Raw genomic sequence first — 57671 nt, 5'->3', positions numbered from 1 at the left:
TCTGTGAATTTATTGAAGACGCTACAGAAAGCTTATAATTATAATGATGGCAGTTTTTAGAAAAAGGTTTCCCTGCTTTCTTCATGGCAATCTCTCGTCTGATCTGTTTTTCCTGTGCCTTTTTCCTTTTGCTTTTTGATAATTTTTTCACTGAACCACTCCATATACAATCCATTTTGTCAGTCATTATTAAAAATAGCTGAAATTAAATTTGCTGTTTTCTTTGAATCTGTCTGATTACCTGTTTTGCTTATAATAGTCTTTACTTTGTCTATAAATTCGTTAGACAACTTAGACTGCAACACTTTCGTTACCCAGTCAATATCTTCAAAGCTTCTTTTTTCCAAATAAATCTGTTCAAATATATAGGTTGTTCCCTCACCTATCGCAGCTATGATACTGCCGGCAATAATTGCATTTAATATACTTGCACCGATATTAATTCCAGGAATGTTTTTCAAGGCAGCAATTGCTGTTTTCGCTGCAAAGCTTACTGTTCCCACTTCAATAATGGAATTAAAAAATTTTTTCGTCTGCTGGTCATTTTTAATTCCATAGACTTTGGCAATCGCATTAATTTCTGTAATTTCAATAGGTTTCAATATTACAGCATCTGCAATTGAAATGGGCACTGCTCCCACTACAGTACCTGATGTAGTTGCAACACCTATAATTCCCTGACAAAGATATCTTTTTCTGTTTAATTTAAAATTAGCAATATCCTCTGTTCCAGCCTGTAAGCCTTCCGGCATAAGGTCATTCGTTGCATCGATCAACTCCATAATTCCTTCCGGTGCAGCAAAAACGGCTTGTACCATCTCAATATTTTCTTTACGTTCAGGAACCGAATACGATTTTGTAATCACAACAATCACTGGAACACTTGTCTGCCACATCGAGCTTGACTTTTCACTGAACCTCTCTATCTGTGGTCGGTTTTATCTGATCCATTATTTTTAAAATTGCTTTCTCTGCAGTATGCTGTTTTATCAGTCCTTCTTTTGCGTAACCTAAAAAGCTTTCCTGACGGAATAAGGTACAGCACCACAAGTAAAAAGATTCCTCCAAATGTTCCAATCAGCGAAGCCGTATGTAATTTTGTCAGTCTCATTGCCTTTTTATATTTTGTAAAGGGATTCATCGGCAATGTATGATTCTCTTCTTTTGCAATATAATCAAGAATAGCATTTTCTTCTACAACATAATTATAATTTCTTCTTGAATCTTCCTTGCTGCGTATCACATGAATTATACCATCCTCAAGGTTCAGTCTGTGTTTTCCGTATTTTCCCTGCACCTCAACATTTCCCTGTTCATTGTAATAAACCTGTTTTACCAGAAAACAGTTCATGTTTCTGATAATCTGCATCAGTTCCTCTGAAGTTGGAATATCGGTTTTCAAACCATCCGCATACTCTTTGAATCTTTTATTGACAAAGATCCATCGGAAGAGTTCCCATCCACAACCATAAAAAAATGATACTCCAAAAATCCATAAAACAATTTCCCTTAAAGTTTCCATCTCATTTTCCTCCCTTGTTTTTTGATATCCTCATTCTAGCAGACCACACGGACACATAATGTCCATGTACATTTTTAAGTAAAAAAATAGACAGAAATGTTTTTCTTACATCTCTGCCTAAAAAGTATCTTTATTTTCTACTCTTTCCTCTTCTCCCGAAGCTCTAACACCAGCTCATACACTTCCGGTCTGCGCTCCTTCAAATGCTCATCCAGCAGGTGCCTGCGTTCCTTAAAACGCTCCGCCAGTTCCGGATGCTCTTTTGCAATACGGTCATGTACTTCCTTCCGGTGTGCCTCAAGTCTGCCCGCTAACGTCATCTCGTCCTTGCCGGAGATATTAACGATTTCCTTTAAATGTTCCTCTAAATGTTCGAGCCACTCATCTTCATCCAGTGCCTCCATATGTGCCCATCTGCCATGAAACAGATTTTCAACATCCCCCGTCTGCTTTAACTGCTCAATCTGAAGTACGATCTGTTTTTCGATCTCATCTTCCGTCTCTGAACCAAATGCCCAGACAAATTCCTGCACACGGTTATCCGCACGTTTTCTCGATGCGCTGCGCTCCTCATTATCCACGCCGCCCTCAAGCGGATACGGTCTGTTGATTCCCATATCTTTTAACGCGATATGTATGGTTCTCCGCACACAGCCTTCCTCGATGAGATAGCCAAGACCTAATTTTCGAAGCTGCTCATTCACGTCTGCGATGTGCTCTGTCATATAGAAACGGATTCCTTTTTCCTTCAAAGATTTGTACAGGATCTCCAGACGGTCTGCCGCTGTGATATCCAGACTTCCGATTCCTCCGGCATCCAGAATGACTGCTTTCGTGTCATCTTTGATATGCTCCTCGATATCCTTTTGCAGCACCCCGATATTGGCAAAAAACAAATTGCTGCTGAAACGGTAAATCAAAACTCCCTCCACCGCATGGATCTGGCTGCCTTCCCGCAGATCCCTGAAATGCTGATGGCCGGGCTGGATTCCTAAAAAGCACCTTGCCGGTTTTGAAGTACGGATGATCATTTCCGTAAAAGAAAGAATGATCCCGATCAAAACACCATTGATCGTACCAAGCATCAGCACACCAAGAAAAGCTCCTATAAAAATGAAACACTCCGTCCGGCTGACTTTCCACAGCCTGACCGCAAGTTCAAACTCCGTTGCACCAAGCAGTGCTGAGATCACGATCGCCGTCAGTACCGGAATCGGCAGATATCCGATAAAACCGGTTCCACATAAAAGAAGAATGATCATCGACACCCCTGCCACGATACCGGTAAGCTGTGTTTTTGCCTGATACTGTTCCCCCATTGCACTACGTGATACCGATCCATTGATCGGACAGCAGCCGGTAAACGCTGCGACAAAATTTCCTATGGAAAATGCAAAAAGTTCCTGATTATCGTCAATCTTATAACCGTTTTTCTGAGCAAAACTGTTCTCTGCGAGCAAAGTCTCAGCCATTATGACAACGGCAACCGACAGGCTTGTGATGATCGCATCCTTCGGTGCAATCACTGAGAAATCCGGTATGCTCCATTCCGGCATTCCGGGTTCTACTGCTGCAAGCGTCTGTACGCCCCACTCCCTGACCGGCAGGAGCCGTGTCATAAGTGCCCCTGCTGCCATCAGTGCAACTGCCATCGGAAACTTTGGGATCAGCTTTTTCGAAACCAGAAGGATCACAAATGCAAAAAGTCCGATCACAAGCGACAGCAGATTGATCTGACCTGCCGTCCCTGCAATATGCTCTGCCAGTTCAAAAAGTTCTCCGACTCCTGCCGTTCCACCCATCAGCTTTGGCACCTGCATCAGTATGATCGTGGTACAGATTCCGGTGATAAATCCTCCCATGACCGGTGCAGAAATAAAATTGACCAGTTTTCCTGCCTTCATAAAATAAAATGCCAGAAGCCACAGTGCCACAAAAAAAGTCAGTACAGGCACTGCTGCCATGGCCTCTTTCGTTCCGCCTTCAATGCCAAGTCCCACAATAGCTGAACCGATCAATGCTGCCGGAGCCGCATCCACACCAAAAATAAATTGCGGTGACGTGGAAAAAAGCCCAAATAAAATGATCGGAAACACCGAGCCGTATAATCCATAAACTGCCGGAAGCCCTGCAATCTGTGCATACCCCATGGAAATCGGGATAGAAACTGCCATGATGATGATTCCAGCAAGAATGTCCTTTGGAAGATTTTGCTTATCGTAATGTTTTAATGTCTGAAATGGCTGTAATTTCACTTTTCAATCACACTTCTCTCTTTTTATTCAAACCTGACATGCTCTATATTTTTTCTTCCTTACTGTATCACAAATTTTTTAAAATCAAAAGATATTCCCTTGTAAAATCTTCCTATGAATGATACGATATTTTTATGCGCTTTTTCTTACTAATGTGATGAATCGCGAAGGAATTTTTAATGCAGCTGTTTTTATAAAACAGTGCAGAAACGGAGGATTAGATTTCTATGAGTGAATACAGAATGGGGACAAAATGTGTGCAGGCAGGTTACACACCTGGCAATGGAGAACCGAGACAGGTGCCGATCATCCAGTCTACCACTTTTAAATACAGTACCAGCGAGGATATGGGAAAACTTTTTGATTTAGAGGCAGATGGTTATTTTTACAGCCGCCTTCAGAATCCTACCAACGATATCGTCGCTGCAAAGATTGCAGCTATGGAAGGCGGTTCGGCTGCAATGTTAACTTCTTCCGGACAGGCAGCCAATTTTCTTGCCATGTTCAATATCTGTGAATGTGGCGATCACATCGTTGCTTCCTCCTCTATCTATGGTGGTACTTTCAACCTGCTCGCTGTCACGATGGCAAAAATGGGAATCACGACCACATTTGTTTCTCCTGATGCTACTGAGGAAGAATTAAATGCAGCATTTAAGCCAAATACAAAGCTTATGTTTGGTGAGACGATTGCTAACCCTGCACTCACCGTTTTAGATATCGAACTATTTGCAAAAGTTGCCCATGCCAACGGCGTTCCGCTTGTGATCGATAACACGTTCCCGACTCCAGTCAACTGCCGCCCGTTTGAATGGGGTGCTGACATCGTAACCCACTCCACGACCAAATACATGGATGGTCACGGAGCTGCCTTAGGCGGAGCGATCGTGGACAGTGGTAAATTTGACTGGATGGCTCATGCCGACAAATATCCAGGACTGTGTACACCGGATGAAAGCTATCATGGAATTACCTATGCAGAAAAATTTGGTAAAAAAGGTGCTTTTATTACAAAATGTACCGCACAGCTGATGCGTGACTTCGGCTGTATGCAGTCTCCACAGAACGCTTTTATCTTAAATCTCGGTCTTGAATCATTGCATGTCCGTATGCCAAAACATGTGGAAAACGGTCAGGCTGTTGCTGAATTTTTAGAAAAACATCCTAAAGTTGCCTATGTCAACTATCCGGGACTTCCTTCCAGCAAATATTATGAGCGTGCAAAAAAATATCTGCCAAATGGTGGCTGTGGTGTTGTCTCTTTCGGTTTAAAAGGTGGACGTGGTGCTGCCTCCACATTTATGCAGAATCTGAAACTCGGTGCGATTGAAACACATGTTGCTGACGCAAGAACCTGCTGCTTAAATCCTGCAACATCCACACACCGCCAGATGACCGACGAACAGTTAAAAGAAGCCGGCGTTCCGGCAGAACTTATCCGTATCAGCCTCGGTCTTGAGGATAAGGAAGACTTAATTGCAGATATTTCCAATGCACTTGATTCGATCAGGGAATAAAATAAAAAACATATACAAAAAATGGATGTTTCCTCATTTAATCTATTGGAAACATCCATTTTTATAAATATAACGGATAAATATTAATATTTATCCTGATCTCTGCTCATACCGGCATCAACTGATTTTTTGCTTCTCCCACATACAACAGCGCGTTGTTATGGTTTGACTTAATTTCTTCCTCTGTCAGCTTTCTTATTATCTTCGCCGGATTTCCAAATGCAAGGCTGCCATCCGGGATTTCCATGTTCTGTGTCACAAGAGCCCCTGCACCAATGATACAGTTATCGCCGATCACTGCACCATTTAATATGATCGCACCCATTCCGATCAATGTATTATTGCCGACCTCACATCCGTGTACAATCGCACCATGCCCGATCGTCACATCGTTTCCAATGGTAAGCGCATGCCCGTCTCCCACATGAAGGACCGCATTATCCTGTACGTTCGTCCTGCTTCCGATCGTAATCCTGTCAGTATCTCCACGCACCGTTGCATGATACCATATTCCTGAATCTTCTCCGATCGTAACATCTCCTTTTACAATTGCACCTTCTGCTAAATAGTATGCCATGCTGCTCTCCCTTCCGACCGTTTTTACTCCCAGTCCTGTTTCTACTATCCTTAGATCACTTCTTTCCCCTGATCTGACTGATATAAGCCGAGACAACTGCAGCCACACCATCAATCCCAAGTCTGCACTCATCTAAACACAGATCATAATTATCTGCTAATCCCCAGGTTTCCCCGGAATAATAATTATGATACTGCTTTCTTCGACGGTCTGTGTCATCCACGATCATTTTTGCTTTCGACTCTGATACCTGGTGTTTCTCTGCGATTTTTTCAATTCTTGTTTTCTTGTCCCCGCAAAGGAAGATACGAACCGCATCCGCATGTTCTTTGTACGCATAATCCGATGCACGACCGATCACGATGCACGGCTGATCATCAAACAACGCCGTTAATGCCTTTTTCGGTGTCTCACGCACCTTTAAATTCATATCATCCGCAACCATGCTCATCATATCATCAACCTGCCGTTCCCCAAAATAAAACGGATACTTTTCATACACTTTTTTCTCTTTTGCAAGCTCGATCAGTTCCTTTTTGGAATAACACGGAATACCGTATAATTCTGATAACCTTCTTCCTACTTCGTCCCCTTCACATCCACATTGTCTGGCAATTGTTATAATCATAATGATCCTCCATTCCTGCAAGTCCTTTTATGAAAACCACATTCTTATTTTTATAAGAAGTGCTCTGACCATTCTTTTTCTTTAAAACCGGTAATTACCGTACTTCCATCTACGATCAGCGGACGTTTTACCAACATTCCGTTTGTCGCAAGCAGCTTTAACTGCTCGTCCCTGCTCATTTCGGGAAGCCTGTCCTTAAGCTTCATTTCTTTATATAAAAGTCCGTTGGTGTTGAAAAATTTCTTTAATGGCAGACCGCTCTTTTCATGCCAGTCTTTCAATTCCTCGTAGGACGGATTCTGCTCTACGATGTGACGATCCGTATATGTAATCTCATGTTCATCCAGCCATTTTTTCGCTTTCTGACAGGTGGAACATTTGGGATATTCTATAAAAAGCATTGGATGTCCTCCTTTTGGTATGGTATGTTGTTGTTAATTGATATTGTACCACAAATTGGATGGGAGTGGGTACACAAATCCTTTTTCAGATGGTGGCATTTTTTATCGTAACGGGGAACCGTGACAGCTTGCTTTCTCTCGCCTCTATTGTGGTAAAATCAAAGTTGGATTTTTCAACAGCGTGGCAATCACCGGGGCATATTTAGATATTCCATAATCTTCAACAATACTGGTTATTCTAGCGCCTGCATCTTTTGATGAAGCACCACATAAGAAAACCCTTTCATCAGCAGTTCCATAATCCAATACGATAAATCGATCATGAAATATACCGCCTGTCTTTTTCATTGACAAATTTACTGTTGGGTACTCCTTGCAGAAATCTGTAAATTCTATGTTGTGAAGTTTATTATTTCCAACATTATCACTGAATAAAATAATAGCTACTCCGGCCGGAGAATTCTTAAGGTGTACCAGCGTTCTTAATCCAATATAATTGTCAACGACATATATTGACGACTTTGCCTGCTTATAAATGGACTCATATACCTCATACGCACTACTAAATTTTGCGTTAAACATGAGCCACTTTTCATCATCATCTGAAACAAAGCTGTTCATCATATCAGCCAACTCAGATTTTGTCACAACATCCTTCAAGCCTTCTGCAACATCTGAAATCTGCTTTTCAAGAGATATCATATCTGAGTTGATTTTGTTAATTTCTATTCTGTTGTTAGCAGTTTCCATGCTTAACTGAAGTATTTCCCGCTGACCTATTAAATCACGATTTTCTAATATGTAATCTTTCATTTTCTTAAAGGTTCTTATTAATGCCTTGCTCTGCTTAACAGCCAACGGTCCTTTCAAGACAGTCATCAGCATATATAATCCTTGCTCTGTAAATACATGAGGATTATAACGACTTTTTGAACTTATATTTGCGGTACAATTTTTGTACCGCAAATCTTCTAATTCCTCATCTGTCAATTCAAACATAAAATCTTCATCAAATTTTTCAATATTATTTTTTACTTGTCTATTAAATCCCTTCGTATCATAGCCATATATCTCTGCTAAATCAGCATCAAGCAATACCCTTTTACCCCTAATTTTATACAGTTTTTCTTTTAGATATTCTTCTGTTACTTCTATTACTGTAACATCGATTTCTTTCTTTTTATCTTCTGCCATAGAACTCCTCCATCCATTTGCGGTCAAAAAAATCGTCCGCAATTTCTACCATTGTCATACCGCTCTCATATCCAACAACAAAATCATTATAAATTGCCATCCACTTGGCGTTATGTTTCTGACGACCGCTTAACTTACGATTTCTGTAATACTCCAATTCCTCCCGAAGTTCTGCATTCTCTTTTTCCAGCTCCTCAATTCTTTTTAATGCCTCTTCAAGTGTTACAGTTTTCTCCATTCCCCTGTCCGCCCCTTTCTGTGCTTAAATTGCTTTGGCAGCCAATTATCGTTATCTGCTTTCAACAAGTCATACACATATATCTTATTCGGCTTTCCTAATCCCTGATGGCTTCGATAAATCAGATTATGTACCTCCAGTTCCTTCAGCATCTTGTTAATTTTCTTATTTCCCAGATGCAACAGCTTCATCATTTCTTTGATTGTAAAAATGATAAATGTAGCTCCATATTCATCTCGCCATGCATCACCATTACACTCTGATAAGCAGCGCCGATCCAACAAAATCATATAAAGTGCCTTTGCCTCATTCGTTATACTTCTAAATTGATTTTCTTGATACATTTACAACATTCCATAATTTTTGTACTCCTTTCCGATTCATTGTATGAAACTATTTTCTCAAAATTTTTATACGAATCCGGTATATCCAAGATGCTGGAAAAATATCCTCTTTATGATTTTTTCCAATATTCTGGATAAGACATGAATTCGAATTCACTTTATTCTGCACCAATATCATGGTAGTCTATCTATATCTGTGAAACGAGGAATGTACTATGCACACAAGGCTTACCATACCGGAACGGCTGAAAGATTTGAGAGTCGCAGAAAAAAAAATGTCATTGCAGGAATTGTCTGATGCTACCGGCATCCCAAGTTCCACACTTGGCAACTATGAGAAAGATGAAAATGTAGATATGTCACTTGGCAATCTACTGACGCTTGCAGACTTTTATCAAGTAAGCACCGATTATCTTCTTTGCCGAACCGAACTACGTGAACATACAAATAAGTCAGTATCCGATCTGCATCTCAATGATGATGCAGTCCAAATACTGACTGATGAAAAATATAATCCACGGTTATTATCAGAATTACTCTCTCATGAAAGCTTCCACAAATTCATGACCGACCTGGAAATCTATATTGATGGATTTAATGATAAAGGCATTCAGATAGCAAACGCTTTTCTTGATGTGATGAGATATAAACTGAACGAACTCGGTGCCGATTCCACCGATGCATTTACAAAAATATTTGATACTTCCCACATTGAGACAGAACAGTATTACATAAACATCCTGTTGGAAGATTTAAAGCCAATCGTCTCTGACCTGAGAAATGCCCATATGAAAGACAGCAACACTGCCAGTGATATTGACTATCAAAGCATGATCAAAAATATCATTGATGGTTTTACTTCTCCAACTCAGTTTGCTACAGAGGATACTCCCGAAGCCTCTAATGATGCTTATATTAACGGACTACTCCTTTTGTTCTGCAAAAATTTGGAAATGAAAATTACCCAGCTTTCTGTCGAAGAAAAACAGACCTTAAAAGAAATATTTTCACGTTCCAAGCCGGCAAAGGAACATAGGAAACTGAGAAGACGAAATCCGAAGTTATAAGATTCAAATTATCCATTTTCAAAACAAGCCACCGAGCATTATCCCTATGTGGCTTGTTTCATCTATGATTATTTCCATTATAAAGTTTAGGTTTCATGTACAATCGACAGCCCAACTTAACTATCTGCTTTCTACTATTGTATATGTTCCTGATTCAAAATTTACATTTAATGTTGCAAATGCACTATTATATTCCCATCGGATTTGCAGAGAGCTCTCCCCTCCGGAGATTGCTACCTCTGCGCCTTCCGAAAATGCTTTATGGGTATTTCGCATGCGGATTAACGCAAGCTGTTTTTGAACCACATCTTTTTTCAGGTCTTCCGCGATCTGATCAGTGGAAAGGTTTGTCCGGTTGATTTCCTTATGTCCGGATTCTCCCGCGCGCCGCACCGCTTCGTGGTCATTTTTTCCGGCAAACAAATCCAGATACCAGACCTGAGGTTTGCCCGGCATAAACATCTGTATGGCACGCGCCAGAAGCATTTTTTCATCCGATTCTCCCAATGCACTGTAATATGTAGCGTTTACCTGATAATACAGATTCTTTTGTCCATGTAAATTTTTGACCATGCCTCCACGGGATACGATCCGGTCAATCAATGACTGGATCTCCTCTTCCGGAAGCAGCCCCTTTAAATCCAGAAGCGGGATGCCATCGTGACAGCCAAGCATGTTGACCGTAGAGATCTTCTTTGCCACGATCTCCTCTGCCCATGCCGCAAGGTACGTTCCGCGCCGGTTCTCAATCGCATCAATGACCAGTCCCGGCAGGAAAAAGTCATAGGTTGCATAGCCTTTTTCTGCAAGTGTCTCATATATTTTTTCATCATACGCTGCGTGGATCTCCGGCAAAAGCGTAAGTCCCAAAGGTTCTGCCAACGTATGGATCTTCTGTAAAAGTTCCCACGTCTCCGGATCATTGAGAAAGTTTTTCTTTCCCGGTGCTTTCGGCGCATAGGCAAAAGCATCCAGCCGCACGATTGTTGCACCATAAGAGGCTATTTTTTCCAGTGTTTCACGATAAAACTCCCACACTTTTGGTGACTGGATGTTTACATCCATCTGCCCGAGATACTGTCTGCCATGCACCTCCTGATAAAAGGTATTCCAGTACGGCACTTTTTTTCCATCCGGAAATTCCACCATCAGGATCGGCAGCCCGGGTTTGCGGAAAAACATCTGCTTCAGGCAGCTTTCATCCGGCTGGATATAGCCTTCCTCCGTCATGGTTCCATGCCCTTCCCAGAAATGGTTCCAATCGATGAAAAAATCGCGGTACGCAGAAGCCTCCCCTTTTTCCACAAGATCCCGAAACTGCGGGGACTGTGCGGAAGCATGGTTTAAAATAAAATCCAGTTTCAGGTCGATTCCCATATCCTTTAACTGTTCAAGGTCTTTCCGGTTGGCAAGCTGCTCATTCAGGTCATAGTCGATCACGGAAAATCCCCGGTCGAGATCGGAATGGTACAGGCTCGGCAGAATGTAAAAAGAAGAAAATACATTCTGCAAAGCCTCCGTTTTCAGCAATGTTACGATATCCCCAAGATTTCCTCCAAGACTGTCTGGATATGCATTGAGCATCGGTTTACTGTTCATAAACACTTCCGTCCTTTCCCACGATCAATCCTGCATTTTTGCGCTGCACTTCGAGTTTTTCCTGTTCCAGTTCCACCACACGGCAGATAAACGGGCTTGCGGCATTCTCGTCGCGGTTTCTGCGGATGCGCCGCTCCTTTGTCTCCTCCGGGGAACTTTCCAGAAAGACGGATAGATCCACACCATGTAAATCGTCACTGCCTCCGTGCGTCCACTCCAGAAGCAATACAGATATTCCTGAAAAATCGGTTTCTTCTGATGAAATCTCACCATCTTCCCGTCCCAAATGCCGCAATGTGATCGTATCTTTTCCCTCATGAAATGCCGCAAGCACTTCATTGATCCGGTCGAAGTCAATCTCTTTCTTTGTCCCGAGATATCCACGCAGTCCGTCTTCCCCGGCTTCTTTATACACACGCAGCCGTTCTTCGTCGTTGCGTTTTGGAATCCGGTGTGGATAATCATCGCCCGAGAGCAGATAACATCCTGTTCCGTCATTTAAAAAGTACTGCTGCAATGCCGTTGCAAGTGTTGTTTTTCCAGAACCGGAGCCACCGTAAATGCTGATGACCACCCGTTTTTCGGCATTCCCGTCACACAATTTCTGCACTTTTTCATATAATCTTCCCGCCTCTTTCAGTTCTGTAAAAGCAAACTGATATGCCTCATATTCCCCGGTAAACGGCGGAAGCGGAATTCCCGCATGCATCAGTGCCGCACCGGTATACTGTCTGCCGCTCTGTTCTTCCAGATACACGGCATCCGGTTTTAACCCACGCAGGCGGACATAAACGGCTGCCTGATTTGCCTCTGCCCTAAGACGCACTGCGCTGACTAATGCATGATCCTGTTCCTCTGATACCGTCATCCATGCCGCAATTTCATCCATAAACGGATCGGACAGCCGCCAGTAGGTTCCCTCGTTAATGAGTGTTTCATACTTCTTGTATGTTTTAATCTGCTCCCGGATCTGCTGTTTTTCCTCATCGGATAAAAGCGCCGGGTTTAATTCGTAACCGAAGGTTCCTGCCATCGCTGTCACCCCGCGGGTGTGGAAACTTGTCACCCGTCCGGTCTGGTGGTTCGGCACCGCCGAAACGTGCGCCCCCATTGCGGAAACCGGATAGAAAAACGAAGTTCCGTACTGGATCCTTGTGCGGTTGATTGCATCGGTATTGTCACTACACCAGATCTGCGGGGAATAATAAAGCATTCCTGCGTCAAATCTGCCGCCGCCACCGCTGCATCCCTCAAGCAGAAGATCCGGATACCGGCTGCACAGGCGCTCCATAAAATCATAGACACCAAGCACGTAATCATAGGACAGATTTCCGGCATAGACATCTGCCATACTGCGGTTCATATCCCACTTGACATAATCAATTTTTCCCTGATCCAGCACGGCACAAATCTGCTCAAATACACAGTCGCGCACTTCTTTTCTGGAAAAATCAAGCAGTAACTGGTTTCTCGAGCGCACCGGCCTTTTCCCCGGAATCTGAATTGCCCAGTCCGGATGTGCCCGGTAAAGGTCGCTGTCTTCATTGACCATCTCCGGCTCAATCCAAATGCCAAATTTCACCCCCTGATTATGCACACGGGTAATAAGCTCTGCCAGGCTTCCCCCCAGTTTCTTTTCATTGACCTGCCAGTCCCCAAGGGAAGAATTATCATCGTTTCTTTTCCCAAACCAGCCGTCATCCATCACTACCATATCAATTCCAAGGGAAGCGGCTTCTTTTGCCAGATCCACGATCGTATCTCCCGTAAAATCAAAATAGGCTGCCTCCCAGCTGTTGATCAGCACCGGGCGCTGCATATGGACATATTTGCTGCGGCACACATGGTTGCGGATGCAGTTATGATATTGCTGCGACAGTGCAGACAATCCGTCTGCCGAATAAGACAAAATGACTTCCGGTACCGTAAAGGTTTCTCCTTCCGCAAGCGGATAGGAAAACAGTTCTTCATTTAATCCGAGAAGCAGGCGCGTCTGGTTGAACTGATCTTTTTCTGCCTCACAGGAAAAATTTCCGCTGTATACAAACAGCATTCCATAGCAGCTGCCTGCGGTCTCTGTTGTTCCTTTTTCTGCCAAAATCACTGCCGGATTATACTGATGGCTGGACGTTCCCCTGCGGCTGCCAAACGCAATGGTTCCATGCCCCAGCGGCGTACGCTCCAGATTGCGCTCCATGGCATGCTTTCCATAAAACCGCAGGACATCAAAATCTCCATGTACAAAATCCAGACAGGCTGCCGCTGCCTTTTCGATCGTAATCTGCCCGGTTCCCGTATTTTTAATCTGGACGCTCCTTGTAATGACATCGTTTTCTTCCAAAACACCATACAGCAGATGAACTTCAACCTGTGCGTTTTCGTCTGCAAGGACAATTTCCAGTGTCTGTGCTTCCTCTTTGTCTGCCCAGACAGCCGGAAGTCCCTGTAACTGGTATTTGCCGCTTCGGATCTCATAACTTTTAAAAAGCAGATCTGCGCTTTCCACCCCTTTTTCATTTTTGATATTCAGCGCAATATTGCGGTAATCCCCAGTTCCAATGGAAGGATACTCCTGTGGCAGCGCATCCAGCGAATATGTGCGATCCATGCCCGCTGCATAAGGATTTCCGGAAAATCCACGGTCTGCATAGGTTAAAACATAATCCATGGGGCTGTTTGTTTTATCTCCATAGTACAGATGCAGCAGATATCCCAGTGGATCGACCTGCATCTGATAAGTTGTATGCGCCGTATGCAGGTTAAATATTTTTTTATTTGGATTGTATATAATTGCCATAGAAGTCACCTCGTTTTATTTTTATCGTTTTATTTTTATCCTTTGACTGCACCGTTTGCCACACCGTTTAAAATCTGTTTCTGGCAGATCACATAAAAGATCAGGATTGGAATCAGTGCCAAAATATAGGAAGCAAATGCCAGATTGTAATTGGTTCCAAACTGTGTCTGGAAATTAAGCTGTGCAAGCGGCAGCGTATTCTGTCCGGTTCCAGACATGATCACAAGCGGTGTCATAACATCATTCCACGTTCCAAGAGCTGTCAGGATTGCAACTGTTGCATGCATTGGCATCATCATTGGAAAGACCACTTTCCAGTAAGTAGTCCATGTGCTTGCTCCGTCAATATCTGCCGCCTCTTCCAGCGCTATCGGAATATTTTTTAAGTACCCACTGTAAAGAAGGACGTTCATTGGCATATAAAATACCAGATACAACAGAATGACACCCGCGCGGTTTCCAAGTCCCATATGCGCCGTCTGCTTTACCAGAGGCATCATTAAGATGGAAAACGGAACAAACATTCCGCTGACAATATACAGATAGATAAATCGGAAACTTTTTCTTCTTGCCATGCCGCGTCCGATCACGTAGCCTGCAATTGAGTGGATCAGGATTGCCAGTACGATCGTTGCCAGTGTGATCAGTAAACTGTTTCCAAGAGAGTGCCAGAAATCGGTCACTTCCATTGCCTGACGGAAATTTTCAAAACTCCACTGTTTCGGGAAAGAAAGTGCACCCGCCACATCGTTTGTCATCTCACTCGGTTTCTTAAACGCAATGATCACTGCCATATACAGCGGGAAAAATACCGTAACCGTCCCCAAAATCAGAACAATCGTAAGTACCCAGTTTGTTTTCTGTTTTTCTTTCATCATAACTGCTCCTCCTTCTTATTCATGACTGTCATCTGGAAAAGTGAAATCGCCACGATCACAATAAAGAAAATGACTGCATTCGCACTCTGGAATCCAAACTGTCCGCCATCCATACCATTTTTATAAATCAGGTAAGAGATGGATTCGGTGCTCTGTGCCGGACCTCCCTTGGTCAATGACATGATCTGGTCGAATACCATGAGGAAATTCTTTGTGCTCAGTACCAGATTGATCGTCACAAACGGCATCACCAGTGGAAATGTTACTTTCCAGAACTGCTTCCATTTACTGGCTCCGTCAAGCATACTCGCCTCGTAGACTTCCTCCGGTACAGTCTGCAGACCGGAAATATAGATGATGGTATTCATGGCAACTGCCTGCCATACACCAACAATCAGCACACCAATCCATGCGTATTTTTCACTTGCAAGAATACTGTTCTGTAAAAATCCAATATGGAACACATTTCCCACAGTTGGAAGAATGTAAGTAAAAATAAAACTGAAAATATAGCCGATGACAAGTCCTCCTAAAATATTCGGTACAAAATAAATACCGCGCAATGCACTTTTAAAACGGATTGCACTGTTTAATCCAACTGCCATGATCAGACTCAGCACATTTACCAGTATCGTTCCTGCCAGCGCATATTTAAACGTAAACAAATAGCTTTTTCCCACGCGGGAATCCGTAAACAGATCTGCATAGTTCCTGATCCCGACATAATCGTAAGTTCCGTATCCTTTATAATTGGTAAAACTGTAAATCACACCTTTGATCATTGGAAGTGTATTGAATGCAAAAAATAAGATTACAACCGGTATGATAACCGCCCAGAATGTTTTGTCCCTGTTTGACATTTTCTTTTTCATTGTGCATCCCCCTGTTCTTTCTGATAATCCTGTACTTTCCGAATCAGATCCCGGTTGTAGCGCTTCCAGTCGGAATCAAATTTTTTCAAAAACTTTTCCTGTGCATTGTCGCTTGTATCCAGCAGGAACGTCTGGATCATGGCATCCACACTCATCTCACTCGGATAATGGTGATCCTGATAATCTGCCATGCGGTTGTTTTCAATGTAAGGACGCATATCCTCGAGTGTTTCCGGAATTGCAAAATCCCCGTCTTTGCAGGCAATTCCGCCCTGATCATCCAGATAAATCTGAATGGTCTCATCGTCATACAGATATTTTAAAACTTCATATGCAGCCTCTTTATTTTTGCATGCTTTCATTACGGAAAACTGCAGATCAATTCCTGAATTTAATACATTGTCTGATTCGTTATCATTTGCAGGAAATGTAAAAGAGCCGATATTCATGTCCGGGTTGACCGATTTAATCTGGGGAATCGCATAGCTTCCAATCGGATACATGGCAGCTTCCCCGCGGGCAAATGCTGTACATGCATCGTTATAACCATATGCATACGGATTTTTTTCGGCGTAATCCAAAAGCGCACGCATCTTTTCTGCTACCGGTCCATACGTATCGGAAAATGTGGTATTTCCCATATTTACCTGATTGTAGGTATCCGAATCGGTAAGTCCGACTGCCAGCGCATTCCACGGAGCCAGACAGGTCCAGGTATCTTTAAAGCCCAGATACAGCGGAAGTGTTCCGCTCTGTTTTATTTCATCACACAGTGTGGTAAATTCCTGCCAGGTGGTCGGAACTTTCCAGCCATTTTCCTCAAACAGATCTTTGTTATATAAAATTCCTGCCGCGTTTGCCACATATGGAAGTGCATACGTGCCATCCTTTGGAATAAACTCCAGTTCCTTATCCATATCCAGATATGCCTGTTTTACGGTCTGGACTTCATCCAGATCGGAAATATCATCAAACAGATCTGCATCTAAAAAGTTGGAATAGTTGCTGTCCCCTCCGATTGCGATGATATCCGGATAATCCTCCCGGATAAAACGTGTCTTTAAAATAGTCATTGCTTCGTTTGGAGATGAAATCGTCAGATGGATGTCATCATGTGTTTCATTGAACCGCTTTTCAATTTTTTCAAATGCCTTAACTGCTTCCGGTTTGTAGGAAACCACTTCGATTTCGGTTTTCCAGTCTGCCCTTTTTTCACTTCCGCATCCGGCAAGACCCGTCATACACATGCCAAGTGCAAGCACCGCCGCAACACTGCGGAAAATACTTCTTTTTGCCATATTCTTCTCTCCTTTTTTTCAATATATCCGCTTACTCTTTTGATATTCTGATTATAACATACCTTTATGAGTCCTCAAATATCATCATTTTTTTAATTTTATATCAAAATGCGATATTTTATGTTATAATAGACATTGATATAGCATTTTGGTATATAAGGAGTATTTTATGGGCAATATATTATTTAATATTTTTCCGAATGAAAATTTTATTGATCTGTGTATGTATCAGTTTGGATATGAACAGTGTGATCCCGGCCATTCATTCGGGCCTGCAACACGCAACCACTACCTGTTTCACTATATTCTTTCCGGAACCGGAACCCTTATGGCTGACAATGCAAAAGGTGAAACACAGACCTATTCCATAAAAAGCGGGCAGGGATTTATTATTTTTCCCGGTCAGATCAACACCTACATTGCCGATAAACAGCTTCCCTGGGAATATATGTGGATTGAATTTGATGGCTTGCGTATAAAAGAAGCTTTAAGTGTCACAGATTTGTGTAAAGATGCGCCCATTTATCATTCACACTCCAAAGAATTGCGTGAAAAACTTGCTGATGAAATGCTTTATATTGTAAATCATTCTCATGAATCTTCTTTTCATCTCATTGGCCATCTGTATTTATTTATGGATTATCTGCTGCAGTCAGCAAAATCTACTAAGCTGGTTTCCAGTGGGCGCATGAGTGATTATTATATAAAAGAAGCAATCAATTATATTGAACAGAATTTTCAGAATAATATCTCGATCGAAGATATCGCTACAGTATGTGGCATCAACCGAAGTTATTTGGGGAAAATCTTCCGCAACTCAATTGGCCGCTCTCCGCAGGAATTTCTTATGAACTACCGCATGGTAAAGGCTACCGAATTGTTAAAGCTGACATCCTTATCTATTGCGGACATCAGTTCCGCTGTCGGATACGAAAATCAGCTTCATTTTTCCCGTGCATTTAAAAATATTTATGGTGTTTCTCCGCGGGAATGGAGAAACCAGAACAAGTAACAATAGATAAGATAGATATCATTCCTATCAGTCTTAATACTTCAGTATCATTACCTTGTCCCTTGAACACTTCCATATCAGTAAAAAGGACATCCCCTTACCTGTAAAATCTACAGTTCCGGAATGTCCTTTTCCCCATACTTTACTATATTTTTAACACATGATGCTGCTTATCCACAATCTATAAGATGCCAAAATGCCTAAACGCCTGCATAATTGCATCTTCCTTCTCCGGTGTACACTGTGGCTGTCTCGTATTCTCTGATTTAGCCAGATTGAAATTCTCGCCGACATCCAATCTACACTTCTTCTTAATCTGTGCGATATACAGTGATGAAACCTTAAGTCCTGTCTGCTCCAATACATATGCCTTTATCTGCTCATATGTCGCTTTTCCTTTGAATTCAGATAAATCCATATCCTCCAGAGAGAAGTCCACCTTCACTTTTCTGCTGTCGACCATTCTCCGTTCCACTTCGGTCCGCGCTGAGCAAAGATCCACCGGATCTTTAGCGCCCTTGGAAAGTAAAACAACAGTCTCCACATGTGTTGTATTCCCAAACTGATCCACCGCCCTTACCTTGCAAAGCTCATATCCGCCCTCACAAAGCATCTTAAGATCCCTCGCTAACGTCGCCGAATCACAGCTTACATACACGATCCGCTCCGGCTGCATCTTAAGCATCGTCTCAAGACATACACCATCGCACCCCTTTCGCGGCGGATCGACCACGATCACATCCGGGTGCAGCATATCTGCATCTGTGTCTTTCTTTTTTTCATAAAATGCCGGCAGCACTTCCTCTGCTTTTCCTACAAAAAACTCAGCATTATTGATACCGTTGAGCGCCGCATTATTCTTCGCATCCTCGATTGCCTGTGGGACGATCTCCACCCCATAAACTTTTCCCGCTTTCTGTGCAAGAAAAAGTGAAATCGTGCCGATGCCGCAATATAGATCCCACACGGTCTCTTTTCCGGTCAGTCCCGCATAGTCGAGCGCAAGGCTGTAGAGTTTTTCCGTCTGGACAGGATTGACCTGATAAAATGACTGCGGTGAAATATGGTATGCGACCGCTGTATCAGTCAGTGAAAAATCCTTCGTATCGCGTAGATGGATCATATCGGTAATGTATGGATCGCCCCAGATACATTTCGTCACATCCCCGAGGATCACATTTGTTTTCTTCGTATTCTGATTGATGGAAATGCTCTTCATTCCCTCGATGGCTGTCAATCTGTCGATCAGTTTTTCCACTTTAGGAAGACTATTTCCGTTGATAATCACACAGACCATAAGCTCTTTTGTGGAAAACCCATAGCGGATCAGGACATGACGAACCAGCCCCTTACCTGTATTTTCATCGTAAGATGCCACATGACATTCTTTCATATAAGAAAGGACTTCATTTAAAATAATCTGATTTTCCTCCACCCCCAGCTTGCAGTCATTTACCGGAATGATACTATGGGTGCGCGCTGCATAAAAACCGGCAACCGGATCACCATCCTTGTCCGCACCGATCGGAAACTGTGCCTTGTTCCGGTAACGGTATGGCTCTTTCATTCCAACAACCGGCTCCATGATACGGTCAATAAATTCCGGTTCAAAACCACCGATGCGGATCAGATTTCCGCGTACTTTATTCTGCTTAAACTCCAGTTGTTTCTGATAATCTAATGTCTGTATCTGGCATCCGCCGCATCTTCTGTGGAGCTCACACTGCGGTGTCACACGAAATTCAGACGGCGTAAGAATCTTTTCCACCCGCGCATAACCATAATTTTTTTTCATCTTAGTGATGCGGGCTTCGATCTCATCTCCAAGCACCGCATCTTTAACGAAAAAGGTCATGCCATCGTATTTTCCGATTCCTTCGCCGTCCACGCCCATATCTTCGATTTTCAGTTCTATGATATCATTTTTCTGCATAATTATAATTTCCCGGAGCGTCTGATATTGCTCTCAAGCAGACGGTTGTACCCCTGCCATTCCTGATTATTTTCCGGCACGTTGTTAAAGATTTCGCGCACCGTCTCCATCTTTGCATCAATATTATCCGCAAAACTGAGTGCCAATGCCTCCGGCAGCGCCGGTTTTTTCGGTGAACCAAACTCTAACTCGCCGTGATGTGCTAAAATACAGTGCTTTAACTCGCTTGCCAGTCCCTTTGGAAAATCCGGGATCGTGCGGATTCTGTCACCGACCATCTCGGTTCCAATAATAATATGTCCTAAAAGCTGACCGTCATCCGTGTAATCATTTTCCGGGAATGTGGAAAGCTCCTCTAATTTTCCGATATCATGGAAAATAGCTGCCGTGATCAAAAGATCGCGGTTTAACATCGGATAACAGCCTGCAAAATAATCACAGTGCTTTGCCACACTTAAGCTGTGCTCAAGCAGACCACCGACAAATCCGTGGTGCACAGTCTTTGCAGCAGAGTGGAATTTAAAGCGTTTTTCAAAATCTGCATCCTCCACAAAAAAGCTCTCTAACAGCTTCTTTAAATGCACTTCTTTGATGCTCGCAATCAGGCCTTTTAACTCCTCATACATCTGGTCGATATCCTTATCGCTGACCGGAAGGTAATCTTTTGGATCATACTCCCCTTCCTGCACCTTGCGGACGCGCTTTACATTCAGCTGTAAATTGCCCTGAAAGCTGGTGATATCACCCATTACGGCTATGTAATCCAGTGAATCGAACTCGTCGATTCCAACAGAACCAGGCTCCCAGATCTTCGCATCCAGTGTGCCCGTTTTGTCCTGTAAGATCAATGTATCATAAGGTTTTCCTGCCTTTGTCAGTGCAGACTGTTTTACTTTACATAGATAGATTTCATTAATTCGCTCGCCCTCTCTGAGGCTCTCAATATACTTCATACTACTCCTTATTCCTGCTTTTATTTTCTAAAATTATTATGCCTGTATCCGCATTTCTGCTTCTAAAACGCATACCGGTGTCCACATTTCTGTTTCTGACATGCATGGCCGCATCCGCATTTCTGCTTCTAAAATACATGCCTGTATCTGGTTCACATCTCTATGGCAGTACACTGACTTCTACCGTGCAGGTGATTTCCGTATAACCTTCCGGTCCCTGCCGCTCAATCTTCACTTCCACCGTATCTTCCGGCTTTAACGAAAGCAGTTTTTTCTCATAATTTTCTGCCGTAAGAATCTCATCCCCGTCAATCTCCGTAATGACATCCCCATTCTGAAGTCCCGCCGCCATTGCCGGTGAATCCATGCAGACATCTTTGATATAAGCGCCTTTTGGTATTTCATATTCACGTTCGATTGCTGCTGTAACCGTTGTCACTTCAAGCCCAAAGTAAGGGATATCCTGTCCGTTTGACAGCATCTCAATCAATGCTTTTAACTCGGAAATAGAGATCGCTGTCAGCGTATTTTCATCCCCCGCACTGCTGTATCCCTGCATCACGATTCCAATGATCTCGCCATCTACATTGACAAGTGCTCCGCTTCCGTTGCTGCTTCCTACAATATCTGTCGTAAACACACTGTAATTATGATCTATCGTAGAAATACTGTTCGTGGTGGATGTAATATTTCCAGTCAGGATTGAATAATTGGTTCCAAGCGGACTTCCGATCGCGATCGCGATCGTTCCCTGCGTAACAGTCAGTGAATTTCCAAGAACTGCAACTGCGATCGCATTCTTTGTACTTTCGGTAAGTTCTGACGCCTTTACGCTTAACACAGCTATCCCTGTATTGCCATCGTATTTTTTCATTTCAGCTTTCACGACAGCATCATTAATAAATGTGACATAGATTTCCTGTGCATCTGCAATCGCCTTGCGTTCTGTTAAAACCAGCAGTTCCCTGCCATTTTCCGCTACAATGATACCGGAAGCCTGCCCCTTACTCTCATATGGGTTATTAAACCAGTCGGTATCGCTCTTCACACCGGTTACCGTCACGATAAACTTGTTTGCTTCTTTTCCAACCGCATACAATTTATTCTGAAGTTTCTGAAAATCGGCAAGTTCAAGTTCCTGCATTTCATTGTTTGGAACATCCCCAGTGTTATGTTCCGTTTCCGGTTCATCCGTCTGCTCCTGCTGACTGTTTCCCGCTTCTTCTGTCTCCTGCTGCCCGTTTTCCGGCTCTTTATTTTCTCCCTGCTGTCCGTTATTCTCTGTGTCCTTTTGCTCTGTCGATTCCTGCGTATCGTCCTGTCCGCTTTCTTCCGTTTCTGTCACATCATCCTTCGGAATCGTAACGACAGGCTTCTCCTCCGGGTAAAACCAGTTTGAAAACTCCGGCTGCAATAAACTAAACACCAGTGCTGCCACCGTACCAAAAATAACGGCAAGCACTACGGTAAACAATGCTTTTTTTATAAGACGTTTTTTATTCAACGGCTTCTCCTTGATCTGCTCATTAATAAAAGAAAAGCCACCCTTCTCTTTCTCCTGCATGATTTTCCCTTCCTTAACAAAAATGAAAACCGCACCTTATTTATTATAGTTTGAATCACATACGCTTGCAACACTATTTTTGCATTTCCGGCTTTCCTTCCCCCAATTAATGGGATATAATGTGAATAAGCAATGAGCAGTGCCAAAAATCAACCACAAGGAATTATAAATCTTATGAATGAAAAAGTTTTAAAAACATTAGAATATAATAAAATCATTGCCCGCTTAGCGGAGCACGCCTCAAGTGAGGATGCAAAGAAACGTTGTCTCTCCCTCACACCGGGCACAGACATCAATGAGATCAATCTTTTACAGTTACAGACCAAAGATGCGCTAAACCGTCTCTTTAAAGGCGGCCGCATCTCTTTTTCCGGTGTCCATGATATCCGTGACTCCCTGAAACGTTTAGAGATCGGTGCAGCCTTAAGCATCACGGAGCTTTTGCGCGTCTGCTCTCTCCTTGAGGCAGCCAAACGTGCAAAAGCATTTTCCCGCGCCAGCATCGGACATACCGGACCGGACCGCCCTGTTTCAGCAGATGAGACAGACGAACTTCCGGTTGATTCCCTGACCGGATTTTTTGACCAGATCGAACCACTCACACCATTATGTGACGAGATCCGCCGCTGCATCTTATCGGAGGACGAAATCGCAGACGATGCCAGCAGCACACTCCGTTCCATCCGTAAATCCATGCGTGGCATGAACGATAAGATCCGTGCACAGATGAACTCGATGATCAACAATACAACTACACGCAGTTATTTGCAGGATGCCGTCATTACGATGCGTGACGGCCGCTATTGTCTGCCGGTCAAAGCCGAAGCAAAATCACAGGTTCCGGGTATGGTGCACGACCAGTCATCTTCCGGTTCCACACTCTTTATCGAACCGCTCGCTGTTGTAAACTTAAACAACGAATATAAAGCTCTTCTTATGAAAGAAAAAGAAGAAATCGAAGTCATTCTCGCCAACTTAAGCAACTTAACGGCAGGATACTCCATGCAGCTTCATACTGACTACAATGTGCTCACCGAACTTGATTTTATTTTTGCAAAAGCAGCTTTCGCCCAGACTTACAACGGTGTTGCTCCGACTTTCAATACCGACGGACGTATCAACATCAAAAAAGGGCGTCACCCGCTGCTCGACGCCAAAAAAGTTGTACCGATCGATGTACGTCTCGGAGAAGATTTTACGCTTCTGATCATTACTGGTCCAAACACCGGTGGTAAAACTGTCTCCTTAAAAACAGTCGGTCTTCTGACATTGATGGGGCAGGCAGGACTTCATATTCCGGCTTCCGAGCGTTCGGAACTCGGAATCTTTGAGGAAGTGTTTGCTGATATCGGAGATGAGCAGAGTATTGAACAGTCTTTAAGTACTTTCTCCTCCCATATGACAAATATCACACGCATTTTAAGTCAGGTAAATGACCGTTCCCTCGTGCTTTTCGATGAGCTTTGTGCCGGAACCGATCCAACGGAAGGTGCAGCACTTGCAATTTCTATTTTGTCAAAATTAAAACTATACGGTGCACGTGTCATGGCAACCACACACTACAGTGAATTAAAAGTATTTGCCCTTCAGACATCCGGCGTGGAAAATGCATGCTGTGAATTTGACGTTGAATCATTAAGTCCGACTTACCGTCTGCTGATCGGTATTCCCGGAAAAAGTAATGCATTTGCAATTTCCACCAAACTTGGTCTGGGTGAGGATATCATCGAGGATGCCAAAGGACGGATCAGCGAAAATGATATGAATTTCGAGGATCTTTTAGCAGATCTTGAAAAGAGCCGCATCACGATTGAAAAAGAACAGCTTGAGATCAACCAGTATAAAGAAGAAATCCAGAAATTAAAAGAACAGCTTGAACAGAAACAGGAACGTTTAGACGCAAGCCGTGACAAGATCCTGCGCGAGGCAAACGAGCAGGCTTACAATATCATCAAAGAGGCCAAAGACCTTGCCGATGAAACGATCCGTAATTTCAATAAATACGGCATCGCACATGCCCCGGTCAGCGAAATGGAAAAAGAGCGCACTAAACTGCGCGATAAGATGAACAACGCACAGAAAAAAATGTCTGACCAGAAAAAGAATGCTGCTCCAAACCATAAAGTTCCCAAAAAACTCCGCATTGGTGACCGCGTGAAAGTCATCAGCATGAATCTAAACGGAACCGTTCACTCCCTGCCAAACGCAAAGGGTGACCTTTATGTACAGATGGGTATTTTACGTTCTCTTGTCAACATTAACGACCTCATCCTGTTAGAGGAAGAAACTTCCCCGACCAGCAAAAAATACGGTCGTACCAGTGCCGGCAAGATCAAAATGAGCAAGTCTGCATCCGTCTCCACAGAGATCAACCTGATTGGCAAGACCACAGACGAAGCGATCGCCCTTTTAGATAAATACCTGGATGATGCCTACCTTGCACACATTCCGTCCGTGCGTATCGTCCACGGAAAAGGAACCGGTGCACTTCGCAACGCCGTACAGGCACATTTAAAACGTTTAAAATATGTGAAATCATTCCACCTCGGAGAGTATGGCGAAGGTGATGCCGGCGTAACAATTGCCGAATTCAAAGACTGATTTCAGACAAAAAGTAATTTCAGTAAGACAGATTTTATCTGATCCCATGCACAAAGCACTGCCGAAGCAATACCATTTCGTCTGATTTACAAACAGAATAACAACTAACAGGAGGTAATTTTATGGCAGCAAAACAAAAAATACTGATCGTCGATGATGATAATAATATTGCAGAACTGATCTCTCTTTATCTTACGAAAGAGTGTTTTGATACAAAAATTGTAAATGACGGTGAAGAAGCCTTAAAAGCATTCGAACAGTACAATCCGAACCTGATCCTTCTTGATCTGATGCTTCCGGGCATCGACGGCTATCAGGTATGCCGCGAAGTCCGTGCAAAAGCAAACGTGCCGATCATCATGCTCTCCGCAAAGGGTGAGATTTTTGATAAAGTACTCGGTCTTGAACTTGGAGCAGATGATTATATCATGAAGCCGTTCGATTCCAAAGAACTTGTTGCCCGCGTCAAAGCCGTTTTGCGCCGTTACCAGCCGGTCAAAATTGAAGAACCTGCTCCTGAATTAAAATGCGTAAAATACCCGGATCTGATCGTCAACTTATCCAACTACTCTGTTATTTATAAGGACAATCCGATCGACATGCCGCCAAAGGAATTAGAGCTTTTATATTTCCTTGCATCCTCGCCAAATCAGGTATTTACCAGAGAACAGCTTCTCGACCATATCTGGGGCTATGAATACATCGGCGACACCCGCACCGTGGATGTCCATGTAAAACGCCTCCGTGAGAAAATAAAGGACAATGACAGCTGGAGTCTCTCGACTGTCTGGGGAATCGGTTATAAGTTCGAGGTTAAAAATATATGAAACGGACACTCTACCCCAAACTGCTCGGCGGCTATCTGATCTACGGACTGATCTGCTTTATTATTATTTCAACCTTTGGTTACCACATTACTTTTAACTTCTTAGAGCGCCGGGATGCCTCGACGCTCTATCGGGAGTCTGCGCTGATTTCCTCTAACTATGCGGAAAACTATTTTAAGCGTTCCACAACCTTAGAGGAAATGAAAACACAGCTCTCCACCCTAAGCACTTACCTTTCCAGCGAAATCTGGATCATCGATAAGCAGGGACAGATCCTTTTAAACACAGCTTCTGCTACTTCTCCAGTGGAAAATGCAGAGCCGGAAGTAATTCCTGATTTTGACGTGACTGATTTTGGAAATAAATATTACCGCACCGGAAACTTTTACGGTCATTTTGACTCAGAAACATTAAGTGTGTTTTCACCGATCACTGTAAATTACAAAGTACGCGGCTATGTGATCATACATAAACCGGTCAGCTCCATCGTCAATTTATCCAACCTGCTGACCAATCTTTCCTATCAGACGTTTGCACTTTTATTTCTGGCAGCATTTGTTGTTTTAGCACTCTTTACCTGGATCGTCTATATCCCGATCCGCAAAATTGCCAAAGGCGCCAATGAATATGCCGCCGGAAATTTTGAGGCAAAGATCGATGTCCACTCCAATGATGAGATCGGTTATCTTGCTGCCTCGCTCAACTATATGGCAAATGAATTAAACACGCTTGAGGAGGATCAGCGAAAATTTGTCTCCAATGTCTCACATGACTTCCGCTCTCCGCTGACCTCGATCAAAGGCTACGTAGAAGCAATGCTTGACGGAACAATCCCGGTTGAAATGCAGGATAAATATTTAAACATCATCCTTTTTGAGACAGAACGTTTGAACAAACTGACAAAAAGCCTTCTGGAATTAAACAAATTCGGCTCACACGGTGTTATGTTAGACATCACCAGTTTTGATATCAATCACACAATCCGCATGACCGTACAGACCTTTGAGGGAACCTGTATGGAAAAACATATCCGTTTTAACCTGATCTTAAGCGGTGAGACACTGTTTGTCTCTGCTGATTTCAGCAAAATTCAGCAGGTGCTTTATAACCTGATCGACAATGCACTCAAATTCAGCCATGCAAATTCATCGATCACGATCGAGACGACCGAAAAAAATGAAAAGGTCTTTGTATCAGTCAAAGACACCGGAATTGGTATTCCAAAAGACAGTATCAAGAAAATCTGGGAGCGTTTCTATAAAACCGATCTTTCCCGTGGGAAAGACAAGAAAGGAACCGGTCTTGGTCTTTCCATTGTCAAAGAAATCATCCAGGCTCACGGAGAAAACATCAACTGTATCAGTACCGAGGGTGTTGGTACGGAATTTATCTTTACACTGCCGTTAGCGAAAGAACAGGAGGAGCATGCCTGATGGCATGCTCTTTTACATAACGTGATTATTAAAATTCACCTTTTCAAGGATTTACCGTCTTAGTTTTTGTATATAATCATATTTGTTTCCACTCTTAAGCATTTTCAGCCAAGATATATAATTATTTTTCCCATTCCTTATATTTCTGAATATATTTGTTATTTCCACTCCCATTCTTAATGTATAAGGTAATGATTCTGTCCCAGATACATAAATTACTTTCTCTACTGAAATATCACCTATAATTTTATCTATCTTTGGGATTGCCAAATCTATGGTAACCAACACCTTGCAATTTCTTTCCGTTATATACTACTTTATTCTCTCTGCTCCAGTTCTCGGATCAATCGGAACAAAGCATGCTCCCAAATCATTTAAGGCATACTCCGCATATATTGTTTCCGGTAAATTTGGAAGCATCAACGCAACACTATCATTATTTTTTACTCCTAATGCTGCAAATGCCGATGCTACCCGAGTAATATTAGACAATAATTTTTCATAAGATATTTTATTTCCAAAATAAATGATAGCAGTTTCCTTTAAATGTTTTTTGGCACTGTTTCTCATAAAATCAACTAATTTTACGTCACAGTATTCCATATCATAATTAATGTTTGCACCATAATATTTCATCCACGGCTTGTCTATGGATGGATAGCCCGTGTTTCCCATTTGTTTCTCATCCATTTTCTGCAGCCTCCTTTAACATTTTCATCAATCGTTATCTGACTTTCCAGGCATTTCCCCTCGAATCAACAAATCCGCTATCTTCTGCTTTCAACGCCTCCACGTTTCTTTTTCCATTTGGATGAACCGGCAGTGCCTGACGCAGTTTATATGCCACCGGAATTGCATTCTCTGAAAGCTGTTCTGATAACTTTTTATGAATCCGTGGAATTACAGTTCTGGTATCTGTAACTCCATTTTTTTTCAGTACAACATGAAGTATTGGTTTAAATTTTCCATTGATCTGTACTGCAACTGCTTTGCACTGGGAGACCGCCTCATCCTCTAAAACAATATGCTCTATATCAAACAGATAAATGCGTTTTCCATCCTCACTATAAAAACTGTCACTTGCCCGCCCTTCCACAAAAAGGTAACCATCCTCGTCCACATACCCAATATCTCCGGTACATCCCCATATACAATGGTTCTGATCTTCGTAAAAGTACTTTTTTGTTTCTACCGGATTTTTATAATATTCCTTCATTCTTGCAGGAGAATTGACTCTGATTTCTCCTCTTTGACCATATGATAGTTCCTGATTTGTCTCAGTATCAAACGCAGCAACTGTCACACCCTTTATCGGATACCCAGATGATCGTACCTTATTATGTTCAGGTGAAGTGGACGTAACTGTACTTCCAAGCTCACACATTCCATATCCTTTGATCAATGGTGCATTACACCCACTCTTTCTTAGAAAATCAGTGATTATTTTTTCTTCCTGCGGCGTTACCGCTTCGCCTCCGGTAATCGGATATTTCATCTTTTTCAGGTTTATCTTTTTCCATTTTTTTGATCGTGCAAGTGCCATCCATATACTTGTCGGATTCAGAGTCATTGTCGGTTTATATTTTCTTATGCCATCAATCACCCTTTCTTTTTCAAATTGCAGTTCTGGTATTACTGTCATTCCCATGCGAAGCGGCATTAAAATATCAAGCACATTTCCCGTAGAAAACCAGATTGGAATAACTGCATAAAACGTATCGCCTCTTTCATAATTGAAATCTTCGTTATCATAATGAGCTATTGTTGCATTGATTCCATCATTTGTTAACAAAATCCCTTTTGAAGCGCCTGTAGTTCCGGATGAATACACCATAATACATCCACGATTTTTTTCATAAGATCTCTCAGTCTCTCCATTATAGTCATTCCCATATTTTATAAACGATTTCCAGGAATAAAATCCTTTATGATCTGTTCTTTTTTTATTCCAGTTTTTTTGCCCTGCACATACAACTAATTTTGCCAGCTCTGGCATAGATTCCGTAACAGGCATAACAACTGTTTTATTTATGCCGATACGAGGTACAGCATCCACAATATAAGAAAGCATTTCATCCATAACAAACAAAATTTTCGACTTTGTGTCATTGATCCGCTGTACCATCTGCTCTGTAGTAAATAACGGATTAATAAAATTTGCGATTGCTCCTATCTTACTGCAGGCAATCATCAGATATATAGCTTCCGGTACGGCTGCAGTACAAAGAGTGACACAGTCCCCTTCCTTTATTCCATATTTCACAAGTGATTTTGCACATGCATCCACATTATTAAACAACTGCGCATATGTAATTTTATTTCCATAATACGAAATAGCTGTATCTTTCAGATATTTTGAATTATTGCTATAAATATTCTGATACAACGTACACGCTGGTTCCTTGTTTTGTATATCTGACTGCGTGTAATATTTTAGCCATGGCTTGTCTATGGATGGATAGCCAATTTTCTCCTGTATATTCATCTGTCTGCTCCTTCAAGCTGCAATATTCTTATCGTTTTCTTCCCACTCACCTTGTCATCTTCTCCAACGTTTTATAATCAATCTTCCCACTCTGTGTCAGCGGTATTTCATCCATTTCAATAATTTGTTTCGGTACAAGGTGTACCGGTAATTTTTCTTTGCAATACTGCTGCAAACCTGTCAAAAAGTTATTATTATTTTTACTTTCTGCTGTTCGCTTTACACAGGCAATAGCAGTCGCTATATTTTGTGCATCAAGCTCCACAACCACTGCACACATATCTACCTCTGGGTATTCAGTGATGGTTTCTTCTATACGTTGTGGGAACAGTTTATAAACTATTCCATCTGCATCCTGTGTGATATATATTCTTTTGATTCTTCCCACAAAATGTACAAATCCATCTTCATCCACAAATCCTAAATCACCTGTATGAACCCATAATCTATTCTCTTCATCCCTGTCACAAATCTTCTTTGTTTCTTCCTCATTATCCAGATATCCCAGCATATGACTTGGTGTGCAAAAACATAATTCACCAGTTTCGTTATATTTCAGCATTTCTCCATTATCTGGATTGATTACTTTGATATTTACCTTACAAAGCGGAATTCCAAGTGTGCCTGCTTTATACACATGATTCATAGACGTTGTTACTGTAGCTGCAAATTCGGTCATTCCATATCCCGTTAAATATTTTGCATCTGAATGGTGATTTCGCAACGTTTCATTAAGATAATTTTCTTCTTCCAAACTTAATGATTCTCCCCCTCCCGCCATCGTGATGCAATAACTCATATTCCCGCTTAAACGTTGAACCAATTTTCTGATAATGACAGGTCCAGATACACAGTGATTTGGCTTGTATTTCTTATACTCTTCTATAAATTTTTCAGGATCAACGATCATAATAGAAGTCGTTCCAAGACTCAACGGAAGATGCACATTTAAGCTCAACCCAATTGACAAAAAAGGCGGCATAAACGTAAGAAACGTTTCCCCTCTTGTAAATTTCATTCCTGATTTTTCATATTGCCATGCTACCGCATTAAGGCTGTCATTACTTAACATTACGCCCTTGGGTGTTCCGGTTGTTCCACTTGTATACACAATCACTGACAATTCGTTCTCATGGTAAGATGTCTGCTGTGCTTTCTGATGTTCTCCGGCTTTCAGAAAATCCTTCCACTTCCAAAATCCTTTTGTATTAATTTTGCTTTTTAAAGCAGAAAATTTTTGTACCGGAAAGCCCAAAGAATCTGTCGGTGAAATTGCGAGCACCCTTATTTTTTCTATATCCTCTACAACATTTCTGACTTTTTCTGCTGCCACATCCAGAAAAATAAACATTTTAGAATCTGTATTTCTTACCGTCTCTACAATCTCCTCTTCCGAAAGCGTCATATAAACCATGTTCGCAACCGCACCTATATAATTCAGCGCATATATGCAGTAAATTGTTTCCGGTGTATTCAGTGACATAATCGTAACAGCATCCCCTTTTCGGATTCCCTGTGCCCAGAACGCATCTGCTGTTTTACGGATATTTTCAAAAAGTTTTTGGTATGTAATTTTTTTAGTAAAATACCGCAGGGCTATGCCATCTAAATGTGACTTGTTGTGATCAAATATATACTCATACATCGTACATTTCGGGATTTCACCATAAAGAGCTTCCTCGCTGTAGTATTTCATCCACGGCTTGTCTATGGATGGATAGCCGGTTTTCTTTTGTGTATTCATACATTTTCCCCTCATTGTATCATTTCAAAATCTTCTTCTAACATCTCTATTCCAACACATTCATTACAATATTCTTTATATGTATAGACAGTTTCTTCTCCATAATTACACTCATCAACTTTTATAAATCGCACAATATCACTATTATCTGGACTGTTTGAAACATAAATTGTTTGCTCATATTCCCACTTATAAAATTCATCTAATAATTCCTCTTTACCATCGTCAGTTACATCCACAATAAAAGACATAACCAAATTTTTTGCTACATCTAAATCACAATTTTCATATCCTTCAAAATGACTTACAAAAAATCGCAACATTTTTTCATCATTTATTTCATATCCCTGCTTTATCAACTCAACTCGATCATCTTGTTTTGTACGAAAATGAAGCGCCAATTTATTTTCATATGCTTTTATATCTCCATTCGCAATTGCTTTGTCATAATAAAAATCTGCCTGTTCTATATTTACTGGATAATAAAGTCCATTTGCATACATATATCCCATATTATTCTGCACTAATTTATTATTATAAATTTTTTGTATGCTATAAATTTCTGCCAACTGTTGATAATTTTGTGCACCATATGCATTTTGTGCAGCTAACAACAACGACTCCTCGCTCATAGATTCATTTACAATAGCTGCATTATTATTTGTAATCGTATTAGCAACTGTATTGGTATCTCCATTAATTATGGTAGATTCGATCTTATCTATTCTTTGTGTGATATCCGTCTCGTATTGTGTTATTTTTTCATTTATTTGACTATATTGCTGTATCTGATTACCAGAAACAATGTTTACCCGCTCTATTAAATAACCGCCTAAAACTATATCCAGAATTGGAATAATCACTGTCGTAATCACTTTTAGAAGTTTATCTAAAATACTTTTCCGCTTGCTTTCTGTAGCTTCATCCATATGCACCTTTTCCCCTTTATTTACATTGCATATTTGTATTTCATAAGTCTATTGTTTCCTTAACTCCATACCATTTGTTTATTTAACTTTTGATATATTGTCTTTTTCTCCAATCCCTCTTTGTATCCATAAATCTTTCTAAACCATCCTGCTGTTATTTCACATGCTACTACTCTTCTCTCCTAATACAACTCATCTCATACTTGTAATTTAATTTGGGATATTCTTTTAATCTCTTTTCTTTTTCCCTATCCCACTCTTTCAGATCGATCTCACTACGTTTTTCCATCGGGAAATATTCCCATATATTCCAACGCAATGTTGCCATTGTGTCTCTTAACATATCCGCACTTTGCTTTTTATCCTGATCTTTCCTATAATATGCAGGCTTGTCGAAAGCAATATAAACATCATCCTTCCTATATTCCATAACAACCGGAATAAGTGGCTTTCCAGTTTCCATTGCCAATGTAATTCCTCCCCAATAGATAGGAAGCATTGGAGAAGAAGGCAGCAAATTCCATGTTCCTTCCGGGAAAATGAGTAAATTATTTTTCTTCATTAGTAACTTTTTCATTCTTTTATACGCGAATGATCTGCTATTTCTATTTTTTCTATCAACCCAGACAGTTCCATTTATTTCAAATCCAAGCCAGTCCATAAATTGAAGTGATTGTTTTCCTGCCAAAACATAGGTATGACTTTTTAAAAGATCTACCGCAACTGGCACATCCCATCTACATGAATGATTCGCCATATAAATTGCTCCGTCTCTCTCCATAGGTATTTCACTTAATATATGTAAAGTCTTTCCATGTATTTTTCTTGATATTTTCAATGAAATCGGATGCAGTATCTTATAAATTATCATTTGTCATCCATCCCAATCCTTCCTCGTTTTTTAATATCTCTAGCCATGTAGGAATGTTCTTAGTTTTTAATTCAATCTGAGTAAGCCAATATTGCCTTTTTTCTTCTGGAATATATGTATTAATAATCTGCTCTCTCAGACTATATTCCTTCCACTCTCTTCTTCTCTGTTCTATAAAATTTTTCCAATAATCATCTGAAATATCTGATCTTTTCTTCAGCCCCTCCCGTTCCCAAATCTGCCACTTTAATGTTGCTAACATATCCCGCAATTCACAATTCAATTTTTTCTTATTTATGTTTTTACCTGTTACTTCAATAGTTTTCCCCATGTTAATAACAAATCTCTTATCATATTGTTCTATAGCAATTGGGCAAATGGATGCACCTGTTTCAATTGCACTGTAGACCGCACCGTATGCAATATCATTTACAATCGAATTTTCCGAAAGATTCCATGTCCCTTCCGGAAAAATCATAATATTAGCACCACACCTGAGCAAACGAATCATTATCTCTTTTGTATTCATCTTATCTGCTTTATCTCTTTCATCCACATAAACGATTCCATTTGCTTTTAATATAATTCCATTCAAACCTCTGCTTAAATTTTTATAATCTGCAGCTATTACATAAAATTGTTCCTGTATCTGCTCATTTACAATCTCAAAATCCCATTTTCCTATATGAGTTACCACGAAAATAATTGGTTTATTATGAAAAGCAGACTTTTCATTCATTATCTCCACACTAAAACCATTTATTTTTCGTTGAATAAATAAACCGGATCTGATAATCGGTCGAAATACTTTTTTCAGTTTTAGAAATTTACATTTTTCATTTTTTATCAAAAAATTTCTTTTTCTATTTTTATATTTCTGTAATTTCTTTTCCCATTTATTGTTTTTCATTTGTATTTATATTTATCCCCATTTACTACTATATATCGTACTAATTATACGATAATGCGTTTAAAATTTCAATATTTATACTACGCATTAATACATGTTTTATACGCATTTCAAAATTATTTTACTACGATATTGCACACTATAATAAACGATATAACGAAGTATTAAGGAGGCAGAAAATGAACGTATTAGATCGAATTGTAGAATTTAGAACTGCAAAAGGATGGTCTGAATACCAACTTGCAGAAGAGTCCGGAATGACTCAATCTACAATTTCATCCTGGTATCGCAGACATATGACACCTTCTATCCCCTCTCTGGAGCGAATTTGCGATGCATTTGGTATCTCTTTATCCCAGTTTTTTATGGAGAGTGGTGCCCAGCCCGTATTTCTTACTGATAAACAAGTTGAATTGATCAATGCCACAAATAAACTTTCACCGGAACAGTTAGATTCCCTGATTACTTTTTTAGAAACATTAAATAATAAAAATGTTTGATTCTTTAACAAAAGAAAGCCAGTTCAAACTGCTTTTCATCTGCAGTTTAAACTGGCTTTCCTGTACATAATCGGTATTTCTCACTTTTTCAATTTTGTTACTTTCCTATTTCTTTTTCTTCCCTTTTACCTCCGGCAGCTCCTCATACATCGCAACGAACAATCCCTGCAAAAACTCTTTATCATCCACCTCGTCTACCAGCAGCATTCTTTTGCTCCCTCATACGGCAGTTCGTAGGAGGCTTCCCACAGATAGGAAAGTGCCGCTTTTACCGGCTTTACCAACAGCCTGTCATCATAGATACCACCAACGATTTTACCGCAGTAATAAATAATAAATTCGCCCATCATAGCCCGGTATGAGATTTCTTCCAACTCCGCTAACTGTCCTAAAATAAATTGTAAATATTCCTTACTTGATGCCATATCCTACTGCTCCTTCCAAAATCCACCCTTATGGAAGTTTTCATTTCCTAACGGTGTTGCCGTCAGTCGGAACATCACACATCCGTCCGGACACACAATATCTTTCACATATCTGCTGCTTCCGCCAAGATTCTCAAGATCTCCGCCACTTCTAACCGCCTCCATGATTGGATAAAGCATCATCATTGTTTTTGAGCAGATCCCCTGACCATCTTTATTGACCGGACATCCATAGGTGCAGGTATATTGATCCCCAACCTCTTCCCCATTTCTGCAATAATGTTCTGTGTGATCTCCTCGTAAAAACCCTGTAACTTCTATTTCAAATTCATATTCTTCATTGTACCATTTTTTCATAGCTGGTCTCCTTCTCTAAGTAATTTATTGCAACGGGGCAGCGAAAATCTCAAATTGGTATGCAGGCACATTTCTTATCCAACCCGCTTTTTATGTGCTTTCATTTTCTTCATCGCCCAATCATAATGACTGCTTGTATTACTGATAAAATAATTTCCAATACAGTTTCCGCCCACCCATGGATAATAAGTCCTGGTAAAAAGTTCTTCCTGTAAAAACGTATCTAATGCCTCCATCACTCTTTTGTGTGAATCCTTAAACCGTTCGAGTGCCTCTTCTTCGGAAATATTCTGACAGCGCCGAAAGAATACCATATTCATATCACCATACGTTTTCCAGTTATATCCTTCCAGCAGGAATGGCTTATTGCTGCCGTTTTCACGGTTTTTGACCCATTCTAAAAGCAGCAGATGCCACTCATTCAGATGCATCAGTACGTCTCTTAAATTTCTATCACGTCTCCAGTGTGCTTCCTTTTTCTTTTCATCATCCAGAAAATCATACGGTGCACTTTTCTCCGCTTCTGTTCTCCGTTCAATCATAGAAAGCAGTTTCTCATAATTTGTGTTTGCAGCCTCTATTAACTCCTGTTTATTTTTCGGTCTTGCCATTTTCAATCCCTCCATTTTAGCACGGCAGCTATATATCATGTTTAGCATAACATCTTTCAACACATATGAACAGACTTCGGCCGGAAACTTCGTATGAAACAAATTTTCTTATTTTCATACAACGGCACAAAACAGCCTCGGCTTAGTGCAATTTTCCATTCAAAAAACTGAAAGCCACCTTTTGATATCCAAACCTATCTACAACATACAAAAAAGCCAGCCCAGTCTGCATCATCTGCAGCCTGGACTGGCTTTTTTCACGTTCTCATATTTTGGATAGTGATTATACTAACTCAAGTAATACCTCTAAAGCGCCATCACCTTTACGCTGACCGATCTTTACGATTCTTGTGTAACCACCGTTACGGTCTGCATATTTCGGAGCGATCTCATCGAATAATTTAGCAACAAGATCAACTTCTTTGGTGTTTTTCTTTCTTCCGGCAGCTTCAGTCGGAACTTCTTTTACGGTGTAGAGAACTTTTAACATCTCTCTACGAGCATGAAGACGGGATGGCTTATCTTTCTTGATAGTCTTCTCAACTTCATCGTATACAGTAACTTTCTTACCGTCTACAACTTCTTTTACTCTCTTACCGTCTTTATCTTTGCGGGCAACTTTTGCTTTTACAGTAACTTCTTCGTAGTTGTCTTTCTCTTTTACTGCTAAAGCGATGATTCCCTCAGCGATTTTGCGAACCTCTTTTGCCTTTGCTTCTGTGGTAACGATCTTACCATTGTTTAATAATGCTGTTACCTGACCTCTTAATAAAGCTTTTCTCTGGCTAGAGGTTCTGCTTAATTTACGATACTTTGCCATTTTTAATATCCTCCATTTTGTGGAACATCCGGCCACGCGCTTTGGACTTACTTACCGGACGCCATATTCTTGTTTCGGAGTGGTTCTGTGATACCGCACAGTGCCATTCCAAGTGCCACTCATGATCCGTGTGTCAGAATCTCGTCTGCCTCATCCCTCTGACTGTCTCTGACGCATTTCCTCGTCAGGCATATCAGAGCAACAAATGCATACACTCTGCACACCAGACATACTCCATGCCGCATGGTCTTACTGTTTCTGCCTGTATCGGGGAATGTAAAGCGCTCGCTTTACTCCTCTCCCTGGTTTAACTGAAGTCCTAACTCTTTTAATTTAGCAAGAACTTCCTCTAATGATTTACGTCCTAAGTTACGAACCTTCATCATATCTTCCGGTGTTCTGTTTGTCAGTTCTTCGACTGTGTTAATGCCGGCTCTCTTCAAACAGTTATAAGAACGAACGGAAAGCTCAAGTTCATCGATATTCATCTCAAGAACTTTCTCTTTTGCATTGTCCTCTTTCTCGATCATGACATCAGCCTGCTGAGCAGCTTCGGAAAGATCGATGAAAAGACTTAAATGCTCGCTTAAAACCTTAGCAGCTAAGCTGACAGCCTCATCTGGCTCTAAGGTACCGTTTGTATAAACGTCCAAAGTAAGCTTATCATAGTCTGTAATCTGACCAACACGGGTATTTTCAATCAAAAGATTTACTCTTTCTACCGGTGTATAGATAGAGTCGATGGCAATAACGCCGATCGGAATATCCTCTGTCTTATTCTTGTCTGCACTTACATAGCCTCTGCCGTTTGTAATGGTAAGCTCCATGTAAAGCTTGCAGTCAGGTCCGCCATTTAAATTGGCAATTACCAGATCCGGATTTAAAATCTGAATATCAGAATCAACCTGGATATCTGCTGCTGTGACTACACCTTCGCCCTCGAATTCAATGTAAGCAACTTTAGGTTCATTTGTAGAGCTGTTATTTCTGATGGCAAGATTTTTGATATTCATAATAATCTCAGTTACATCTTCCTTAACACCAGGAATGGAACTGAATTCATGTAAAACACCGTCGATCTTAACCTGGCTTACAGCAGCACCCGGCAAAGAAGAAAGCATGATTCTTCTTAAAGAATTACCAAGTGTCGTACCATAGCCTCTTTCCAAAGGTTCTACAACAAACTTTCCGTACTTCTTGTCTTCTGAAATTTCTGCGATTTCAATTTTTGGTTTTTGAAAATCGAACACTACAAAGTCCCTCCTTCTCGGGTAATTTGCTTAACTATTACTTAGAATATAACTCGACGATAAGCATCTCATCAACAGGAACGTCGATCTGCTCTCTGGAAGGTAATTCTTTTACAGTTCCCTGTAATTTCTCAGCGTCAACATCTAACCACTCCGGAACTAATCTTCCGCCGGTAACTTCAACGATGTCTTTCATTCTCTGAAGACCTTTGTTTTTCTCTTTGATCTCGATAACATCGCCAGCTTTTACTAAGTAAGAAGGAATGTTAACCTGTTTACCATTTACTAAGATAAATTTGTGGTCAACGATCTGTCTTGCTTCTTTTCTTGTTCTTGCGAATCCCATACGGAATACAACGTTATCTAATCTGGACTCTAACATGGTCATTAAGTTTGTACCAGTCATGCCCTTCATCTGATCAGCTTTCACATAGTAGTTGTGGAAAGGTTTTTCCAGAACACCATAGATGAATTTTGCTTTCTGTTTTTCTCTTAACTGAAGTCCGTACTCGGAAACTTTCTTATTTGCTCTCTTTAACTCTCTGTTGGATTTTTTATCATATCCAAGGTAACTTGGCTCTAAACCAAGTGATCTACATCTTTTCAGAACAGGAACTTTATTTACTGCCATCTTCGTCTTTCCCTCCTAATTAAACTCTTCTGCGTTTTGGTGGACGACATCCATTGTGAGGTACTGGAGTTACGTCTTTGATGCTGGTAACCTCAAGACCACATGCAGAAAGTGCACGGATCGCTGCTTCTCTTCCTGAACCCGGTCCTTTAACCATAACATCTACAGTCTTTAATCCGTGGATTAAAGCAGCCTTTGTAGCTGTCTCAGCTGCCATCTGTGCAGCATACGGAGTAGATTTCTTTGAACCTCTAAATCCAAGACCACCGGCACTTGCCCATGATAAAGCATTACCTTCAGCATCTGTGATAGTTACGATTGTATTGTTAAAAGATGACTGAATATGTGCCTGTCCGCGTTCAACGTTTTTCTTTACACGCTTTTTTGTCACTTTTTTTGTAACTTTAGCCATATCTAAACTAACCTACTTTCTCTAAAATATAAAATATCGACTGATACGAATTACTTCTGTTGCCAGAATTATTTTTTCTTGTTAGCAACAGTTCTCTGAAGCGTACCTCAGGAAACTTTATTTTTTCTTATTTGCAACGGTACGCTTTGGACCTTTACGGGTTCTTGCGTTTGTCTTTGTCTTCTGTCCACGAACCGGAAGACCTTTTCTGTGACGGATTCCACGATAGCATCCGATCTCCTGAAGTCTCTTGATATTGAAAGCGATCTCTCTTCTTAAATCACCTTCTACTAACTGAGTCTCATCGATTACTGCGCTGATTCTCTTTACTTCATCGTCTGTTAAATCTCTGACACGAGTATCAGGATTTACGTTTGCTGCTGCAAGGATACGGCTAGAGCTTGTTCTACCAATTCCGTAGATGTATGTCAAACCGATCTCGATGCGTTTTTCTCTTGGTAAATCTACACCTGCAATACGAGCCATGTGCTTTTTAACCTCCATTAATTCATCCGATGCATTCTGCACCTGTTATATTGTTTCATTTCTCAAATCACCTGACGTTGTGACTTTATTTCAGAAAATCGTCTGAGACAGCTCCGTTGTCATTGGCCTGAAATGTGTGTCCCATCCGTCTTTCTTCTTATTTGGATATGTCCCTTTATGTCCTCGGTATGTAGACATAAAAAAGCAGCTATCCCGGCTGTCTGATTATGATAACAGTGTGAACAACCCTACCAGGCGTTCCACTGCAGCCGCACATAATTTGGCGGGTTTCTGCTCATTAAAATGCGCATATTACCCCATTGGCACAAATATGACAAGAACTAAATCAACCCTGTCTCTGTTTGTGTTTCGGATTCTCACAGATAATTCTGATGCTTCCTTTTCTCTTGATGACTTTGCATTTTTCGCAAATAGGTTTAACTGATGATCTTACCTTCACAGCAAATCCTCCTTTCTTAACAAGGCTCTTTTTTGTGTTGTTGCACTGAAATATGCACGCACAAAAAGGCACTATCCAAAAGTGTCCGTCTAACATTATAGCACGGACACTGTTTAGAAGTCAACTATTATTTTGTATAAGATCTGTAATAAAATCTTATTTGTCTCTCCAGATGATTCTTCCCTTAGTCAGGTCATATGGAGACATCTCGATGGTAACTTTATCCCCCGGTAAAATACGAATAAAGTTCATGCGAAGTTTTCCGCTGATGGTTGCTAAAATCTGATGTCCATTCTCTAACTCCACTTTAAAAAATGCGTTCGGGAGTTTCTCAACAACGGTTCCTTCTACTTCAATTACGTCTGCTTTTGACATTGAATAAATCCTCCTATTTTATGATTCCTGTCTGCCTTCATTTATACGGCAGTACTGTTTGATTGCTCTTTTTACTGTAAGATCTGATAAATTTTCATCCAGAATCTCCGTAACTTCTATCGGTAAATTTTTGATAATCTGAATATGCTTTGCATTTTTTTTCTTTGGCATATCCAGGGTACGGGTCGTTCCGTTTACCAGATATACAGATTTTTCATCTTTTTCTTTTATAAGATAAATCTGATTTCTGTCGTGTCCCGACTTGGATTTTGCAAATTCCATTTCTGAAATATCCTCCGGTTCTTTTCTCTATGCTTTACAGAATTGGATCATTACTCCAGATTCCTTCGGCGATTTCAGAATCCGTAAGTGATAATATTTCCGGTTTTCCCTCCCGGATCAGTATGGTATTTTCATAATGAGCCGAAAGATCCATATCCTCTGTCACTACGGTCCAGTCATCATCCATCCATACGACTCTCTCTGTTCCCAGATTTATCATGGGTTCCACCGCTAATGTCATTCCTGCTTTCAGCTTAATGCCCCTGCGGAATTTGCGGTAATTCGGGATCTCCGGGTCCTCATGCATATGTGTACCGATTCCATGTCCACATAAATCACGTACCACACCATAACCAAAACTCTCGGCATAATCACCGATCGCACCTGAAATATCATGCAGATGATTTCCTGCCACTGCATATTTCATTCCTTCAAAAAAGCTCTGTCTGGTACGTTCGATCAGAAGTCTTGCATCCTCAGTGATCTCGCCAACACCATGTGTCCTTGCGGCATCTGACTGATACCCTTTATAGATCACACCGGTATCAAGACTTACAATATCTCCCTCTTCAATGATTCTGTCTTTGCGCGGAATCCCGTGTACAACTTCTTCATTGATGGAGACACAGACGGATGCCGGATATCCCTGATAATTCTTAAAAGATGGTTCGCATCCAAAACTCCGAATCATTTCCTCCCCGATCCTGTCAATATCAAATGTCGACATTCCGGGTTTTAATTCTTTTTTTAATCCCTCATGCACCTTTGCAAGAATCTTTCCTGCCTGGCGCATCAGTTCTATTTCCTGGGAAGATTTTATTGTTACAGCCATTACTCCGGTTCCTCTACTCGCCTAAAATCGCAACGATATCTGCAAATACCTTTTCCATCGGCTGCGTACCGTCAACTGTTTTTAAGATACTCTGTTTCTTGTAATAATCGATCAATGGCTGGGTCTGCTCATGATATACTGTAAGTCTTTTCTGAACAGTCTCCGGTTTATCATCATCTCTTAAGACAACCGGCTGTCCGCATCTGTCACAGATTCCCTCTACCTTTGTTGGAATGGAAACAATGTGGTATGTAGCACCACAGTTTAAGCATGCGCGTCTTCCGCTCATACGATTTACGATGTTTTCATCCGGTACATCCACATCGATTGCATAATCCATTTTTTCATTGATCTTCTCAAGTGCAGCTGTAAGTGCTTCTGCCTGCGGAATAGTTCTTGGAAAACCATCAAGTATAAATCCATTCTCACAGTCATCCTGTCCGATTCTGTCCATAACAAGATCGCAGGTTAACTCATCCGGCACTAATAAACCCTGATCCATATACTGTTTTGCTTTCTTTCCAAGCTCGGTTCCATTCTTGATGTTTGCACGGAAAATATCACCGGTTGAAATATGCGGGATACGATATTTATCCGCAATCTGCTTCGCCTGTGTTCCTTTTCCTGCTCCCGGAGCTCCTAACATGATAATCTTCATAAAATTCTTCCTTCCTGCGTTGCTTTTTACGCATCTCAAGATTTGTGCGTAAGCACTAATCTTGCGTGTGAAAAATCTTATTTTTCACACTAATACCTCCATTGTCCAAAATACCTTCATCATACAAATATTGCTTATATAGGAAAGTAACGCTGAACTTTAAAAGCCCAGCGTTGCTCCTTTGCCAATCTGACTTACGCCGTCAGATTAATCATTTAAAAATCCTTTATAGTAACGAACACGCATCTGTGATTCGATCTGTTTTAATGTCTCAATGACAACACCTACAATAATGATGATAGATGTTCCACCAAATGATACATCGGCACCGAATACTCCGTTGAAGAAGATCGGAACGAATGCGATAAATGCAAGTGCTACTGCTCCTATAAATACAATGTAATTTAACATCCGATTCAGATAATCACTGGTTGGTTTACCAGGTCTGATACCCGGAATAAATCCGCCGGCTTTCTTCATATTATTAGCAATCTCTAATGGATTGAATGTAATTGAAGTATAGAAGTAAGCGAAAGCAATGATAAGTACGATGTATACCACCAATCCGATGGAATAAACCGGCTCATTCGGATTGCACCAGTTTGACTGGGACATTCCTTTTAAAATCTTGCTTCCGATACCGGTTCCGTTTCCTTTTCCAAGAAGACTTGCAATGATAACCGGTGTCTGCAACAAAGACTGTGCAAAGATAACCGGGATAACACCGCCGGTATTAACCTTTAACGGGATATATGTTGACTGACCGCCAACCTGTTTTCTTCCCTGAATCTTTTTGGAATACTGAACCGGGATTCTTCTCTCGCCGCCCTGTAAGAATACGACAAATACGACCATTGCAACAATGATTGCAATAATGATTACTGCCGCAAGAATTCCCTTAGGTATGGATTTTCCTGTGATGAACTGCTGATACAGTGTACCCATATCATTTGGAATACGGGAGATGATGTTAATAGTAAGTACGATAGAAATACCATTTCCAACACCTTTTTCTGTAATACGCTCACCAATCCACATTAATACTGCTGATCCTGCAGTTAATGTGAAAATAATCATAATAATTGTAAGAATACCATCACTCTGTAACATCTGGCCTCTCTTAAAGCTGATTGCCATTGCGATCGCTTCAATTAAAGCAAGAGCTACTGTAAGATATCTGGTAATCTCTGCAATCTTCTTACGTCCTTCTTCTCCGTCGCGCTGCATCTCTTCCAGTTTTGGAATTGCGATAGTGAGAAGCTGCATAATAATGGATGAAGTAATATACGGTGTAATGTTCAATGCAAAGATTGACATGTTATAGAATGATCCACCGGTAATTGCATCAAAAAATCCCATTCCATCTGCGGTCTGACTTGCAAACCAGTTTGAAAACAGTTCATTGTTAACACCAGGAATCGGAAGCTGGCTTCCGATCCTGATTACAACTAACATGAGAAATGTAAAAATAATTCTGTTTCGAATATCTTTAATCTTGAATGCATTACGGAGTGTTTCCAGCATTAGATCACCTCTGCTTTTCCACCAAGAGCCTCAATTTTTTCTTTTGCAGCTGCGCTGAATGCATTTGCCTGAACGGTGAGTTTCTTAGTAAGTTCGCCATTACCCAGAATCTTAACTCCATCTCTAGGATTTTTAACGATACCAGCCTCGATTAATGTCTCTACTGAAACAACGGAATCGTTCTCAAATGCCTCAAGGGCGGAAAGGTTGATTCCGATGATTGTCTTAGAGTTTCTGCATTTGAAACCTCTCTTTGGCAATCTTCTGTATAACGGCATCTGACCACCTTCAAAACCTGGTCTCGGAGCTCCGGAACGAGCTTTCTGTCCCTTGTGTCCCTTACCAGCAGTCTTACCGTTTCCTGAACCGTGTCCACGTCCTCTTCTGAAATTATCGCTATGTGCAGAACCTGCTGCTGCCTGTAAATTGGATAAGTCCATTACTGACACCTCCTTATCTTATTATTAGATCTCTTCTACCTTTACATAAGGTGCTACTTTACGAAGTGCACCTGCTGTTGCTGCGTTATCTGGCAGCTCAACAGTTTTATATAACTTATTCAGTCCAAGTGCTTCGATTGTTTTTTTGTTCTTCGGAACAGCACCGATTGTAGATTTTACAAGTGTTACTTTTAATTTCTTATCTGCCATCTTAAAACTCCTCCTTAACCTACAATCTCTTCAACTGATTTTCCACGAAGTTTTGCAACTTCTTCCGGGGATTTTAACTGACTTAAAGCATTGATTGTTGCAAGAACAACATTCTGCTTGTTGTTAGATCCCAGAGATTTTGTACGGATATTTTTAATACCAGCCAGCTCACATACGTTACGAGCAGGACCACCGGCGATGATACCAGTACCTTCTGGAGATTTCTTTAATAATACAGATGCACCTGTATGTTTTCCGGTAACATCATGTGTAACACTGCCAACCTCATCTAATTTTACAGTGATGAGTTTCTTCATAGCATCTTCTTTTCCTTTACGGATTGCTTCCGGAATCTCGGATGCTTTTCCTAAGCCAGCACCAACATGGCCATTGCCGTCGCCGACAACAACTAAAGCTGTAAAACGGAAGTTACGTCCACCTTTAACAACTTTTGTTACACGTTTAATTGATACCACTTTTTCGTTTAATTCTAATTGACTAGCATCAATGATTTCACGTTTCATGTTTTGCGTTTCCTCCTATTAAAAGTCTAAACCAGCTTCTCTTGCTGCTTCGGCTAATGCCTTTACTTTACCTGCATATATAAAGCCGCCTCTATCAAAGACAACCGTTGAAATACCCTTGTCTAAAGCTTTCTTTGCAATAACAGTACCAAGCTTAGCTGCTGCTTCGACGTTATTGGTCTTCTCTAACTCTGCTTTTACATCCTTATCAAGTGTAGATGCAGAAACAAGTGTATTTCCAACTGTATCGTCAATAATCTGAGCGTACATATGATTATTACTTCTGAAAACAGCCAGACGTGGTCTCATCGCTGTACCTGCAAGATGATGACGCATTCTTCTATGTTTGTTTTCGCGAACTGCTGTTCTTGATTTCTTACTAACCATTTTTCGTCACTCCTTTAATTATTTCTTACCAGTCTTACCAACTTTACGTCTAATAACTTCATCAGCATATTTGATACCTTTTCCTTTGTAAGGCTCAGGTCTTCTCTTATCTCTGATTTCAGCTGCGTATTGGCCAACTTTTTCTTTATCGATACCAGATACAATGATTTTATTTCCATCAACTTTGGACTCAAGTCCTTCCGGATCTTCCATCTCAACCGGATGAGAATATCCTAAGTTCAGTGTGAGCACTTTACCAGCTTTAGAAGCTCTGTAACCAACACCGTTAACCTCGAGTTCCTTGGTATATCCATTGGTAACACCAACAACCATGTTGTTGATCAGTGTTCTTGTTAATCCGTGTAAGGATTTCATTTTTTTCAAATCGTTAGGTCTTGTAACGATGATCTCGTCACCCTCTAATTTGATGTCCATCTCAGATGGAAGGGTTCTTTCCAGAGTTCCCTTAGGACCTTTTACAGTCACATGATTATTTTCTGCAATATCCACTGTAACACCAGCCGGAACTGCGATTGGCATTCTTCCTATACGTGACATGCCCGTACCTCCTAAATTTTTTTGTGACAACAGATCGCATGACCTGCCATCGTGAATGTATAATTGCGGCTTACGCCGTAGTTACCTGATTCTTTAAGAACCTTCTCTCCCAGGTTGCAATAACCCGGAAGAAATGAAAGTTTTAAATAACATTGTATGAAAGGCTTAAAATATACCGAAAGAACCGAAGGTTCTTTCAATTTTGTCCGTCCAATGGCGGGCAAAATTTACCATACGAATGCTAATACTTCGCCACCAACCTGAAGCTTTCTAGCCTCTTTATCAGTTACGATACCCTGGTTGGTAGAAAGGATTGCGATACCTAAACCGCCAAGTACTCTAGGAAGCTCATCCTTGCCTGCGTATACACGAAGACCTGGTTTAGAGATTCTCTTAAGTCCTGTGATAATCTTTTCATTCTTATCTGCACCATATTTTAATGTGATGCGGATTGTTTTGAAGTTACCATCTTCAACGATATCATATTTTTCGATATATCCTTCATCTACAAGAATATCTGCGATTGCGATTTTCATTTTAGATGCCGGAACATCAACTGTATCATGTTTAGCAGTGTTTGCGTTACGGATTCTTGTAAGCATATCTGCGATTGGATCACTTGTTGTCATGATGTATATTTCCTCCTTTATTAAGTTACTGTGCCGTACATGCCGGACACAGCCGTCTGATTACCAGCTTGCTTTCTTAACGCCTGGTATCTGGCCTTTGTATGCTAATTCACGGAAACATACTCTGCAGATTCCGTATTTTCTTAAAACAGAATGTGGACGTCCACAAATTTTGCAACGTGTGTAAGCTCTGGTAGAGAACTTTGGTTTACGCTGCTGTTTTACTTTCATAGATGTTTTAGCCATTAAAATTCCCTCCTATTATTTGGCGAACGGCATATTGAACAATGTCAATAACTCACGAGCTTCTTCGTCTGTTTTTGCAGTGGTAACGAAAATGATATCCATACCACGAACTTTATCAACTTTATCATACTCGATTTCCGGGAAGATTAACTGCTCTTTGATACCAAGGGCATAGTTTCCACGACCGTCAAATGCATTCGGGTTAACACCTCTGAAGTCACGTACACGTGGTAATGCAAGGTTAATTAAACGATCCATAAACTCGTACATTTTCTCGCCACGCAGTGTTGTTTTACATCCGATTGCCATTCCTTCTCTGATCTTGAAGTTTGCAATTGCGTTTTTAGCTTTTGTAGGAACTGCTTTCTGACCTGTGATAGTCTCCATGTCTTTGATTGCAGCCTCTAATAATTTTGCGTTCTCTTTTGCTTCGCCAACGCCCATGTTTACAACGATCTTATCGAGCTTCGGCACTTCCATGATATTTTTATATCCAAATTTTTTGATCATAGCATCTACGATCTCATTCTGGTACTGTTCTTTAAGTCTGCTCAACTGTTTTGCCTCCTCTCTTTAATTAATCGATCACTTCGCCTGTTTTCTTTGCGAAACGTACTTTTTTATCTCCATCCATCTTGAAACCTACGCGGGTAGCTGTTCCTTTGTGAAGATACATAACGTTTGAAATGTCAACAGGTCCCTCCTGATGGATGATACCACCCTGCTGATTAGCCATGCTTGGTTTTGCATGTTTCGTCACCATGTTGATACCCTCTACCAGAACGGTATTGTTCTTTGTATTTACAGCAATAACTTTGCCTTCTTTGTCTTTATCTTTACCAGCGATCACTTTGACCATATCGCCTTTTTTAATTTTCATGGTTGCCATATCCTGGTCCTCCTACAATACTTCCGGAGCTAAGGAAACAATTTTCATGAACTGTTTCTCACGAAGCTCTCTTGCTACTGGTCCAAAAATACGTGTTCCTCTTGGAGTTTTGTCATCTTTAATAATAACTGCTGCGTTTTCATCAAATTTGATATAAGAACCGTCTTTACGACGTGCACCTTTTACTGAACGAACAACTACAGCTTTTACGACATCACCTTTTTTAACAACACCGCCTGGTGTTGCCTCTTTGACCGTAGCAACTACTACATCACCAATATTCGCATATCTTCTAGTAGATCCACCCATAACACGAATAACGAGTAACTCTCTTGCTCCTGTGTTATCGGCTACCTTAAGTCTACTTTCCTGTTGTACCATGCTTGTAGCCTCCTTTAATTATTTTGCTCTTTCCATGATTTCTACAAGTCTCCATCTCTTATCTTTCGATAATGGTCTTGTCTCCATAACTTTTACTTTATCACCGATCTTACATTCGTTATTCTCGTCATGAGCTTTTAATTTGTATGTTTTCTTAACGATCTTGTTGTAAAGAGGATGTCTTACGTTATCCTGGATTGCAACAGTGATTGTTTTATCCATCTTGTCGCTTACAACAATACCAACACGTGTTTTTCTAAGATTTCTTTCTTCCACGACCGATTAATCTCCTTTCTGGAATCCTACTGCGCAACTTTTTCTTTCTCAGTAATGATTGTCTGAATTCTTGCAATATTCTTTCTTACTTCTTTGATTCTGCTTGTGTTGTCCAGCTGATTCGTTGCGTTCTGGAATCTCAAATTGAAAAGTTCTTTTTTAGCTTCTACTAACTGCGCATTTAAGTCTGTTACAGACTGGCCTTTTAATTCTTCTAAATATTTACTAGTTTTCATTTGATACACCGCCTTCTAAATCTGCACGTGAAACTACTTTACATTTGCAAGGTAATTTGTGTGTAGCAAGACGTAACGCTTCTTTCGCAACGTCTTCCGGAACACCGGAGATTTCAAATAATACACGACCTGGTTTCACAACGGCTACCCAGTACTCTGGAGCACCCTTTCCTTTACCCATACGAACACCCATAGGTTTATGAGTAATTGGTTTCTCTGGGAAAATTTTGATCCAAACTTTACCACCACGTTTGATATATCTTGTCATCGCAACACGGGCTGCCTCGATCTGGTTTGCTTTGATCCAGCATGGCTCAGTTGAAATAATACCATACTCACCATAAGTGATCGTATTACCTCTTGTAGCCTTTCCGCTCATAGAGCCACGGAACTGTTTACGATGTTTTACTCTTTTTGGCATTAACATTACTGTACTCCTCCTTCCTTATTAGCTCTTGTAGGAAGTACCTCGCCTTTGTAGATCCAAACCTTAACACCAACTTTACCGTAGGTTGTATCTGCTTCAGCGAATCCATAATCAATATCAGCTCTTAATGTCTGAAGCGGAATAGTTCCCTCAGAGTAGAACTCTGTACGAGCCATATCAGCACCGCCAAGACGTCCGGAACAGGATGTTTTGATTCCCTTTGCTCCTGATTTCATGGTTCTTCCCATGCAGGATTTCATTGCTCTACGGAAAGAAACACGGTTTTCTAACTGTAATGCAATGTTCTCAGCTACTAACTGAGCATCACGATCCGGTCTTTTAACTTCTTTGATATCAACAACTAATTTCTTATCTGTGAATTTCTGAACTTCGCCTTTGATCTTCTCGATCTCAGCTCCGCCTTTTCCGATTACTACACCCGGTTTAGCTGTGTAGATGATAACTTTCACACGGTCAGATGCTCTCTCGATCTCGATCTTAGAAACACCTGCTGCATATAATTTCTTTTTCAGATATGTTCTGATATTGTAATCTTCTACTAAGAAATCTGCAAAATCTGCTTCCGCATACCATTTAGAGTCCCAGTCTTTGATAACGCCGACTCTTAAGCCATGTGGATTAACTTTCTGTCCCATATTTGACCTCCTTATTTCTCGTCAAGCACGATTGTGATGTGGCTCATTCTCTTTTCGATTCTGTAAGCTCTACCCTGTGCTCTCGGTCTGATTCTCTTCATTGTCGGTCCTTTATTTGCGTAGCACTCTGCAACATAAAGGTTTTCTGCTTTCATTCCATTGTTGTTTTCAGCGTTTGCGATTGCTGACTCTAATAATTTCTTTACTAAGCTTGAAGCATATCTCGGATTGTATGTTACGATAGCTAATGCTGTCTGAACATCCTTTCCACGGATTGCATCTAATACGAAACAAGCTTTCTGAACAGACACTCTTGCGTAAGATAACTTAGCGGAAGGTCTGGTATCTTTTACTTCATTTCTTTCTCTTTTAATCTGACTTCTATGTCCCTTAGCCATGGATGAAACCTCCTTTCAAATATCTTATCTAACGCCTGATTTCTTTTCGTCTTTTCCATGTCCTCTGTAAGTTCTTGTTGCAACGAACTCACCAAGTTTATGTCCAACCATATCTTCTGTTACATATACAGGTACATGTTTTCTTCCGTCATGAACAGCGATGGTATGACCAACGAACTGAGGGAAGATTGTAGAACGACGTGACCATGTCTTAATAACAGATTTGTCACCAGATGCATTCATAGCGTCTACTTTTTTCAGCAGGCTGGCATCAGCGAATGGTCCTTTTTTTAATGAACGAGCCATAATTTACCTCCTATTTTGTCAGTCCCCTTTACACACTGCCGTGTGTTTCCTCGGACTCCGAACATCTTGTTTATTATATCAGAGATTACCGGAAGAAGCAAGCAAAACTTCTCCCGGTTTTCTAATTTTTTATTATTTTTTCAAAGACCGGAAGAAACAGTTTCTGCTCCTCATCCAGTCACCGTTGCAATTTCAAAAAACATATCTGTTTTTATTAGTCATTGCCACGAACCGGAAGAAGCGCTTTCTGCTTCTTCCAAGCCTTAAAATAATAAGCCCCAGCTTATTATTTTAAGGCTTTACCATCTCTACGTCTTACGATTAACTTGTTAGAAGCTTTATTCTTCTTTCTAGTCTTAAGACCAAGAGCAGGTTTACCCCAAGGAGTACATGGACCCGGACGTCCGATCGGAGCACGTCCTTCACCACCTCCGTGTGGATGGTCATTCGGGTTCATAACAGAACCACGAACTGTCGGGCGAACACCCATGTGACGTTTACGTCCTGCTTTACCGATGTTAACTAAGTTGTGATCACCGTTTCCGATAACACCGATTGTTGCACGGCATTTTAAAGGTACCATACGCATTTCGCCTGAAGGAAGACGAAGTGTTGCATATTTTCCTTCTTTAGCCATTAACTGAGCGCTCATACCAGCGGAACGAACTAACTGTCCGCCCTTACCCGGATATAACTCGATGTTGTGTACCTGGGTACCAACCGGGATATTCTCAAGTGGTAAGCAGTTACCAACACGAACTTCTGCAGTTGCACCGCTCATAACTGTCATGCCGTCTGTTAAACCAGCCGGAGCAAGGATATATGCTTTCTCGCCATCTGCGTAGCAGATCAAAGCGATGTTAGCTGTTCTGTTCGGATCGTACTCGATTCCGACTACTTTAGCCGGGATTCCGTCTTTACCGTTTCTCTTGAAATCGATAACTCTGTATTTTCTTCTGTTTCCACCGCCATGGTGTCTTACAGTGATTTTACCCTGATTGTTACGACCAGCGTTCTTCTTTAAAGAAGTTACCAGTGATTTTTCCGGAGTTGTTTTTGTGATCTCGGAGAAATCAGAGCCAGTCATATTTCTTCTGGAAGGTGTATATGGGTTATATGTCTTAATTCCCATTGTTGTTCTCCTTTCGATGTTTGTTATCGCGCATCGCTGCGCTTAGTTTGCTATCTAAAATTTATCTTACAGTCCAGCAAAGATCTCGATATCTTTGCTGTCTTCTGTTAACTGAACGATAGCTTTCTTTGTCTTAGCAGTTTTTCCATAAACCATGCCACGTCTTTTGTTCTTTCCATCCATGTTCATGGTGTTAACGCTGGCAACTTTTGTGCCCTCGAACATTTTCTCAACTGCTTCTTTGATCATGGTCTTATTTGCTTCCGGATGAACTAAGAAAGTATATTTCTTCTCAGCCATAGCTGCCATGGATTTCTCGGTAATAACCGGTTTGAGGATTACATCATAATACTGTACGTTTGCCATTATGCATACACCTCCTCGATAGTCTTAACAGCGTCTTTTGTTACAACAACTGTATCATATTTTAATACATCAAATACGTTTAACTCGTTTGTCTGAGCAGTTTTAACAGTCGGAACGTTGCTTGCAGATTTGATCACGTTTGCATCCATATCGTTTAATACAACTAATGCTTTCTCAACTTTTAAGTTGTTCAGAACCTGAACGAAGTTCTTTGTCTTAATGGAGTCAAGTTTTAACTCATCAACAACGATGAACTTGCTCTCATTTACTCTGGATGTGAGTGCAGATTTTAATGCTGCTCTCTTCTCTTTTTTGTTTAATTTGAAAGAGTAGTCTCTTGGTACCGGAGCAAATACAACTCCACCATGAGTCCACTGTGGAGCTCTTGTTGAACCCTGTCTTGCATGACCGGTTCCTTTCTGTCTCCATGGTTTTCTACCACCACCGCGAACTTCAGAACGTGTTTTTGCTTTCTGAGTTCCCTGACGGTTATTTGCAAGCTGCTGAAGTACTGCCATGTGTACAAGATGCTCGTTAACTTCTACTCCGAAAACAGCATCGTTTAACTCCAGGCTTCCTACTTCTTTGCCTTCCATATTATAAACAGCTACGTTAGCCATTGTTGTTTCCTCCTTTCCTATCTAAGCACTATTTACCTGCTTTTACAGTTTCTTTGATTGTTACCATGCATTTCTTAGCGCCTGGTACAGCACCTTTAACTAAGAGCAGGTTGTTCTCAGCGTCAACTCTTACAACTTCAAGATTCTGTGTTGTAACTTTTACGCTTCCCATATGTCCAGGCATTCCTTTTCCTTTGAATACACGGCTCGGTGAAGAACATGCACCGTTAGAACCCTGATGACGATGGAATTTAGAACCATGAGCCATAGGACCTCTATGCTGTCCTAATCTCTTGATAGCGCCCTGGAAACCTTTACCTTTGGAAATTGCAGTAGCGTCGATCTTGTCGCCCTCTGCAAAAATATCAGCTTTGATAACATCTCCAAGTTTGTACTCGTCTGCGTTCTCAAATTTGAACTCTCTGACATATCTCTTTCCGGATACACCAGCTTTTGCAAAGTGTCCCATCTGAGCTTTGTTTACGCCATGTCTGTTTCTGATTTCTTTCTTACCATTTGCATCTTTGCTGACAACTTTTTCTTTCTTGTCTGCAAATGCAACCTGAACTGCGCTGTATCCGTCGTTCTCTACAGTTTTGATCTGTGTTACGGAGCAAGGACCAGCTTCCAATACAGTAACCGGCACTAATACGCCGTCTGCGTTGAAGATTTGAGTCATTCCGACTTTTGTTGCTAAAATCGCTTTCTTCATTCTTTTACCTCCTGTTTACTCTACAGCGGAACGCTTCATGCCCATCGATGTGGGGTAGCGGAACCGTTCATCCTAGAAAGTCCATATAAGTGGATGTGGAAAACCACATAGAATGGAGGCTGATGCCGAACATTCTTTGCTTCTATATAAAACCCTTCAGGATATTAACAAATTTGTTTGAAGAATTATTTGTTCTTCATTTTGATATCGATGTATACACCAGCCGGCATCTCTAAACGAGATAAAGCATCAACTGTTTTCTGAGTTGGTGTTACGATATCGATCAGTCTTTTATGAGTTCTCTGCTCGAACTGCTCGCGGGAATCCTTATATTTGTGAGTAGCTCTTAAGATAGTAACTACTTCCTTCTTAGTAGGAAGAGGTACCGGTCCGCTCACCTGTGATCCGTTCTTCTTTACAGTCTCGATGATTTTTTTTGCTGATGAATCTACTAATTCGTGATCATAAGCTTTTAATGTGATTCTCATTACTTGACTTGCCATAAAAAAAGTCGCCTCCTTTTCGCACTTTTGCAAGCGATAAACTCGCTTTGGTACGACAAGCGGTGACTGCACACATTCCCGTGCGTATCATGAGCTTTTACCCATAAAAAGAAACTTCTTTGCACCATCGAATGCTTAAAGTTCTTCTGACAGCCTTCCGGTCTGCCCGCACGTTGTTTCTACTTTGTAGATGTTACTCGTATACAGTGACTTGTCGCCAGTTTCCTAACTTGACATTCGCTCCACGGAAAACCTGCCATATCGGCAGCAACCTCACGCTTCTACGCTATCAATGTCACAGCAATGCTTAGTATACACGATGATCTGCAGAAATGCAAGTACTTTTTTCACTTTTTGTGTTTCTTCTATTATAGAAGATACTCATCAAATGATGGTTTGTTTATGAAATAAATCGCCCGTCCAAATGGTGAGTCGTAGGTTTGTGAATGGCATCTTGCGCAAAGCCGGAGTTAATTTTGGTTCCGTTGTACGAAAATAAGAAAAGTCTAAGTGTGTCTGAGTTAGATTTTTTCGGAGTGACGTGAACGGCAACAACGAGTCATCCATGACTCGATGCTGCCTTGTTCTGCCATCCGTGGCAGAACATCACTGTGTATCTACAGACACACTAAGATTTTCTAATTTTCTCCCAAAGTCACAAAATCAGCTTCGGCTTTGCGCAAGATGCCAGCATCCAGGTTATGAAACACCATTTGGGTGGGCGGTTCATCTCAAAACTGGGGGCGTAGGTGCAAATTTTTGATATTCGCTTGAATGAAAATATGCTTAAAATGCTAATGTGCTGTATCATTGATATTCAGCTTAATGACTTCCCAGAATTTTTATATGCTACATTGTATTACATGAATTATTTCGTAAAATGCCAGACCAAATAACACAGAATATTTTTTTCAAATGTGTATGGCAATAAACATAGGCATAACGGGATACATTGAGGTTTTTCCAGTATTATCAAACCAATAATAATCTATTAAACATAGTTATTTGGAAATATTTTTTTATCAGATTCAGACACAAAACACTAAAAATTTACACCCGCCAAAGTTGCAAAATGAGTTCCCCGGCGAAGGGTGGTTCACAACTTAGTGGCTGGCAAATCGCATCAAGCCGGGATCCGTTTTGTGACTTTGGGAGAAAATTAGAAAGTCTTAGTATGCCTGTTCACAATACAGTGTTGTGCTGCCATGGACGGCAGCACAAGTCCTAATGTGCCCGGATGGCGCATTTAGGACGCACACGTCACTCCGCCACAATATAAATCAGGCATACTTAGACTTTCTTATTTTCGTACAACGGAACAAAACGAGTCCCGGCTTGATGCAATTTGCCAATCGTAACCCCCCGGAACCACCCTACACGAGGAAACTCATGTCACCCACAAACCACAATTTAGCGAACCCCCCGTCTGCTAAGCAGCTCATCCTATAAAGTAAAAAGCGCCACATCTATGAATCACTCCATAAACATAACGCTTTTTTATTATTTTTTAATTTTATGCCATTCTTCCACAGCACTGTTTGTATTTTTTACCGGAACCACATGGGCACGGATCATTTGGGTATACTTTAGCAGCCGCACGTTTCTTTGGTGTATTGGTTGCCGTTTCATCCTTATTAGTACCGGTTACTTTCGCAACCTGCTCGCGCTCTACCTTCTGCTCGATCTTGACATGGTACAGCAGACGGACTGTATCTTCCTGAATGTTGGCGATCATATCGTCAAACATATCAAATCCTGCCATCTTGTATTCAACCAGCGGATCTCTCTGTCCATATGCCTGTAAGCCGATACCCTGACGAAGCTGATCCATATCATCAATATGATCCATCCACTTGCGGTCGATGACTTTCAACAGTACTACACGCTCTAATTCACGGAACTGCTCCGGCTCCGAGAATTCTGTCTCTTTTGCCTCATACAGTTTCACTGCACGCTCTTTTAAGAGATGTTTTAATTCTTTGTTGTTCTTAACACTGTCCACATCAGCAGCATTTACAGGCTCTAATGGGATAATATCTGTCAGAAGCTGATTTAACTCGTTTAAATCCCACTCTTCTTTCGGCAGCTCAGAAGAAATGCAGGTATCCACACAGCTCTCAACACGGTCTGTGATCATCTTGAAAATCACATCACGCATGTTCTCTCCGTTTAATACACGCATACGCTCTGCATAAATGATCTCTCTCTGATCATTCATAACCTGATCATACTCAAGAAGATTCTTACGGATACCAAAGTTGTTACCCTCAATCTTTGTCTGCGCTTTCTCGATCGCAGAGGTTAACATCTTATGCTGGATCTGTTCATTTTCAGGAACACCCAGTGTATTAAAGATATCCATCAGCTTTTCTGAACCGAACAGACGCATCAGATCATCTTCCAGGGAAATGAAGAACTGGGATTCACCCGGATCTCCCTGACGTCCGGAACGTCCACGCAGCTGATTATCAATACGTCTTGACTCATGGCGCTCTGTACCAATAACTTTTAATCCGCCAGCCTCTTTTGCATCATCATCCAGTTTAATATCCGTACCACGACCAGCCATATTTGTAGCGATCGTTACCGCACCGTGCTGTCCTGCTGCGGCTACGATTTCAGCCTCAAGTTCATGGAACTTCGCATTCAAAACAGTATGTGGGATTCCCTCTCTCTTTAACATCGCACTGATCGTCTCAGATACATCGATCGTGATCGTACCAACCAGTACCGGCTGTCCCTTTGCGTGGGCAGCTTTTACTTCCTCGACAACTGCATGATATTTTTCTTTCTTTGTCTTATAAACAGCATCCTGTTTGTCCACACGGATGACCGGTCTGTTGGTCGGGATCTCGATAACATCCATGCCATAGATATCACGGAACTCTTTTTCCTCAGTCAGTGCCGTACCTGTCATACCGGATTTTTTGTCAAATTTATTAAAGAAGTTCTGGAACGTGATCGTTGCAAGAGTCTTGCTCTCACGTTTTACTTTTACATGCTCTTTTGCCTCGATTGCCTGATGCAGACCATCCGAGTAACGGCGTCCCGGCATGATACGTCCGGTAAACTCATCAACGATCAGTACCTCATCATCTTTTACAACGTAATCCTGATCGCGGAACATCAGGTTGTGTGCACGCAGCGCAAGAATCACATTGTGCTGGATCTCAAGATTTTCTGCATCTGCAAGGTTACCGATCTTGAAGAACTGCTCAACTTTTTTCACACCCTCCTGTGTCAGGCTGACAACCTTGTCCTTCTCATTGACAAGGAAATCACCTGTTTCTTCCTGCTCGATACCCATAATAGCATCCATCTTGGAATACTCCGGTACATCCTCGCCACGTTTCATCTGCTGTGCTAAGATGTCACAAGCCTCATAAAGACGGGTGGATTTGCCGCTCTGTCCGGAAATGATAAGCGGTGTACGTGCCTCGTCGATCAATACGGAATCGACCTCATCGATGATCGCATAATGAAGACCTCTCTGAACAAGCTGTTCCTTATAAATAACCATGTTGTCTCTCAGATAATCAAATCCGAGCTCATTGTTTGTTACATAGGTGATATCGCAGTTATATGCCTCACGGCGCTCATCATTGGTCATGGAGTTTAAAACTACTCCGACTTTTAAGCCAAGGAACTCATGAATCTGTCCCATCCACTCAGAGTCACGCTTTGCAAGGTAATCGTTAACTGT

General features: G+C 41.2%; 66 protein-coding genes and 1 pseudogene (2 of these 67 cut by a window edge). 7 read left to right on the top strand and 60 right to left on the bottom strand.

What is annotated here, in order from left to right; all coding sequences use genetic code 11:
* The 4 genes from H8S51_RS03160 to H8S51_RS03145 form a co-directional block, all read right to left on the bottom strand.
* A protein-coding gene (locus tag H8S51_RS03160) for a hypothetical protein (protein ID WP_186900035.1) crosses the window boundary here: on the bottom strand, positions 1-151 show its start. The gene continues 356 nt to the left of window position 1, outside the view; 151 of the gene's 507 nt are visible here — the first part of the coding sequence; its start codon is at positions 149-151; the stop codon falls past the left edge of the window.
* A 28-nt stretch (positions 152-179) separates the two neighbouring features.
* Positions 180-896, bottom strand: coding sequence for a DUF697 domain-containing protein (locus H8S51_RS03155; RefSeq protein WP_118210212.1), 717 nt, complete (start codon positions 894-896; stop codon positions 180-182).
* A 26-nt stretch (positions 897-922) separates the two neighbouring features.
* Positions 923-1522 (bottom strand): hypothetical protein, encoded by a 600-nt coding sequence (locus tag H8S51_RS03150; protein ID WP_186900036.1) that lies wholly within the window; start codon positions 1520-1522, stop codon positions 923-925.
* A 137-nt stretch (positions 1523-1659) separates the two neighbouring features.
* Complete coding sequence (locus tag H8S51_RS03145) at positions 1660-3777, bottom strand: SulP family inorganic anion transporter (RefSeq protein ID WP_186900037.1); 2118 nt, start codon at positions 3775-3777, stop codon at positions 1660-1662.
* A 227-nt stretch (positions 3778-4004) separates the two neighbouring features.
* Between H8S51_RS03145 and H8S51_RS03140 the strand changes: the two genes are divergently transcribed.
* Positions 4005-5294: an O-acetylhomoserine aminocarboxypropyltransferase/cysteine synthase family protein gene (locus tag H8S51_RS03140; protein ID WP_186900038.1), complete on the top strand. Its 1290-nt coding sequence runs from the start codon at positions 4005-4007 to the stop codon at positions 5292-5294.
* A 106-nt stretch (positions 5295-5400) separates the two neighbouring features.
* On the opposite strand, the gene H8S51_RS03135 is transcribed toward H8S51_RS03140, so the two are convergent.
* The 6 genes from H8S51_RS03135 to H8S51_RS03110 all read right to left on the bottom strand — a co-directional run bounded on the left by H8S51_RS03135 (position 5401) and on the right by H8S51_RS03110 (position 8676).
* Positions 5401-5871: a gamma carbonic anhydrase family protein gene (locus tag H8S51_RS03135; protein WP_117922668.1), complete on the bottom strand. Its 471-nt coding sequence runs from the start codon at positions 5869-5871 to the stop codon at positions 5401-5403.
* A 55-nt stretch (positions 5872-5926) separates the two neighbouring features.
* The gene (locus H8S51_RS03130; protein ID WP_118210209.1) at positions 5927-6499 is read right to left on the bottom strand and encodes a cytidylate kinase-like family protein; all 573 of its coding nucleotides are present in this window, start codon (positions 6497-6499) and stop codon (positions 5927-5929) included.
* A 50-nt stretch (positions 6500-6549) separates the two neighbouring features.
* Positions 6550-6900, bottom strand: coding sequence for an arsenate reductase family protein (locus H8S51_RS03125; RefSeq protein ID WP_186900039.1), 351 nt, complete (start codon positions 6898-6900; stop codon positions 6550-6552).
* Positions 6901-7044: 144 nt separating this feature from the next.
* Complete coding sequence (locus H8S51_RS03120; protein WP_186900040.1) at positions 7045-8094, bottom strand: ORF6N domain-containing protein; 1050 nt, start codon at positions 8092-8094, stop codon at positions 7045-7047.
* On the bottom strand, positions 8081-8332 hold the full coding sequence (locus H8S51_RS03115) for a resolvase (RefSeq protein ID WP_186900041.1): 252 nt from the start codon (positions 8330-8332) through the stop codon (positions 8081-8083). Before H8S51_RS03115 ends, H8S51_RS03120 begins: the two co-directional genes overlap by 14 nt.
* Complete coding sequence (locus tag H8S51_RS03110) at positions 8317-8676, bottom strand: replication initiator protein A (protein ID WP_118210207.1); 360 nt, start codon at positions 8674-8676, stop codon at positions 8317-8319. Before H8S51_RS03110 ends, H8S51_RS03115 begins: the two co-directional genes overlap by 16 nt.
* Before the next feature lie 215 nt (positions 8677-8891).
* Here H8S51_RS03110 and H8S51_RS03105 point away from each other — a divergent pair, with 215 nt between their 5' ends.
* On the top strand, positions 8892-9743 hold the full coding sequence (locus tag H8S51_RS03105; protein ID WP_256451908.1) for a helix-turn-helix domain-containing protein: 852 nt from the start codon (positions 8892-8894) through the stop codon (positions 9741-9743).
* Positions 9744-9863: 120 nt separating this feature from the next.
* On the opposite strand, the gene gtfA is transcribed toward H8S51_RS03105, so the two are convergent.
* The 5 genes from gtfA to H8S51_RS03080 are packed head-to-tail and all read right to left on the bottom strand — an operon-like array spanning position 9864 to position 17187.
* The gene (gtfA, locus tag H8S51_RS03100) at positions 9864-11342 is read right to left on the bottom strand and encodes a sucrose phosphorylase (protein WP_186900043.1); all 1479 of its coding nucleotides are present in this window, start codon (positions 11340-11342) and stop codon (positions 9864-9866) included.
* The gene (locus tag H8S51_RS03095; RefSeq protein WP_186900044.1) at positions 11332-14139 is read right to left on the bottom strand and encodes an alpha-galactosidase; all 2808 of its coding nucleotides are present in this window, start codon (positions 14137-14139) and stop codon (positions 11332-11334) included. Before H8S51_RS03095 ends, gtfA begins: the two co-directional genes overlap by 11 nt.
* A 35-nt stretch (positions 14140-14174) precedes the next feature.
* On the bottom strand, positions 14175-15017 hold the full coding sequence (locus tag H8S51_RS03090; protein ID WP_117920775.1) for a carbohydrate ABC transporter permease: 843 nt from the start codon (positions 15015-15017) through the stop codon (positions 14175-14177).
* On the bottom strand, positions 15014-15889 hold the full coding sequence (locus H8S51_RS03085) for a carbohydrate ABC transporter permease (RefSeq protein ID WP_117920774.1): 876 nt from the start codon (positions 15887-15889) through the stop codon (positions 15014-15016). The genes H8S51_RS03090 and H8S51_RS03085 overlap by 4 nt, the downstream gene beginning before the upstream one ends.
* Entirely contained in the window at positions 15886-17187 is a 1302-nt protein-coding gene (locus tag H8S51_RS03080) for an ABC transporter substrate-binding protein (protein WP_118210203.1), read from the bottom strand. The genes H8S51_RS03085 and H8S51_RS03080 overlap by 4 nt, the downstream gene beginning before the upstream one ends.
* A gap of 169 nt (positions 17188-17356) precedes the next feature.
* On the opposite strand from H8S51_RS03080, the gene H8S51_RS03075 reads away from it, so the two are divergent.
* Positions 17357-18199, top strand: coding sequence for an AraC family transcriptional regulator (locus H8S51_RS03075; RefSeq protein ID WP_118210202.1), 843 nt, complete (start codon positions 17357-17359; stop codon positions 18197-18199).
* 181 nt (positions 18200-18380) lie between these two features.
* On the opposite strand, the gene rlmD is transcribed toward H8S51_RS03075, so the two are convergent.
* The 3 genes from rlmD to H8S51_RS03060 all read right to left on the bottom strand — a co-directional run bounded on the left by rlmD (position 18381) and on the right by H8S51_RS03060 (position 22649).
* Positions 18381-20132 carry a 23S rRNA (uracil(1939)-C(5))-methyltransferase RlmD gene (gene rlmD, locus H8S51_RS03070; protein WP_186900045.1) on the bottom strand — a complete coding sequence of 584 codons (1752 nt, stop codon included), beginning with the start codon at positions 20130-20132 and terminating at the stop codon, positions 18381-18383.
* A gap of 2 nt (positions 20133-20134) precedes the next feature.
* Positions 20135-21085: a 3'-5' exoribonuclease YhaM family protein gene (locus H8S51_RS03065; RefSeq protein WP_015560103.1), complete on the bottom strand. Its 951-nt coding sequence runs from the start codon at positions 21083-21085 to the stop codon at positions 20135-20137.
* A 160-nt stretch (positions 21086-21245) separates the two neighbouring features.
* Positions 21246-22649 (bottom strand): S1C family serine protease, encoded by a 1404-nt coding sequence (locus H8S51_RS03060; protein ID WP_207724054.1) that lies wholly within the window; start codon positions 22647-22649, stop codon positions 21246-21248.
* A gap of 174 nt (positions 22650-22823) precedes the next feature.
* On the opposite strand from H8S51_RS03060, the gene H8S51_RS03055 reads away from it, so the two are divergent.
* The 3 genes from H8S51_RS03055 to H8S51_RS03045 all read left to right on the top strand — a co-directional run bounded on the left by H8S51_RS03055 (position 22824) and on the right by H8S51_RS03045 (position 27510).
* The gene (locus H8S51_RS03055) at positions 22824-25250 is read left to right on the top strand and encodes an endonuclease MutS2 (RefSeq protein WP_186900046.1); all 2427 of its coding nucleotides are present in this window, start codon (positions 22824-22826) and stop codon (positions 25248-25250) included.
* Between the two features lie 122 nt (positions 25251-25372).
* A complete protein-coding gene (locus tag H8S51_RS03050) occupies positions 25373-26077 on the top strand; it encodes a response regulator transcription factor (RefSeq protein WP_117920745.1) in 705 nt (234 codons plus the stop codon).
* On the top strand, positions 26074-27510 hold the full coding sequence (locus H8S51_RS03045) for a sensor histidine kinase (protein WP_118210198.1): 1437 nt from the start codon (positions 26074-26076) through the stop codon (positions 27508-27510). The genes H8S51_RS03050 and H8S51_RS03045 overlap by 4 nt, the downstream gene beginning before the upstream one ends.
* Positions 27511-27822: 312 nt before the next feature.
* Here H8S51_RS03045 and H8S51_RS03040 read toward each other — a convergent pair whose 3' ends face one another.
* The 6 genes from H8S51_RS03040 to H8S51_RS03015 form a co-directional block, all read right to left on the bottom strand.
* Positions 27823-28200, bottom strand: a complete 378-nt coding sequence (locus H8S51_RS03040) for an AMP-binding protein (RefSeq protein ID WP_118210196.1) — start codon at positions 28198-28200, stop codon at positions 27823-27825.
* A 34-nt stretch (positions 28201-28234) separates the two neighbouring features.
* Positions 28235-29995, bottom strand: a complete 1761-nt coding sequence (locus H8S51_RS03035) for a class I adenylate-forming enzyme family protein (RefSeq protein WP_118210195.1) — start codon at positions 29993-29995, stop codon at positions 28235-28237.
* 46 nt (positions 29996-30041) lie between these two features.
* Positions 30042-31739 (bottom strand): class I adenylate-forming enzyme family protein, encoded by a 1698-nt coding sequence (locus H8S51_RS03030; protein WP_118210194.1) that lies wholly within the window; start codon positions 31737-31739, stop codon positions 30042-30044.
* Positions 31740-31750: 11 nt separating this feature from the next.
* Positions 31751-32668 carry an SEL1-like repeat protein gene (locus H8S51_RS03025; RefSeq protein ID WP_118210193.1) on the bottom strand — a complete coding sequence of 306 codons (918 nt, stop codon included), beginning with the start codon at positions 32666-32668 and terminating at the stop codon, positions 31751-31753.
* Positions 32669-32837: 169 nt separating this feature from the next.
* The gene (locus tag H8S51_RS03020; protein WP_118210192.1) at positions 32838-33539 is read right to left on the bottom strand and encodes a lysophospholipid acyltransferase family protein; all 702 of its coding nucleotides are present in this window, start codon (positions 33537-33539) and stop codon (positions 32838-32840) included.
* Positions 33526-34449: a lysophospholipid acyltransferase family protein gene (locus H8S51_RS03015; protein ID WP_118210191.1), complete on the bottom strand. Its 924-nt coding sequence runs from the start codon at positions 34447-34449 to the stop codon at positions 33526-33528. Before H8S51_RS03015 ends, H8S51_RS03020 begins: the two co-directional genes overlap by 14 nt.
* A gap of 179 nt (positions 34450-34628) precedes the next feature.
* On the opposite strand from H8S51_RS03015, the gene H8S51_RS03010 reads away from it, so the two are divergent.
* Positions 34629-34949 carry a helix-turn-helix domain-containing protein gene (locus H8S51_RS03010; RefSeq protein ID WP_118210190.1) on the top strand — a complete coding sequence of 107 codons (321 nt, stop codon included), beginning with the start codon at positions 34629-34631 and terminating at the stop codon, positions 34947-34949.
* A gap of 105 nt (positions 34950-35054) precedes the next feature.
* Here H8S51_RS03010 and H8S51_RS03005 read toward each other — a convergent pair.
* The 36 genes and pseudogenes from H8S51_RS03005 to secA all read right to left on the bottom strand — a co-directional run.
* Positions 35055-35374: pseudogene (locus H8S51_RS03005) on the bottom strand (TfoX/Sxy family protein).
* Positions 35375-35377: 3 nt separating this feature from the next.
* Positions 35378-35731: a TIGR04076 family protein gene (locus H8S51_RS03000; RefSeq protein WP_186900047.1), complete on the bottom strand. Its 354-nt coding sequence runs from the start codon at positions 35729-35731 to the stop codon at positions 35378-35380.
* 74 nt (positions 35732-35805) lie between these two features.
* A complete protein-coding gene (locus tag H8S51_RS02995) occupies positions 35806-36342 on the bottom strand; it encodes a ClbS/DfsB family four-helix bundle protein (protein WP_186900048.1) in 537 nt (178 codons plus the stop codon).
* 283 nt (positions 36343-36625) lie between these two features.
* Positions 36626-37162 (bottom strand): bL17 family ribosomal protein, encoded by a 537-nt coding sequence (locus H8S51_RS02990; protein ID WP_006857842.1) that lies wholly within the window; start codon positions 37160-37162, stop codon positions 36626-36628.
* Between the two features lie 290 nt (positions 37163-37452).
* Complete coding sequence (locus tag H8S51_RS02985) at positions 37453-38412, bottom strand: DNA-directed RNA polymerase subunit alpha (protein ID WP_006857843.1); 960 nt, start codon at positions 38410-38412, stop codon at positions 37453-37455.
* Between the two features lie 37 nt (positions 38413-38449).
* Positions 38450-39043, bottom strand: coding sequence for a 30S ribosomal protein S4 (rpsD, locus tag H8S51_RS02980; protein WP_117920743.1), 594 nt, complete (start codon positions 39041-39043; stop codon positions 38450-38452).
* Between the two features lie 19 nt (positions 39044-39062).
* On the bottom strand, positions 39063-39455 hold the full coding sequence (gene rpsK / locus H8S51_RS02975; protein WP_006857845.1) for a 30S ribosomal protein S11: 393 nt from the start codon (positions 39453-39455) through the stop codon (positions 39063-39065).
* Between the two features lie 117 nt (positions 39456-39572).
* Positions 39573-39941, bottom strand: coding sequence for a 30S ribosomal protein S13 (gene rpsM / locus H8S51_RS02970; RefSeq protein ID WP_015560096.1), 369 nt, complete (start codon positions 39939-39941; stop codon positions 39573-39575).
* Between the two features lie 346 nt (positions 39942-40287).
* Positions 40288-40401 (bottom strand): 50S ribosomal protein L36, encoded by a 114-nt coding sequence (gene rpmJ, locus H8S51_RS02965; RefSeq protein WP_003022746.1) that lies wholly within the window; start codon positions 40399-40401, stop codon positions 40288-40290.
* Between the two features lie 156 nt (positions 40402-40557).
* A complete protein-coding gene (gene infA / locus H8S51_RS02960) occupies positions 40558-40776 on the bottom strand; it encodes a translation initiation factor IF-1 (RefSeq protein WP_006857846.1) in 219 nt (72 codons plus the stop codon).
* Between the two features lie 18 nt (positions 40777-40794).
* Positions 40795-41058 carry a KOW domain-containing RNA-binding protein gene (locus tag H8S51_RS02955; protein ID WP_118210187.1) on the bottom strand — a complete coding sequence of 88 codons (264 nt, stop codon included), beginning with the start codon at positions 41056-41058 and terminating at the stop codon, positions 40795-40797.
* A 34-nt stretch (positions 41059-41092) separates the two neighbouring features.
* Complete coding sequence (map, locus tag H8S51_RS02950) at positions 41093-41890, bottom strand: type I methionyl aminopeptidase (protein WP_118210186.1); 798 nt, start codon at positions 41888-41890, stop codon at positions 41093-41095.
* 13 nt (positions 41891-41903) lie between these two features.
* On the bottom strand, positions 41904-42548 hold the full coding sequence (locus H8S51_RS02945; RefSeq protein WP_117920740.1) for an adenylate kinase: 645 nt from the start codon (positions 42546-42548) through the stop codon (positions 41904-41906).
* Positions 42549-42755: 207 nt separating this feature from the next.
* A complete protein-coding gene (gene secY, locus H8S51_RS02940) occupies positions 42756-44072 on the bottom strand; it encodes a preprotein translocase subunit SecY (RefSeq protein ID WP_117920739.1) in 1317 nt (438 codons plus the stop codon).
* The gene (gene rplO, locus H8S51_RS02935) at positions 44072-44512 is read right to left on the bottom strand and encodes a 50S ribosomal protein L15 (protein ID WP_006857851.1); all 441 of its coding nucleotides are present in this window, start codon (positions 44510-44512) and stop codon (positions 44072-44074) included. The genes secY and rplO overlap by 1 nt, the downstream gene beginning before the upstream one ends.
* 24 nt (positions 44513-44536) lie before the next feature.
* Positions 44537-44722: a 50S ribosomal protein L30 gene (gene rpmD, locus H8S51_RS02930; RefSeq protein WP_006857852.1), complete on the bottom strand. Its 186-nt coding sequence runs from the start codon at positions 44720-44722 to the stop codon at positions 44537-44539.
* Positions 44723-44736: 14 nt separating this feature from the next.
* Entirely contained in the window at positions 44737-45246 is a 510-nt protein-coding gene (rpsE, locus tag H8S51_RS02925) for a 30S ribosomal protein S5 (RefSeq protein ID WP_006857853.1), read from the bottom strand.
* A gap of 18 nt (positions 45247-45264) precedes the next feature.
* Positions 45265-45633: a 50S ribosomal protein L18 gene (rplR, locus tag H8S51_RS02920; RefSeq protein ID WP_006857854.1), complete on the bottom strand. Its 369-nt coding sequence runs from the start codon at positions 45631-45633 to the stop codon at positions 45265-45267.
* An 18-nt stretch (positions 45634-45651) separates the two neighbouring features.
* Positions 45652-46191, bottom strand: a complete 540-nt coding sequence (rplF, locus tag H8S51_RS02915) for a 50S ribosomal protein L6 (RefSeq protein WP_044999228.1) — start codon at positions 46189-46191, stop codon at positions 45652-45654.
* A 227-nt stretch (positions 46192-46418) separates the two neighbouring features.
* Positions 46419-46820 (bottom strand): 30S ribosomal protein S8, encoded by a 402-nt coding sequence (gene rpsH, locus H8S51_RS02910; RefSeq protein ID WP_117920738.1) that lies wholly within the window; start codon positions 46818-46820, stop codon positions 46419-46421.
* Positions 46821-46880: 60 nt separating this feature from the next.
* On the bottom strand, positions 46881-47066 hold the full coding sequence (locus H8S51_RS02905) for a type Z 30S ribosomal protein S14 (protein WP_006857856.1): 186 nt from the start codon (positions 47064-47066) through the stop codon (positions 46881-46883).
* A gap of 15 nt (positions 47067-47081) precedes the next feature.
* Entirely contained in the window at positions 47082-47621 is a 540-nt protein-coding gene (rplE, locus tag H8S51_RS02900) for a 50S ribosomal protein L5 (RefSeq protein ID WP_006857857.1), read from the bottom strand.
* A gap of 22 nt (positions 47622-47643) precedes the next feature.
* Positions 47644-47955 carry a 50S ribosomal protein L24 gene (gene rplX / locus H8S51_RS02895; protein WP_006857858.1) on the bottom strand — a complete coding sequence of 104 codons (312 nt, stop codon included), beginning with the start codon at positions 47953-47955 and terminating at the stop codon, positions 47644-47646.
* A gap of 12 nt (positions 47956-47967) precedes the next feature.
* Positions 47968-48336, bottom strand: a complete 369-nt coding sequence (gene rplN / locus H8S51_RS02890; protein ID WP_006857859.1) for a 50S ribosomal protein L14 — start codon at positions 48334-48336, stop codon at positions 47968-47970.
* 18 nt (positions 48337-48354) lie between these two features.
* Positions 48355-48612, bottom strand: coding sequence for a 30S ribosomal protein S17 (rpsQ, locus tag H8S51_RS02885; protein WP_006857860.1), 258 nt, complete (start codon positions 48610-48612; stop codon positions 48355-48357).
* Between the two features lie 26 nt (positions 48613-48638).
* Positions 48639-48848, bottom strand: a complete 210-nt coding sequence (gene rpmC / locus H8S51_RS02880; RefSeq protein ID WP_006857861.1) for a 50S ribosomal protein L29 — start codon at positions 48846-48848, stop codon at positions 48639-48641.
* The gene (gene rplP, locus H8S51_RS02875) at positions 48838-49275 is read right to left on the bottom strand and encodes a 50S ribosomal protein L16 (protein ID WP_006857862.1); all 438 of its coding nucleotides are present in this window, start codon (positions 49273-49275) and stop codon (positions 48838-48840) included. The genes rpmC and rplP overlap by 11 nt, the downstream gene beginning before the upstream one ends.
* Positions 49275-49931 (bottom strand): 30S ribosomal protein S3, encoded by a 657-nt coding sequence (gene rpsC / locus H8S51_RS02870; RefSeq protein WP_015560094.1) that lies wholly within the window; start codon positions 49929-49931, stop codon positions 49275-49277. The genes rplP and rpsC overlap by 1 nt, the downstream gene beginning before the upstream one ends.
* An 11-nt stretch (positions 49932-49942) precedes the next feature.
* Positions 49943-50329: a 50S ribosomal protein L22 gene (gene rplV, locus H8S51_RS02865; RefSeq protein ID WP_006857864.1), complete on the bottom strand. Its 387-nt coding sequence runs from the start codon at positions 50327-50329 to the stop codon at positions 49943-49945.
* Positions 50330-50353: 24 nt separating this feature from the next.
* Complete coding sequence (gene rpsS / locus H8S51_RS02860) at positions 50354-50635, bottom strand: 30S ribosomal protein S19 (RefSeq protein ID WP_006857865.1); 282 nt, start codon at positions 50633-50635, stop codon at positions 50354-50356.
* A 286-nt stretch (positions 50636-50921) separates the two neighbouring features.
* Positions 50922-51767: a 50S ribosomal protein L2 gene (rplB, locus tag H8S51_RS02855; RefSeq protein ID WP_117920737.1), complete on the bottom strand. Its 846-nt coding sequence runs from the start codon at positions 51765-51767 to the stop codon at positions 50922-50924.
* Positions 51768-51833: 66 nt separating this feature from the next.
* On the bottom strand, positions 51834-52133 hold the full coding sequence (gene rplW, locus H8S51_RS02850; RefSeq protein ID WP_006857866.1) for a 50S ribosomal protein L23: 300 nt from the start codon (positions 52131-52133) through the stop codon (positions 51834-51836).
* Complete coding sequence (gene rplD / locus H8S51_RS02845; RefSeq protein WP_118210185.1) at positions 52133-52753, bottom strand: 50S ribosomal protein L4; 621 nt, start codon at positions 52751-52753, stop codon at positions 52133-52135. The genes rplW and rplD overlap by 1 nt, the downstream gene beginning before the upstream one ends.
* 28 nt (positions 52754-52781) lie before the next feature.
* Positions 52782-53465, bottom strand: coding sequence for a 50S ribosomal protein L3 (rplC, locus tag H8S51_RS02840; protein WP_117920735.1), 684 nt, complete (start codon positions 53463-53465; stop codon positions 52782-52784).
* 185 nt (positions 53466-53650) lie between these two features.
* Positions 53651-53968 (bottom strand): 30S ribosomal protein S10, encoded by a 318-nt coding sequence (gene rpsJ, locus H8S51_RS02835; protein WP_015560093.1) that lies wholly within the window; start codon positions 53966-53968, stop codon positions 53651-53653.
* Positions 53969-55481: 1513 nt separating this feature from the next.
* Positions 55482-57671, bottom strand: partial view of a preprotein translocase subunit SecA gene (gene secA, locus H8S51_RS02830; RefSeq protein ID WP_186900049.1) — the 3' portion only. It continues 381 nt past the right edge of the window; 2190 of the gene's 2571 nt are visible here — the last part of the coding sequence; its start codon lies off the right edge, out of view; it ends in the stop codon at positions 55482-55484.

Source organism: Roseburia rectibacter, assembly GCF_014287515.2.
Lineage (GTDB): Bacteria > Bacillota > Clostridia > Lachnospirales > Lachnospiraceae > Roseburia > Roseburia rectibacter.
This window is presented reverse-complemented; position numbering and strand designations above follow the sequence as displayed.

Bases quoted from the DNA above. Each gene is read 5' to 3' on its own strand.
- infA (WP_006857846.1), bottom strand. From the start codon at position 40,776: ATGTCAAAAGCAGACGTAATTGAAGTAGAAGGAACCGTTGTTGAGAAA.
- H8S51_RS03045 (WP_118210198.1), top strand. From the start codon at position 26,074: ATGAAACGGACACTCTACCCCAAACTGCTCGGCGGCTATCTGATCTAC.
- H8S51_RS03060 (WP_207724054.1), bottom strand. From the start codon at position 22,649: ATGCAGGAGAAAGAGAAGGGTGGCTTTTCTTTTATTAATGAGCAGATC.
- H8S51_RS03075 (WP_118210202.1), top strand. From the start codon at position 17,357: ATGGGCAATATATTATTTAATATTTTTCCGAATGAAAATTTTATTGAT.
- rplF (WP_044999228.1), bottom strand. From the start codon at position 46,191: ATGTCACGTATAGGAAGAATGCCAATCGCAGTTCCGGCTGGTGTTACA.
- H8S51_RS03090 (WP_117920775.1), bottom strand. From the start codon at position 15,017: ATGATGAAAGAAAAACAGAAAACAAACTGGGTACTTACGATTGTTCTG.
- H8S51_RS03020 (WP_118210192.1), bottom strand. From the start codon at position 33,539: ATGATAATTTATAAGATACTGCATCCGATTTCATTGAAAATATCAAGA.
- rplW (WP_006857866.1), bottom strand. From the start codon at position 52,133: ATGGCAAACGTACAGTATTATGATGTAATCCTCAAACCGGTTATTACC.
- H8S51_RS03015 (WP_118210191.1), bottom strand. From the start codon at position 34,449: ATGAAAAACAATAAATGGGAAAAGAAATTACAGAAATATAAAAATAGA.
- rplR (WP_006857854.1), bottom strand. From the start codon at position 45,633: ATGGTTAGTAAGAAATCAAGAACAGCAGTTCGCGAAAACAAACATAGA.
- rplO (WP_006857851.1), bottom strand. From the start codon at position 44,512: ATGGACTTATCCAATTTACAGGCAGCAGCAGGTTCTGCACATAGCGAT.
- H8S51_RS03000 (WP_186900047.1), bottom strand. From the start codon at position 35,731: ATGAAAAAATGGTACAATGAAGAATATGAATTTGAAATAGAAGTTACA.
- H8S51_RS03050 (WP_117920745.1), top strand. From the start codon at position 25,373: ATGGCAGCAAAACAAAAAATACTGATCGTCGATGATGATAATAATATT.
- rplB (WP_117920737.1), bottom strand. From the start codon at position 51,767: ATGGGAATTAAGACATATAACCCATATACACCTTCCAGAAGAAATATG.
- H8S51_RS03085 (WP_117920774.1), bottom strand. From the start codon at position 15,889: ATGAAAAAGAAAATGTCAAACAGGGACAAAACATTCTGGGCGGTTATC.
- H8S51_RS02905 (WP_006857856.1), bottom strand. From the start codon at position 47,066: ATGGCTAAAACATCTATGAAAGTAAAACAGCAGCGTAAACCAAAGTTC.
- rpsC (WP_015560094.1), bottom strand. From the start codon at position 49,931: ATGGGACAGAAAGTTAATCCACATGGCTTAAGAGTCGGCGTTATCAAA.
- H8S51_RS03105 (WP_256451908.1), top strand. From the start codon at position 8,892: ATGCACACAAGGCTTACCATACCGGAACGGCTGAAAGATTTGAGAGTC.
- map (WP_118210186.1), bottom strand. From the start codon at position 41,890: ATGGCTGTAACAATAAAATCTTCCCAGGAAATAGAACTGATGCGCCAG.
- gtfA (WP_186900043.1), bottom strand. From the start codon at position 11,342: ATGAACAGTAAACCGATGCTCAATGCATATCCAGACAGTCTTGGAGGA.
- H8S51_RS03120 (WP_186900040.1), bottom strand. From the start codon at position 8,094: ATGGCAGAAGATAAAAAGAAAGAAATCGATGTTACAGTAATAGAAGTA.
- H8S51_RS03030 (WP_118210194.1), bottom strand. From the start codon at position 31,739: ATGAATACACAAAAGAAAACCGGCTATCCATCCATAGACAAGCCGTGG.
- rpsK (WP_006857845.1), bottom strand. From the start codon at position 39,455: ATGGCTAAAGTTACAAAAAAAGTGACAAAAAAGCGTGTAAAGAAAAAC.
- H8S51_RS03110 (WP_118210207.1), bottom strand. From the start codon at position 8,676: ATGTATCAAGAAAATCAATTTAGAAGTATAACGAATGAGGCAAAGGCA.
- H8S51_RS03055 (WP_186900046.1), top strand. From the start codon at position 22,824: ATGAATGAAAAAGTTTTAAAAACATTAGAATATAATAAAATCATTGCC.
- secY (WP_117920739.1), bottom strand. From the start codon at position 44,072: ATGCTGGAAACACTCCGTAATGCATTCAAGATTAAAGATATTCGAAAC.
- H8S51_RS03025 (WP_118210193.1), bottom strand. From the start codon at position 32,668: ATGGATGAAGCTACAGAAAGCAAGCGGAAAAGTATTTTAGATAAACTT.
- rpsM (WP_015560096.1), bottom strand. From the start codon at position 39,941: ATGGCTCGTATTGCAGGTGTAGATTTACCAAGAGAAAAACGCATCGAG.
- rpmC (WP_006857861.1), bottom strand. From the start codon at position 48,848: ATGAAAACTAGTAAATATTTAGAAGAATTAAAAGGCCAGTCTGTAACA.
- rplP (WP_006857862.1), bottom strand. From the start codon at position 49,275: ATGTTAATGCCAAAAAGAGTAAAACATCGTAAACAGTTCCGTGGCTCT.
- H8S51_RS03035 (WP_118210195.1), bottom strand. From the start codon at position 29,995: ATGAATATACAGGAGAAAATTGGCTATCCATCCATAGACAAGCCATGG.
- rplC (WP_117920735.1), bottom strand. From the start codon at position 53,465: ATGAAGAAAGCGATTTTAGCAACAAAAGTCGGAATGACTCAAATCTTC.
- H8S51_RS03125 (WP_186900039.1), bottom strand. From the start codon at position 6,900: ATGCTTTTTATAGAATATCCCAAATGTTCCACCTGTCAGAAAGCGAAA.
- H8S51_RS03140 (WP_186900038.1), top strand. From the start codon at position 4,005: ATGAGTGAATACAGAATGGGGACAAAATGTGTGCAGGCAGGTTACACA.
- H8S51_RS03095 (WP_186900044.1), bottom strand. From the start codon at position 14,139: ATGGCAATTATATACAATCCAAATAAAAAAATATTTAACCTGCATACG.
- H8S51_RS02955 (WP_118210187.1), bottom strand. From the start codon at position 41,058: ATGGAATTTGCAAAATCCAAGTCGGGACACGACAGAAATCAGATTTAT.
- H8S51_RS02945 (WP_117920740.1), bottom strand. From the start codon at position 42,548: ATGAAGATTATCATGTTAGGAGCTCCGGGAGCAGGAAAAGGAACACAG.
- H8S51_RS03080 (WP_118210203.1), bottom strand. From the start codon at position 17,187: ATGGCAAAAAGAAGTATTTTCCGCAGTGTTGCGGCGGTGCTTGCACTT.
- rpmD (WP_006857852.1), bottom strand. From the start codon at position 44,722: ATGGCAGATAAGAAATTAAAAGTAACACTTGTAAAATCTACAATCGGT.
- rpsJ (WP_015560093.1), bottom strand. From the start codon at position 53,968: ATGGCAAGTCAAGTAATGAGAATCACATTAAAAGCTTATGATCACGAA.
- rpsE (WP_006857853.1), bottom strand. From the start codon at position 45,246: ATGAAACGTGAAATCATTGATGCTAGTCAATTAGAATTAAACGAAAAA.
- H8S51_RS02995 (WP_186900048.1), bottom strand. From the start codon at position 36,342: ATGGCAAGACCGAAAAATAAACAGGAGTTAATAGAGGCTGCAAACACA.
- H8S51_RS03010 (WP_118210190.1), top strand. From the start codon at position 34,629: ATGAACGTATTAGATCGAATTGTAGAATTTAGAACTGCAAAAGGATGG.
- rlmD (WP_186900045.1), bottom strand. From the start codon at position 20,132: ATGCAGAAAAATGATATCATAGAACTGAAAATCGAAGATATGGGCGTG.
- rplX (WP_006857858.1), bottom strand. From the start codon at position 47,955: ATGGCAACCATGAAAATTAAAAAAGGCGATATGGTCAAAGTGATCGCT.
- H8S51_RS03135 (WP_117922668.1), bottom strand. From the start codon at position 5,871: ATGGCATACTATTTAGCAGAAGGTGCAATTGTAAAAGGAGATGTTACG.
- rplV (WP_006857864.1), bottom strand. From the start codon at position 50,329: ATGGCTAAGGGACATAGAAGTCAGATTAAAAGAGAAAGAAATGAAGTA.
- H8S51_RS03115 (WP_186900041.1), bottom strand. From the start codon at position 8,332: ATGGAGAAAACTGTAACACTTGAAGAGGCATTAAAAAGAATTGAGGAG.
- H8S51_RS02990 (WP_006857842.1), bottom strand. From the start codon at position 37,162: ATGGCAAAGTATCGTAAATTAAGCAGAACCTCTAGCCAGAGAAAAGCT.
- rplD (WP_118210185.1), bottom strand. From the start codon at position 52,753: ATGGCTAACGTAGCTGTTTATAATATGGAAGGCAAAGAAGTAGGAAGC.
- H8S51_RS03130 (WP_118210209.1), bottom strand. From the start codon at position 6,499: ATGATTATAACAATTGCCAGACAATGTGGATGTGAAGGGGACGAAGTA.
- H8S51_RS03155 (WP_118210212.1), bottom strand. From the start codon at position 896: ATGTGGCAGACAAGTGTTCCAGTGATTGTTGTGATTACAAAATCGTAT.
- H8S51_RS03040 (WP_118210196.1), bottom strand. From the start codon at position 28,200: ATGGATGAGAAACAAATGGGAAACACGGGCTATCCATCCATAGACAAG.
- H8S51_RS03150 (WP_186900036.1), bottom strand. From the start codon at position 1,522: ATGGAAACTTTAAGGGAAATTGTTTTATGGATTTTTGGAGTATCATTT.
- rpsS (WP_006857865.1), bottom strand. From the start codon at position 50,635: ATGGCTCGTTCATTAAAAAAAGGACCATTCGCTGATGCCAGCCTGCTG.
- H8S51_RS03065 (WP_015560103.1), bottom strand. From the start codon at position 21,085: ATGAAGTATATTGAGAGCCTCAGAGAGGGCGAGCGAATTAATGAAATC.
- rpsD (WP_117920743.1), bottom strand. From the start codon at position 39,043: ATGGCAGTAAATAAAGTTCCTGTTCTGAAAAGATGTAGATCACTTGGT.
- rpsH (WP_117920738.1), bottom strand. From the start codon at position 46,820: ATGACAACAAGTGATCCAATCGCAGATATGCTTACAAGAATCCGTAAC.
- rplN (WP_006857859.1), bottom strand. From the start codon at position 48,336: ATGGTACAACAGGAAAGTAGACTTAAGGTAGCCGATAACACAGGAGCA.